This is a genomic window from Sphingopyxis sp. EU05-FHT14B03 (assembly GCF_058790875.1).
Window position 1 is genome coordinate 54,250 of record NZ_JBYTDC010000005.1, and the last position, 51,326, is coordinate 105,575.

At 65.4% G+C, this 51,326-nt stretch carries 71 protein-coding genes and 1 pseudogene (2 of these 72 only partly in view); 38 read left to right on the forward strand and 34 right to left on the reverse strand.

The window, feature by feature from the left end; genetic code table 11:
- On the reverse strand, window positions 1–213 hold the beginning of the coding sequence (ligD, locus tag AC3WS4_RS23160; protein ID WP_492740740.1) for a DNA ligase D. The gene continues 1,671 nt to the left of window position 1, outside the view; 213 of the gene's 1,884 nt are visible here — the first part of the coding sequence; its start codon is at window positions 211–213; its stop codon lies beyond the left edge, outside the window.
- Window positions 214–315: 102 nt separating this feature from the next.
- Between ligD and AC3WS4_RS23165 the strand changes: the two genes are divergently transcribed.
- On the forward strand, window positions 316–579 hold the full coding sequence (locus tag AC3WS4_RS23165) for a DksA/TraR family C4-type zinc finger protein (RefSeq protein ID WP_492740739.1): 264 nt from the start codon (window positions 316–318) through the stop codon (window positions 577–579).
- A gap of 30 nt (window positions 580–609) precedes the next feature.
- On the opposite strand, the gene AC3WS4_RS23170 is transcribed toward AC3WS4_RS23165, so the two are convergent.
- Entirely contained in the window at window positions 610–1,641 is a 1,032-nt protein-coding gene (locus tag AC3WS4_RS23170) for a mannose-1-phosphate guanylyltransferase (RefSeq protein ID WP_492740738.1), read from the reverse strand.
- 360 nt (window positions 1,642–2,001) lie between these two features.
- On the opposite strand from AC3WS4_RS23170, the gene AC3WS4_RS23175 reads away from it, so the two are divergent.
- Entirely contained in the window at window positions 2,002–2,226 is a 225-nt protein-coding gene (locus AC3WS4_RS23175; protein ID WP_492740737.1) for a hypothetical protein, read from the forward strand.
- A 38-nt stretch (window positions 2,227–2,264) separates the two neighbouring features.
- On the opposite strand, the gene AC3WS4_RS23180 is transcribed toward AC3WS4_RS23175, so the two are convergent.
- Window positions 2,265–2,561, reverse strand: a complete 297-nt coding sequence (locus tag AC3WS4_RS23180; RefSeq protein ID WP_492740774.1) for a plasmid stabilization protein — start codon at window positions 2,559–2,561, stop codon at window positions 2,265–2,267.
- Window positions 2,562–2,751: 190 nt separating this feature from the next.
- Window positions 2,752–3,687, reverse strand: a complete 936-nt coding sequence (locus AC3WS4_RS23185) for an SDR family oxidoreductase (RefSeq protein WP_492740736.1) — start codon at window positions 3,685–3,687, stop codon at window positions 2,752–2,754.
- Between the two features lie 66 nt (window positions 3,688–3,753).
- Here AC3WS4_RS23185 and AC3WS4_RS23190 point away from each other — a divergent pair, with 66 nt between their 5' ends.
- The 3 genes from AC3WS4_RS23190 to AC3WS4_RS23200 all read left to right on the forward strand — a co-directional run bounded on the left by AC3WS4_RS23190 (window position 3,754) and on the right by AC3WS4_RS23200 (window position 5,856).
- On the forward strand, window positions 3,754–4,545 hold the full coding sequence (locus tag AC3WS4_RS23190) for an alpha/beta hydrolase (protein ID WP_492740735.1): 792 nt from the start codon (window positions 3,754–3,756) through the stop codon (window positions 4,543–4,545).
- Window positions 4,546–4,709: 164 nt separating this feature from the next.
- Window positions 4,710–5,501, forward strand: coding sequence for a DUF1206 domain-containing protein (locus AC3WS4_RS23195; RefSeq protein ID WP_492740734.1), 792 nt, complete (start codon window positions 4,710–4,712; stop codon window positions 5,499–5,501).
- A gap of 79 nt (window positions 5,502–5,580) precedes the next feature.
- Window positions 5,581–5,856 (forward strand): hypothetical protein, encoded by a 276-nt coding sequence (locus AC3WS4_RS23200; RefSeq protein WP_054727924.1) that lies wholly within the window; start codon window positions 5,581–5,583, stop codon window positions 5,854–5,856.
- Window positions 5,857–5,987: 131 nt separating this feature from the next.
- Here the strand turns inward: AC3WS4_RS23200 and AC3WS4_RS23205 are convergent, their stop codons facing one another.
- The 7 genes from AC3WS4_RS23205 to AC3WS4_RS23235 form a co-directional block, all read right to left on the reverse strand.
- Window positions 5,988–6,854, reverse strand: a complete 867-nt coding sequence (locus AC3WS4_RS23205; RefSeq protein WP_492740733.1) for an alpha/beta fold hydrolase — start codon at window positions 6,852–6,854, stop codon at window positions 5,988–5,990.
- A 26-nt stretch (window positions 6,855–6,880) separates the two neighbouring features.
- Window positions 6,881–7,429: a PRC-barrel domain containing protein gene (locus AC3WS4_RS23210; protein ID WP_492740732.1), complete on the reverse strand. Its 549-nt coding sequence runs from the start codon at window positions 7,427–7,429 to the stop codon at window positions 6,881–6,883.
- Window positions 7,430–7,436: 7 nt separating this feature from the next.
- A complete protein-coding gene (locus AC3WS4_RS23215) occupies window positions 7,437–7,919 on the reverse strand; it encodes a GFA family protein (protein WP_492740731.1) in 483 nt (160 codons plus the stop codon).
- Window positions 7,920–8,033: 114 nt separating this feature from the next.
- On the reverse strand, window positions 8,034–8,465 hold the full coding sequence (locus AC3WS4_RS23220) for a pyridoxamine 5'-phosphate oxidase family protein (RefSeq protein WP_492740730.1): 432 nt from the start codon (window positions 8,463–8,465) through the stop codon (window positions 8,034–8,036).
- Window positions 8,466–8,557: 92 nt separating this feature from the next.
- On the reverse strand, window positions 8,558–9,097 hold the full coding sequence (locus AC3WS4_RS23225; protein ID WP_492740729.1) for a DUF1543 domain-containing protein: 540 nt from the start codon (window positions 9,095–9,097) through the stop codon (window positions 8,558–8,560).
- On the reverse strand, window positions 9,094–10,746 hold the full coding sequence (locus AC3WS4_RS23230) for an FAD/NAD(P)-binding protein (RefSeq protein WP_492740728.1): 1,653 nt from the start codon (window positions 10,744–10,746) through the stop codon (window positions 9,094–9,096). Before AC3WS4_RS23230 ends, AC3WS4_RS23225 begins: the two co-directional genes overlap by 4 nt.
- Before the next feature lie 145 nt (window positions 10,747–10,891).
- Complete coding sequence (locus AC3WS4_RS23235; protein ID WP_167346272.1) at window positions 10,892–11,068, reverse strand: hypothetical protein; 177 nt, start codon at window positions 11,066–11,068, stop codon at window positions 10,892–10,894.
- 260 nt (window positions 11,069–11,328) lie between these two features.
- Between AC3WS4_RS23235 and AC3WS4_RS23240 the strand changes: the two genes are divergently transcribed.
- The 5 genes from AC3WS4_RS23240 (at window position 11,329) to AC3WS4_RS23260 (ending at window position 13,610) form a co-directional block, all read left to right on the forward strand.
- Entirely contained in the window at window positions 11,329–11,511 is a 183-nt protein-coding gene (locus tag AC3WS4_RS23240) for a DUF3606 domain-containing protein (protein ID WP_056350250.1), read from the forward strand.
- Window positions 11,508–12,071 (forward strand): hypothetical protein, encoded by a 564-nt coding sequence (locus tag AC3WS4_RS23245; protein WP_056350252.1) that lies wholly within the window; start codon window positions 11,508–11,510, stop codon window positions 12,069–12,071. The genes AC3WS4_RS23240 and AC3WS4_RS23245 overlap by 4 nt, the downstream gene beginning before the upstream one ends.
- Complete coding sequence (locus tag AC3WS4_RS23250) at window positions 12,071–12,553, forward strand: DUF421 domain-containing protein (RefSeq protein ID WP_056350254.1); 483 nt, start codon at window positions 12,071–12,073, stop codon at window positions 12,551–12,553. The genes AC3WS4_RS23245 and AC3WS4_RS23250 overlap by 1 nt, the downstream gene beginning before the upstream one ends.
- A 69-nt stretch (window positions 12,554–12,622) precedes the next feature.
- Complete coding sequence (locus AC3WS4_RS23255) at window positions 12,623–13,123, forward strand: hemerythrin domain-containing protein (protein ID WP_492740727.1); 501 nt, start codon at window positions 12,623–12,625, stop codon at window positions 13,121–13,123.
- A 1-nt stretch (window position 13,124) separates the two neighbouring features.
- Window positions 13,125–13,610 carry a CinA family protein gene (locus AC3WS4_RS23260; protein WP_062179514.1) on the forward strand — a complete coding sequence of 162 codons (486 nt, stop codon included), beginning with the start codon at window positions 13,125–13,127 and terminating at the stop codon, window positions 13,608–13,610.
- A 68-nt stretch (window positions 13,611–13,678) separates the two neighbouring features.
- On the opposite strand, the gene AC3WS4_RS23265 is transcribed toward AC3WS4_RS23260, so the two are convergent.
- Window positions 13,679–13,894, reverse strand: a complete 216-nt coding sequence (locus tag AC3WS4_RS23265) for a hypervirulence associated TUDOR domain-containing protein (RefSeq protein WP_062179519.1) — start codon at window positions 13,892–13,894, stop codon at window positions 13,679–13,681.
- 127 nt (window positions 13,895–14,021) lie between these two features.
- On the opposite strand from AC3WS4_RS23265, the gene AC3WS4_RS23270 reads away from it, so the two are divergent.
- Window positions 14,022–14,279 carry a hypothetical protein gene (locus AC3WS4_RS23270; RefSeq protein ID WP_062179522.1) on the forward strand — a complete coding sequence of 86 codons (258 nt, stop codon included), beginning with the start codon at window positions 14,022–14,024 and terminating at the stop codon, window positions 14,277–14,279.
- A gap of 22 nt (window positions 14,280–14,301) precedes the next feature.
- Here AC3WS4_RS23270 and AC3WS4_RS23275 read toward each other — a convergent pair whose 3' ends face one another.
- Window positions 14,302–14,607, reverse strand: a complete 306-nt coding sequence (locus tag AC3WS4_RS23275; RefSeq protein ID WP_492743018.1) for a response regulator — start codon at window positions 14,605–14,607, stop codon at window positions 14,302–14,304.
- A 305-nt stretch (window positions 14,608–14,912) separates the two neighbouring features.
- Here AC3WS4_RS23275 and AC3WS4_RS23280 point away from each other — a divergent pair, with 305 nt between their 5' ends.
- From AC3WS4_RS23280 to AC3WS4_RS23290, 3 genes are read left to right on the forward strand one after another with little or no spacing between them, the layout of a single operon-like run.
- Complete coding sequence (locus AC3WS4_RS23280) at window positions 14,913–16,415, forward strand: sensor histidine kinase (RefSeq protein WP_062179527.1); 1,503 nt, start codon at window positions 14,913–14,915, stop codon at window positions 16,413–16,415.
- Window positions 16,408–16,854 (forward strand): response regulator, encoded by a 447-nt coding sequence (locus tag AC3WS4_RS23285; protein ID WP_056350270.1) that lies wholly within the window; start codon window positions 16,408–16,410, stop codon window positions 16,852–16,854. Before AC3WS4_RS23280 ends, AC3WS4_RS23285 begins: the two co-directional genes overlap by 8 nt.
- Entirely contained in the window at window positions 16,851–17,924 is a 1,074-nt protein-coding gene (locus tag AC3WS4_RS23290) for a sensor histidine kinase (RefSeq protein ID WP_492740726.1), read from the forward strand. The genes AC3WS4_RS23285 and AC3WS4_RS23290 overlap by 4 nt, the downstream gene beginning before the upstream one ends.
- Here the strand turns inward: AC3WS4_RS23290 and AC3WS4_RS23295 are convergent.
- The 3 genes from AC3WS4_RS23295 to AC3WS4_RS23305 form a co-directional block, all read right to left on the reverse strand.
- Window positions 17,921–18,934: a cation diffusion facilitator family transporter gene (locus AC3WS4_RS23295; RefSeq protein ID WP_235535732.1), complete on the reverse strand. Its 1,014-nt coding sequence runs from the start codon at window positions 18,932–18,934 to the stop codon at window positions 17,921–17,923. The genes AC3WS4_RS23290 and AC3WS4_RS23295 overlap by 4 nt on opposite strands.
- Before the next feature lie 152 nt (window positions 18,935–19,086).
- Complete coding sequence (locus AC3WS4_RS23300) at window positions 19,087–20,433, reverse strand: PQQ-dependent sugar dehydrogenase (protein WP_492740725.1); 1,347 nt, start codon at window positions 20,431–20,433, stop codon at window positions 19,087–19,089.
- Window positions 20,430–20,888, reverse strand: coding sequence for a DUF2231 domain-containing protein (locus AC3WS4_RS23305; RefSeq protein WP_492740724.1), 459 nt, complete (start codon window positions 20,886–20,888; stop codon window positions 20,430–20,432). Before AC3WS4_RS23305 ends, AC3WS4_RS23300 begins: the two co-directional genes overlap by 4 nt.
- 80 nt (window positions 20,889–20,968) lie before the next feature.
- Between AC3WS4_RS23305 and AC3WS4_RS23310 the strand changes: the two genes are divergently transcribed.
- Together AC3WS4_RS23310 and AC3WS4_RS23315 are read left to right on the forward strand one after the other, a co-directional pair.
- Window positions 20,969–21,682 carry a cytochrome c oxidase assembly protein gene (locus AC3WS4_RS23310; RefSeq protein ID WP_492740723.1) on the forward strand — a complete coding sequence of 238 codons (714 nt, stop codon included), beginning with the start codon at window positions 20,969–20,971 and terminating at the stop codon, window positions 21,680–21,682.
- Window positions 21,679–22,341 (forward strand): cytochrome b, encoded by a 663-nt coding sequence (locus AC3WS4_RS23315; protein ID WP_492740722.1) that lies wholly within the window; start codon window positions 21,679–21,681, stop codon window positions 22,339–22,341. Before AC3WS4_RS23310 ends, AC3WS4_RS23315 begins: the two co-directional genes overlap by 4 nt.
- 25 nt (window positions 22,342–22,366) lie before the next feature.
- On the opposite strand, the pseudogene AC3WS4_RS23320 reads toward AC3WS4_RS23315, so the two are convergent.
- Window positions 22,367–22,753, reverse strand: a pseudogene (locus AC3WS4_RS23320) (c-type cytochrome); the annotation flags it as partial.
- Between AC3WS4_RS23320 and AC3WS4_RS23325 the strand changes: the two are divergent.
- The 6 genes from AC3WS4_RS23325 (at window position 22,649) to AC3WS4_RS23350 (ending at window position 27,527) form a co-directional block, all read left to right on the forward strand.
- Window positions 22,649–22,966 (forward strand): hypothetical protein, encoded by a 318-nt coding sequence (locus AC3WS4_RS23325; protein WP_492740778.1) that lies wholly within the window; start codon window positions 22,649–22,651, stop codon window positions 22,964–22,966. The pseudogene AC3WS4_RS23320 and the gene AC3WS4_RS23325 overlap by 105 nt on opposite strands.
- Window positions 22,963–23,328: a c-type cytochrome gene (locus AC3WS4_RS23330; RefSeq protein WP_492740721.1), complete on the forward strand. Its 366-nt coding sequence runs from the start codon at window positions 22,963–22,965 to the stop codon at window positions 23,326–23,328. Before AC3WS4_RS23325 ends, AC3WS4_RS23330 begins: the two co-directional genes overlap by 4 nt.
- Window positions 23,321–24,268, forward strand: a complete 948-nt coding sequence (coxB, locus tag AC3WS4_RS23335) for a cytochrome c oxidase subunit II (RefSeq protein ID WP_492740720.1) — start codon at window positions 23,321–23,323, stop codon at window positions 24,266–24,268. The genes AC3WS4_RS23330 and coxB overlap by 8 nt, the downstream gene beginning before the upstream one ends.
- The gene (locus tag AC3WS4_RS23340; RefSeq protein ID WP_492740719.1) at window positions 24,265–26,796 is read left to right on the forward strand and encodes a cbb3-type cytochrome c oxidase subunit I; all 2,532 of its coding nucleotides are present in this window, start codon (window positions 24,265–24,267) and stop codon (window positions 26,794–26,796) included. The genes coxB and AC3WS4_RS23340 overlap by 4 nt, the downstream gene beginning before the upstream one ends.
- Window positions 26,793–27,056 (forward strand): hypothetical protein, encoded by a 264-nt coding sequence (locus tag AC3WS4_RS23345; RefSeq protein WP_492740718.1) that lies wholly within the window; start codon window positions 26,793–26,795, stop codon window positions 27,054–27,056. The genes AC3WS4_RS23340 and AC3WS4_RS23345 overlap by 4 nt, the downstream gene beginning before the upstream one ends.
- A gap of 87 nt (window positions 27,057–27,143) precedes the next feature.
- Window positions 27,144–27,527: a nuclear transport factor 2 family protein gene (locus tag AC3WS4_RS23350; protein WP_492740717.1), complete on the forward strand. Its 384-nt coding sequence runs from the start codon at window positions 27,144–27,146 to the stop codon at window positions 27,525–27,527.
- A 283-nt stretch (window positions 27,528–27,810) separates the two neighbouring features.
- Here AC3WS4_RS23350 and AC3WS4_RS23355 read toward each other — a convergent pair whose 3' ends face one another.
- Both AC3WS4_RS23355 and AC3WS4_RS23360 read right to left on the reverse strand, forming a co-directional pair.
- Window positions 27,811–27,969, reverse strand: coding sequence for a hypothetical protein (locus AC3WS4_RS23355; protein WP_171013847.1), 159 nt, complete (start codon window positions 27,967–27,969; stop codon window positions 27,811–27,813).
- 14 nt (window positions 27,970–27,983) lie between these two features.
- Window positions 27,984–28,898, reverse strand: a complete 915-nt coding sequence (locus AC3WS4_RS23360) for an exonuclease/endonuclease/phosphatase family protein (RefSeq protein ID WP_062179560.1) — start codon at window positions 28,896–28,898, stop codon at window positions 27,984–27,986.
- A gap of 342 nt (window positions 28,899–29,240) precedes the next feature.
- Here AC3WS4_RS23360 and AC3WS4_RS23365 point away from each other — a divergent pair, with 342 nt between their 5' ends.
- Window positions 29,241–29,663: a VOC family protein gene (locus AC3WS4_RS23365; protein ID WP_137893798.1), complete on the forward strand. Its 423-nt coding sequence runs from the start codon at window positions 29,241–29,243 to the stop codon at window positions 29,661–29,663.
- 9 nt (window positions 29,664–29,672) lie between these two features.
- On the opposite strand, the gene AC3WS4_RS23370 is transcribed toward AC3WS4_RS23365, so the two are convergent.
- The 9 genes from AC3WS4_RS23370 to AC3WS4_RS23410 form a co-directional block, all read right to left on the reverse strand.
- Window positions 29,673–29,948: an HU family DNA-binding protein gene (locus AC3WS4_RS23370; RefSeq protein ID WP_056350296.1), complete on the reverse strand. Its 276-nt coding sequence runs from the start codon at window positions 29,946–29,948 to the stop codon at window positions 29,673–29,675.
- Window positions 29,949–30,028: 80 nt separating this feature from the next.
- Window positions 30,029–30,619: an alpha-ketoglutarate-dependent dioxygenase AlkB gene (locus AC3WS4_RS23375; RefSeq protein WP_062179566.1), complete on the reverse strand. Its 591-nt coding sequence runs from the start codon at window positions 30,617–30,619 to the stop codon at window positions 30,029–30,031.
- A complete protein-coding gene (locus AC3WS4_RS23380; protein WP_062179569.1) occupies window positions 30,616–30,795 on the reverse strand; it encodes a DUF6961 family protein in 180 nt (59 codons plus the stop codon). The genes AC3WS4_RS23375 and AC3WS4_RS23380 overlap by 4 nt, the downstream gene beginning before the upstream one ends.
- On the reverse strand, window positions 30,795–31,469 hold the full coding sequence (locus AC3WS4_RS23385) for an SOS response-associated peptidase (protein WP_293644168.1): 675 nt from the start codon (window positions 31,467–31,469) through the stop codon (window positions 30,795–30,797). Before AC3WS4_RS23385 ends, AC3WS4_RS23380 begins: the two co-directional genes overlap by 1 nt.
- A gap of 60 nt (window positions 31,470–31,529) precedes the next feature.
- Window positions 31,530–32,189 carry an SOS response-associated peptidase family protein gene (locus tag AC3WS4_RS23390; RefSeq protein ID WP_137893796.1) on the reverse strand — a complete coding sequence of 220 codons (660 nt, stop codon included), beginning with the start codon at window positions 32,187–32,189 and terminating at the stop codon, window positions 31,530–31,532.
- Between the two features lie 10 nt (window positions 32,190–32,199).
- On the reverse strand, window positions 32,200–32,643 hold the full coding sequence (locus tag AC3WS4_RS23395) for a hypothetical protein (RefSeq protein WP_492740716.1): 444 nt from the start codon (window positions 32,641–32,643) through the stop codon (window positions 32,200–32,202).
- A gap of 75 nt (window positions 32,644–32,718) precedes the next feature.
- On the reverse strand, window positions 32,719–33,339 hold the full coding sequence (locus AC3WS4_RS23400; RefSeq protein WP_252170965.1) for a retropepsin-like aspartic protease family protein: 621 nt from the start codon (window positions 33,337–33,339) through the stop codon (window positions 32,719–32,721).
- A 43-nt stretch (window positions 33,340–33,382) separates the two neighbouring features.
- Window positions 33,383–33,649: a hypothetical protein gene (locus tag AC3WS4_RS23405; RefSeq protein ID WP_492740715.1), complete on the reverse strand. Its 267-nt coding sequence runs from the start codon at window positions 33,647–33,649 to the stop codon at window positions 33,383–33,385.
- Window positions 33,646–33,828, reverse strand: a complete 183-nt coding sequence (locus AC3WS4_RS23410; protein ID WP_137893791.1) for a DUF3606 domain-containing protein — start codon at window positions 33,826–33,828, stop codon at window positions 33,646–33,648. The genes AC3WS4_RS23405 and AC3WS4_RS23410 overlap by 4 nt, the downstream gene beginning before the upstream one ends.
- Before the next feature lie 371 nt (window positions 33,829–34,199).
- Between AC3WS4_RS23410 and AC3WS4_RS23415 the strand changes: the two genes are divergently transcribed.
- Complete coding sequence (locus AC3WS4_RS23415) at window positions 34,200–34,370, forward strand: DUF1328 domain-containing protein (protein WP_077029184.1); 171 nt, start codon at window positions 34,200–34,202, stop codon at window positions 34,368–34,370.
- A 470-nt stretch (window positions 34,371–34,840) separates the two neighbouring features.
- Here the strand turns inward: AC3WS4_RS23415 and AC3WS4_RS23420 are convergent, their stop codons facing one another.
- The 6 genes from AC3WS4_RS23420 to AC3WS4_RS23445 form a co-directional block, all read right to left on the reverse strand.
- A complete protein-coding gene (locus AC3WS4_RS23420; protein WP_492743020.1) occupies window positions 34,841–35,314 on the reverse strand; it encodes a hypothetical protein in 474 nt (157 codons plus the stop codon).
- Between the two features lie 91 nt (window positions 35,315–35,405).
- The gene (locus tag AC3WS4_RS23425; RefSeq protein ID WP_492740713.1) at window positions 35,406–36,530 is read right to left on the reverse strand and encodes a diguanylate cyclase domain-containing protein; all 1,125 of its coding nucleotides are present in this window, start codon (window positions 36,528–36,530) and stop codon (window positions 35,406–35,408) included.
- A gap of 278 nt (window positions 36,531–36,808) precedes the next feature.
- Window positions 36,809–37,252, reverse strand: coding sequence for a glycine zipper 2TM domain-containing protein (locus tag AC3WS4_RS23430; protein WP_492740712.1), 444 nt, complete (start codon window positions 37,250–37,252; stop codon window positions 36,809–36,811).
- A gap of 113 nt (window positions 37,253–37,365) precedes the next feature.
- Entirely contained in the window at window positions 37,366–40,686 is a 3,321-nt protein-coding gene (locus AC3WS4_RS23435) for an error-prone DNA polymerase (RefSeq protein ID WP_137893787.1), read from the reverse strand.
- A gap of 94 nt (window positions 40,687–40,780) precedes the next feature.
- Window positions 40,781–42,328, reverse strand: coding sequence for a DUF6504 family protein (locus AC3WS4_RS23440; protein WP_492740711.1), 1,548 nt, complete (start codon window positions 42,326–42,328; stop codon window positions 40,781–40,783).
- Window positions 42,249–42,980, reverse strand: coding sequence for an ImuA family protein (locus tag AC3WS4_RS23445; protein ID WP_054727824.1), 732 nt, complete (start codon window positions 42,978–42,980; stop codon window positions 42,249–42,251). Before AC3WS4_RS23445 ends, AC3WS4_RS23440 begins: the two co-directional genes overlap by 80 nt.
- A 464-nt stretch (window positions 42,981–43,444) precedes the next feature.
- Between AC3WS4_RS23445 and AC3WS4_RS23450 the strand changes: the two genes are divergently transcribed.
- The 14 genes from AC3WS4_RS23450 to AC3WS4_RS23515 form a co-directional block, all read left to right on the forward strand.
- Window positions 43,445–43,771, forward strand: coding sequence for a DUF736 domain-containing protein (locus AC3WS4_RS23450; protein WP_054727820.1), 327 nt, complete (start codon window positions 43,445–43,447; stop codon window positions 43,769–43,771).
- 100 nt (window positions 43,772–43,871) lie between these two features.
- Window positions 43,872–44,117, forward strand: a complete 246-nt coding sequence (locus AC3WS4_RS23455) for a FitA-like ribbon-helix-helix domain-containing protein (protein WP_054727818.1) — start codon at window positions 43,872–43,874, stop codon at window positions 44,115–44,117.
- Window positions 44,114–44,533, forward strand: a complete 420-nt coding sequence (locus tag AC3WS4_RS23460) for a type II toxin-antitoxin system VapC family toxin (RefSeq protein ID WP_137893785.1) — start codon at window positions 44,114–44,116, stop codon at window positions 44,531–44,533. The genes AC3WS4_RS23455 and AC3WS4_RS23460 overlap by 4 nt, the downstream gene beginning before the upstream one ends.
- A 252-nt stretch (window positions 44,534–44,785) precedes the next feature.
- Window positions 44,786–44,950, forward strand: a complete 165-nt coding sequence (locus tag AC3WS4_RS23465; RefSeq protein WP_167346271.1) for a hypothetical protein — start codon at window positions 44,786–44,788, stop codon at window positions 44,948–44,950.
- Between the two features lie 24 nt (window positions 44,951–44,974).
- The gene (locus tag AC3WS4_RS23470) at window positions 44,975–45,511 is read left to right on the forward strand and encodes a hypothetical protein (RefSeq protein ID WP_492743022.1); all 537 of its coding nucleotides are present in this window, start codon (window positions 44,975–44,977) and stop codon (window positions 45,509–45,511) included.
- Between the two features lie 314 nt (window positions 45,512–45,825).
- Window positions 45,826–46,143: a DUF736 domain-containing protein gene (locus AC3WS4_RS23475; protein WP_439511628.1), complete on the forward strand. Its 318-nt coding sequence runs from the start codon at window positions 45,826–45,828 to the stop codon at window positions 46,141–46,143.
- A 183-nt stretch (window positions 46,144–46,326) separates the two neighbouring features.
- Window positions 46,327–46,539 carry a transcriptional regulator domain-containing protein gene (locus AC3WS4_RS23480; RefSeq protein ID WP_492740709.1) on the forward strand — a complete coding sequence of 71 codons (213 nt, stop codon included), beginning with the start codon at window positions 46,327–46,329 and terminating at the stop codon, window positions 46,537–46,539.
- A gap of 25 nt (window positions 46,540–46,564) precedes the next feature.
- Window positions 46,565–47,110 carry a DNA -binding domain-containing protein gene (locus AC3WS4_RS23485; protein ID WP_492740708.1) on the forward strand — a complete coding sequence of 182 codons (546 nt, stop codon included), beginning with the start codon at window positions 46,565–46,567 and terminating at the stop codon, window positions 47,108–47,110.
- 117 nt (window positions 47,111–47,227) lie between these two features.
- The gene (locus AC3WS4_RS23490; protein ID WP_054727809.1) at window positions 47,228–47,479 is read left to right on the forward strand and encodes a helix-turn-helix transcriptional regulator; all 252 of its coding nucleotides are present in this window, start codon (window positions 47,228–47,230) and stop codon (window positions 47,477–47,479) included.
- A gap of 35 nt (window positions 47,480–47,514) precedes the next feature.
- Window positions 47,515–48,021 carry a DUF2840 domain-containing protein gene (locus AC3WS4_RS23495; RefSeq protein ID WP_492743023.1) on the forward strand — a complete coding sequence of 169 codons (507 nt, stop codon included), beginning with the start codon at window positions 47,515–47,517 and terminating at the stop codon, window positions 48,019–48,021.
- Window positions 48,018–48,608, forward strand: coding sequence for a S26 family signal peptidase (locus AC3WS4_RS23500; protein WP_492740706.1), 591 nt, complete (start codon window positions 48,018–48,020; stop codon window positions 48,606–48,608). The genes AC3WS4_RS23495 and AC3WS4_RS23500 overlap by 4 nt, the downstream gene beginning before the upstream one ends.
- The gene (locus AC3WS4_RS23505) at window positions 48,605–48,937 is read left to right on the forward strand and encodes a DUF736 domain-containing protein (RefSeq protein WP_492740705.1); all 333 of its coding nucleotides are present in this window, start codon (window positions 48,605–48,607) and stop codon (window positions 48,935–48,937) included. The genes AC3WS4_RS23500 and AC3WS4_RS23505 overlap by 4 nt, the downstream gene beginning before the upstream one ends.
- Window positions 48,938–48,940: 3 nt before the next feature.
- Window positions 48,941–49,669, forward strand: coding sequence for a lytic transglycosylase domain-containing protein (locus AC3WS4_RS23510; protein WP_492740704.1), 729 nt, complete (start codon window positions 48,941–48,943; stop codon window positions 49,667–49,669).
- Between the two features lie 222 nt (window positions 49,670–49,891).
- Window positions 49,892–51,326, forward strand: partial view of a relaxase/mobilization nuclease domain-containing protein gene (locus AC3WS4_RS23515; protein ID WP_492740703.1) — the 5' portion only. The gene runs 308 nt beyond the window's last position; 1,435 of the gene's 1,743 nt are visible here — the first part of the coding sequence; it begins with the start codon at window positions 49,892–49,894; its stop codon lies off the right edge, out of view.

Below are 51,326 nucleotides of genomic sequence, written 5' to 3' on the forward strand. Positions count from 1 at the left end.
ATAGGCGCGGGCCTCGCCGCCGCCGACCGCGATCAGCAGGCGGTAGCCGTCATATTTCATCTCGTGAACCCAGCCCCTGCCGGCGGGAACGGTGTCGACGAGCGTCGCCAGCTGGACCGGACGAAAGGGCGGGGGAGCCGCAGCCTTTCGTTCGCCGCGCTTCGAAGAGGGGGCGCGGTCTGCAGGGCTCGGTGCGGCGGTCTTTCTGGCCATGGACTCAAGACCATCCGGCGCCGCGATCGTTCCCGGTGGCGGGGCAACTTGCCCGCCCCGCCATGCGTTCCCATTTTCGTCCCCGAGACATGGAGCTTCAACATGGCGAATGGCTGGGCGCGCGACGGCGCCGTTCAGGAGCAGATCGACGACACGGTGAGCGATGCCGTCAAGGGGGCGCGCCTGCGGCTGCTGTCCGGCAAGGGCGCAGACTATTGCGACGATTGCGGCGAGCGGATTCCGGAGGCGCGGCGAAAGGCCTTGCCCGCGAGCCGTACCTGCATCGGGTGCCAGACGCTTCGCGACGCCGAACGCCGTCCGGCCGGTTTCAACCGCCGGGGAAGCAAGGACAGTCAGCTGCGCTGACCCTTTGGGAAAGCGAGCCGGGGCATGACTTCAGGCGCGCGCCTTGGCTGCGGCCCGGACCTCCTGCGATCGGTCGAGCGCGATAACGAGGATATCGTCGCCGTCGACGATGACGCCGACATTGTCCATGCCGACGAGCGACACGCGTTTTCCGGGCGCGCGGACGAGGCAATTGTGGCTGTCGTGTGCGAAAAGATCGTCGCTGCAAGCATTACCGGCCGCGTCGGCACCTGCGAGCGCATGCACCGCCTGCCAGCTGCCGAGGTCCGACCAGCCCATCGACACGGGGACGACCGCGACGCGGGCGTCTTTCTCCATCACGGCATAGTCGATCGAATCTGACGGCGCCTGTTCGAACGGCGCGCTTGCCGCGTGCAGGGCATCGCCATCGTGCAGCGCATTGGCGACCGCGGCTTCCGCCGCGCGATATATGGCCGGGCAATGCGTGAGCATCGCCTCGCGCATGCGACCGGCCCGGAAGAGGAAGATGCCGGCGTTCCAGCTGTAGCCACCCTCGCGAAGCATCGCTTCGGCATCGGCGAGCGGCGGCTTCTCGACGAAGCGGGCGACGGCAAATCCCACGTTGCCGAGCGGTGCGCCGCTGGCGATGTAGCCGAAGCCGGTGTCGGGCCGATCGGGGGCGATGCCGAATGTGACCAGCCAGTCGTCGCGCGCCAGATCGGCGGCTTTGGCGATGGCGCCCCGGAATGCGGCTACATCGGCGATGACATGATCGCTCGGCATGACGAGCAGCAGCACGTCATCGGCCGACGAAGCGACCGCGAGCGCGATGGCGGCGGCGGTGTTGCGCGCCGCAGGCTCGACGATCAGCCGAAGATCGCGACCCTCGGATTGCTCGCGCACCATCGCGACATGCTCGTCGCCGCACACGATGAGCGGCGCCGAAAAGCCGGCTCCGGTTGCCCGATCGAGCGTGCGGGCGAACAGGCTCTCTTTTCCGATGATATCCAGGAACTGTTTGGCACGCGCGCCGCGGGAAGCGGGCCAGAGCCGCGTACCCGCGCCGCCGCAAAGAATGACGGGCTGGATCGTCGCAGACATAGGATCAACCTTCCAGGGTCGGGGCGGAGGCGCGCAAACTCGACCCGATCGCAGCGCGCCGAGACTCTCCGCCGTTTTCGAAATTTGCGACCGGCTGGACCATGTCCGACCGAACGCCGCGCAAGCGAGCGAGTTGCCCCTGCTTATGGGAAAAGGCCCGAAATCCCGGTCTGATTAACGCAGGTTATACCGATTCCTCGCATGCGTGGTCCGGATTGAACTTGGCCCCGTGTCCTGTCGCGCCGGAAGATTGCGAAGTCGGCGAGAAGAATGCTTTAACGACGAAGGTTGGGGGGCTTGCCGGTCGAACTTTACCTCCGCCTGATGCAGCCCGCCGGGGCGCCGGGGCGTTGAACAGGCATGAACCAGAGCGACACATTTCTGATGTTGGCCGGTCAAGAACTGAAATTCCTCTCCGATCTCATCGCGAGGATCGATCAAGGCCGCCTTGATCCTGTCGGCCTCGACCGGGAGACCGCGATCCTCCTCCTGCGCGAGGTTGCGGCGGAGCGCCGAAGCCTTGTCGATCGGCTGAAATCTTATGATGGTGACGGCAGCGCTGCCTGGACCGGAACTCCTGTGTAGGAGCCCTATATTCGGCCGCAGCTCGACCCGCGCCGCATCTACCCCTTGGTATTTCGTCGGCGCGTTTCCCAACCTTTTTTCGCAGCCGCCGATCGCTTTTCGCTGCTCTTGCCCGCACCGCTTTTGCGACCACCTTTTCTCGAGGCTTCATGGGTATCGGGCTGGCCACGGCCGGAACCCGACTTGTTGCCGCCGCCCGACCCCTTGTTCACCGTTGCCCATGCGCGGCTCTCCGCTTCCTTCTTGCCGACGCCGCGCTTCTCATAACTTTCTTCGATATGCTCGGCCTTGCGCTTTTGCTTGTCGGTGTAGCTCGATTTGTCCCCACGGGGCATGACAATTCTCCCTATCCGGCCCCCTTTGGTCAACCAACGGAACATCTTGGGGTTCCGCTAAAGACGCTAATCGGTGACATGCAAGACCTCGCTTCCGGAGACGGACACGAGCGCGCTGGCCGTGTCGGCACCGCGTGACAATCGTTGCGAGCGGCGGCGGCGCCCAGCTATGATTGCCGCTCGGCGCGGTCTATCCGTTGACGACCGTTCCGCCGTTCGGGTGGAGGACCTGGCCCGACATGTAGCTGCTGTCGTCGCACGCAAGAAAGAGGAAGCTCGGTGCGACCTCGTTGGGCTCTACCGGTCGCTTCATCGGCGTCGTCTCGCCAAAACTTTCAACTTTTTTGGCTGGCGCTCCGCCGCGTGGATTGAGCGGGGTCCAGATCGGGCCGGGCGCGACCGCATTCACCCTGATGCCTTTCTCGATCAGATTCTCGCTTAGCGAGCGCGTGAAGGCGGTAATGGCGCCCTTGGTCGCACTATAGTCGAGCAGACCACCGCTCCCCTGATACATGGTCACGCTCGTGCAATTGATGATCGCCGCGCCTTTCTTGAGATGCGGCAGCGCAGCCTGCACAAGGTAGAACATGCCGAAGATATTGGTGGCGAAGGTGCGCTGCAGCTGCTCCGGGCTGATGTCGCGAATATCGTCCGCCGGATGCTGTTCGCCCGCATTGTTGACGAGAATATCGATGCGCTTCAGCTTGCTCACGACCTTGTCGACGATAGTCTTTCCGGCGCTGGTTTTGCCCACGTCGGCCTTGACGAGGATCGCGGTGCGCCCTTCGGCGCCTACGAGCGAAGCCGTTTCCTCGGCATCGGCCTTGTTGCTCTTGTAAACGATGGCGATATCCGCACCTTCGCGGGCGAACAATACGGCTACCGCGCGCCCGATCCCGCTGTCGCCGCCGGTCACGATCGCGACCTTGTCCTTGAGCCGGTCGGAACCGGCATAGCGCGGCTCCCATTTCGGCGCGCGGTCGAGATCGGATTCCCGGTCTTTCGGCGGCGTGCGGATCGTCTTCGTATCGCCGACCTCCTTCCGCAGTTTCCTTGCCGCCGTCTGTTTTCCGCGCTTCTCGGACGCGGTTTCTCCGACCTTTCCGGCCTCTGATTTGCGTGCCATTGCCGACTCCTCCTGTTCTGCCTGTCATCGACAAACCGGCGGGTCCCACACTTGGTTGCGGAGCACTTGGCTCATGCCGAGTTGCGCTGCGGCGGTGGTCTGGAAATGCGCGGCCGACTTTCTACCTATACAGCGTTGCAATCCTTACCGCCCGGGGGCGCGCCCTGCGCCGCCGAAGCTGAGAGAAGAAGCTTGTCGAAGATCGTGAACGGTGCCAGCCTGCAACCTCGTTCCGGAGGCGCCCCCAAAAACATCGTGCTGCTGCTCCACGGCTTCGGGTCGAGCGGCTCCGACATGATTTCGCTGGCGCCGCAGTGGCAGGAGGCCTTGCCAGACACGCTGTTTCTTGCGCCGCATGCACCGCAGCGATGTTCGATAATGGGCGGGGGCTACCAATGGTGGGGGCTGTCGGGTTTCGCCCCGGCGGCGTTGGCTGCAGGCGCTGCGTCGGCAGCGCCGGCGATCGACGCGTTCATCGATCGCAAGCTCGCGCAATATGACCTCAGTGAGGCCGATCTCGCCCTTGTGGGTTTCAGCCAGGGCACGATGATGGCGCTTCAGGTCGGCCTTCGCCGCCCCCGCGCCGTTGCCGCTATCGTCGGCTATTCGGGCATGCTCGCGGGCGCGGCCGATCTCGCGCATCATGTTCCGTCGAAACCGCCAGTCCTGCTGGTGCACGGCACGGCCGACCCCGTCGTGCCGATCGCGGCGCTGCACATGTCCGAGAACCAGTTGAAGCGGCTCGGCGTCGAGGTCGAGACGCATATCTCCTACGGCGTCGCGCACAGCGTCGACCCGGTCGGACTGCGGACCGGCCGCGACTTCGTGACCGGCGCCTTTGCGAGAAGCTGCGGCTGAACCGCGCAGCTTCGTCACGGCGGCATCGGGCGCACGGGTGTCGGCGAGCGACGCGGGGTGGCCGGGAAGGGAGAGGGGGGCACCCGCGGCGGGATGGGAGCCGCGCGGAACTGCCGGGTGCAGCGGGCGTTGGCCTGATGGGTCAACATTCGGGGACAGGCATTATGAACAAGTTGCGGCGGCTCGAGACATTTGCGCGGACGGGGTGGTTCGCGCGCGGCGTCGTCTATTGCCTGCTGGCATGGATAGCGCTCACCGGTTCGTCGGCCGACGACGCCAGTCCGCAAGCCGTGTTCCGCTCGGTCCGCGATATGCCCGCTGGCTCGATCCTTCTTGCTCTTCTCGCGATGGGTCTGGCGCTTTACGGCGCCTATCGCCTGTACGGGGCGGCGCTCGATAGCGAAAACAAGGGAACCGGTGCGAAGGGCGTCGCTGTGCGGATAGGCTATGCCGCGAGCGGTATCGCCCATTTCATTCTCGCCTGGGCGGCGCTTCGCCTTGCCTCGGGCGGCGGCGCCGAAGACGGCCGCGAGAAAGATGCGGCGGGCATGCTGCTCGAACTGCCGCTTGGCGGCCTGCTCCTCGGGCTCGTCGGCGCCGCCTTCCTCGCGGCGGCCGTGCAGCAGGCGGTCAAGGCCTGGACCACCGAATTTACAAAGGATCTCGATGCGGCAGCACCTGCATGGGCCGTGCCCGTCGGGCGGGCGGGTCTTGCGGCGCGCGCGGTCGTGTTCGCCGTCATCGGCGCCTCGCTCGTGCGCGGCGGCTGGTTCGGCGCTGCCGGGGAGGTCAAGGGCCTCGGCGACGCGCTCTCGGCGCTCACCGACAATCCGCCGCTCTATCTGCTCGTTGCCGCCGGGCTGTTCCTGTTCGGCGTACACAGCTTCGTCGAGGCCCGCTGGCGGCGGCTTCGCGATGAAGACATGATCGCGCGGATCATGGCAGCGCGACGCTGACGATGCCCATTGCGCAGGCCCGCGGAACCCTGTGGGCTTCGCCGCGTTAGCAGGGCAGTCATCAACAGGGAGAGTCTCGATGAAAAAGCTGTTTGTAACCCTCGCCGCAACCTCGGCCCTCGCGCTCGGCGCCTGCCAGAGCCCCGCCGCCGACAAGGTCGAGGATCAGGCCGAAGCGAAGGCCGAGGCGATCGACGACCAAGCCGACGCGATGCCCGAAGGTCCCGCCAAAGAGGCGATGGAGCAGAAGGCCGATGTCGTCGAAGAGCAAGGCGAAGAAAAGGCCAACGCGATGGACGACAATGGCGAGATCGCTCCGTCCGAAACCGGCGTCGGCGACACCCAGAAGAAATAAGACTGCCTTCCCTAAGGGCAGGGTGAAGGGCGCCGGTTCCGGCGCCCTTTATCGTTGCGGTGGCCCGGCTCAGGCTGCTGGCAGCTGGCGCCGCTGGGACAAGGCAAGGGAACGCGGTTCGGCGTCGCTTCTCAGCACAGCGTCCGATCGAGAAAGTCCCTGATCAGCGGGACAACCTCGTCGAGGTTGGTTTCGAGAAGCCAATGGCCGCCGTCTAGCATATGCAGCTCGGCCGCGGGGAGATCGCGCAAATAGGCGCGCGCAGACTTCTCGGGCATATAGAAATCCTGCGGACCCCAGACGATGAGCGTCGGCGGGTGGTGCTCGCGCAGATAGCGTCGATGCGCGCTGAACCACGAGCGATTGGCCTTGAGGCCCCCGATAAGGTCGATCGCGATTTCGCGGCGCCGCGGGTTGATCAGTGACCAGTGCAGTTTCCAGAGGTCCGGCGGAATGCGCGGCACGAGATCGGGCTGCACGTCGTTCAGAAACCCCTCCCGAAAAACATCCTCGCTGATTGCCTTGCCGATCTCGGCGCGCATCTCGGGTTCGGGAAGCGACCAGCTCTTCTCTATCTCGGCATATTTGTCGCCCAGCGCATCCTCATAGGGAATGTCCCCATTCTGGATGATCTGCGCGAGGATGCGTTCAGGCCGCATGATCGCGAGACGCGCGCCGATCGGCGATCCGAAATCGTGAAGATAGAGCACAAAGCGCTCGACGCCGAGCGCACGCACGAACCCGTCGAGAAGCTGCGCATAGCCGTCGAAGCTATAGTCGAAATGCTCGGGCGTATCGCTGTAGCCCATGCCCGGATAGTCGGGCGCGAGAAGCCGCCACCGATCGCCAAGCCGCGGCAGGAGATTGCGAAACTCGAACGACGAACAGGGATAGCCATGCGGCAGCAGCAGCACCGGAGCGTCGGGCGGTCCTGCCTCCCTGTAAAAGATATCAACTCCGCCGACATCGATCCGCCGATGGAGGGTTTCTCCGTTCAAGTCGATGCTCCTCGCGCGTCACGATCTCAAGGGGCTGGCAGTTTCACTTCGGGCAGCGCATCGAGGTCGGCCTTGGTCATGCTCGTCTGAAGATCGGTGTCGTCGCCGCGCACGATGGGCTTGAGGCCCTGCACCGGTACATGAACATAGCGGTCGGGACCGACGCCAGCGAGCTCGACGAGGAGACGGTCCACCTTGTCGTCGGCGCCGCGCAGCACCTGCGATACGTCTCCGAGATCCTTCCCGTCCGCGCCGACGATATCGGCGTCGAGAAGTTGTGCCTCGCTGAGCCCGAGCACCGCAGGGAGGGGGCCGGCGACCGTGGCGCTGGTCTCGGCCGCACGTTCCATCCTGTCCTCGGCAGCTTCCTGCTTGCTGTCGCAAGCGGCGAGAAAAAGTGCGGCGCCGGCGCCGGCGCCGAGGATGAGGATGCGCATGTCTTGTCCTTTCAGTAGCGGATCGAGCTCCGGTTCGACGCGGCGGAACTCGAAATCGTCATGATCTGACCAAGAAACGCCCCGCTGCAAAAGCGGTTGCGATTTTGCGACGTGTGGCTCTTGGGGCGCGGTCTTCATTTACGCCTCAGCCCGCCTCCGTGACCCCCTCGTCGAGCCCCCGCGTCTTCGGTCGCAGCGCCTTGTAGCGCGGAAGGAACGCCATCATCGGCATCCAGCTCGGCGCCTCGGCGGTATAAAGGTGGAAGGCTGGTGCAATCTCTTCGGGATCGTCCAGCGTCCCCGCCGCAATATCGATCTCATCGGCCTGGTGGCGCACATGGATCGTTAGCGGCGAGCCGCACGTCCGGCAGAAGCTGCGCGTGCCGAAGCTGGTCGATGCGAAGCGTCCTATATGCTCTTCGCCCGCAACGATGCGGTACCGGTCGAGATGGACCGTCGTAAAGACCATGCCGCCCGACCCCGAGACATGCTGACAGACACGGCAGTGACACCAGCCGCTATCATATGGCTTTTCTTCGAGGCGGTATCGAACCGCGCCGCAAGCGCAGCCCCCTTCGAACGCAACTTCTTCGGCGCTTGCACTATCGCTATCGGAAGCGTTCGGCATGGAGCTCGCCTTTCTCGCGGCGCGGGTATCGGAGAGGGTAATGGCAGACCGATGGGGTGGTGGCTTCTCTTTGTCCTTCACCGACCGGGAACCGTGGCGGGATGTCTTTCCTTGTCAGAGCTGAACTTCGCCCTCATCCTCCCCGTCCCAATAATGCGCGCGGGTGCCCGAGACCTTGATGAGGACGATCCCGGGCGTCTCGATACCGTCGGGCCACCAGCGTTCGAGTCCTTTCGTCCAATGTTCGGCGAATTCGGCCTTGTCGCGGATGAGCTCTGCGTGGCCCTCGACGGCGAGGAAGAAGGGCCGCATGCCGAGCAGGCCCGATTTGCCCTGATAGCTCAGATTGACGTTCGGGTTGGCCGCAATATCGGCGACCATGAGAGACGTCTCGTCGGTGAAGAACCAGGCGTCGCCGTCATAATCGACTTCGCGATTGTTGCTCATCGGCCGCGACCCGATGGCGCCGCCCGCGGTGTGCGTGGCGAGCATCGCGAAGTCGATATCCTTCATCTTCTCGGAAAGCTGTTCGATCGTCATGGTCATGGGAGGAGCCTTTTGTCTGGAGCGTCTGTATCTGCATCAATGCGCCGCGAAGGCGGGAGTTGCGGAGGGGGGGCTGCGCCTCGCGGCTTGGGTCAGGGACCGGTCGCGGCGGTCCGGCTTTGCTGGCGCGGCGCGCGGATCGGGCGATATTCGCAGGTGATCGCGAGCTCGCGCCGCGGGGCGGGCAGGAGATGGATGTGGAGCCGGGCTTCGGCGGCGACCGCGTCGAGCGCAAAGGCCTGCTCGGCCTCGTACATCTCGTCGCGGTGCGGCTGCACCCACTGCCGCACCGATGCGAGCGCGCGCGACTTCGCGCGCGCGAGCGTGTCCGCCACAATGAAAAGATTGCGGTGGCGCTCGAGAAATTCGCCCCGGACATAGCCGCCTAGATTGACATAATAGAGCCGTTCGGGACCCTCGAACGGCGCGGTCTTCAAAACCATGTCATAGCCATCGGCGTGATCGATCTCGGCCCAGCAGTCGATATGGAGGCTGCCCGGCGTGCCCCACCATTGGCGGCGGAGCGCATCATAAGTGTCGGTGATCGTGGGCGCGGCGACGAAGCGCATGTCGTGCAGCTCGATATTGGCGCCGGCCATCTCGCCTCCGACATATATGGCGAAGAGCTTCACGCGGCCTTCTCCTCGGCGGTCGCCTGGCCGATCGCGGCTGCGAGCTGTTCTCCGACCACCAGGCCCATTTCGTGCGAACTCGTGATCCCCTGGATGAAAGGGTGGCGGCCGAGCAGGAAGGGCAGGCTGAGGCAGAAGAGGCGGGATTCCGGGATATCGTCTGCAATCGGGTGGAAGGCATCGTCGATCGCGATGCCCCGCGCCTCCGACTTGCCGGCACCAGGCGCTGCATCGCGCACGATGCCCTGTTGCCGCAGCGAGGGGAATGGAAAGGCTGCGGCGCCGAGCGGGCGCTGGCCCATCGCCTCGATAAACACCTCAAAATGCCGCCGCTCGCCGCCCAGGATCAGGGACGCGCCTGCCTCTTCGCCGCTCGTGTCTATGCGGTAATCGTCGCCGATCGCGATGACATCGAGCCTCCCGGCGCGGTGGAGCGCGATCAGCCGCCGGATCGATTTGTGGGGAACGGTGGCATAATCGTCGACGAACACCGGCTTGAAGTAACGGACGAAGCGGCGGTAGTCCGTTCCCTCCAGATATGGCACGAGAAGCGCGAGAGTTTCGTGCATGCGCAGGATCGCGTAACGCCAGGCGACTGTGTGCCTTGCGGCATAGTCGTGCTGCGCTTCGGCGAGATTGGCCTCGGCCCACACAAAGGGATCGCTCGCTGCGCGCCGCGCAAAATAGGCTTCGCAGAAGCCCTCGAGGTCGAGGTCCTCCAAGCCGATGCCCGCGGCGTAAGGGGGATCGGCAGCGGCAAGCTCCGCCTTGAACAGTGCGAAGGCGGCATCGAGCAGCTGGTCTTCTTCGCTCGCGACGAGACGCGTGATCGCCTCCTCGGTACAGATGGCGAGCGGCTCATAGGGAAGCGGCGCATAGAAGTCGGCTTCGGGGAGCAGGCCCTTCCTCGACATCATCGTCATGTGGAATGCGTCGGTGGCGGATGCCGGACGATAATGCGTCTCGTCGTCCCGGGTTTCGTCAAACGAGCCATGGATGTTGGCGAGCGCGATACAGGCGTCGATGGCCGTGAGCGAGCTGCCGCGAATGCCGATATCGCAGGGCGGTACCGTGGCCAGAGCCGAGGCAGGCCAGGGGCTGAGGAAATAGCCCGGCCGAACCTCGGGCTCGGAGGGCCATTGGTGGCCCGTCGCGAGGACGACATGATCGAAAGCCTCGTCGGCGAGTTCGCCCGACCTCGTGCGAACCTTGAGTATCATCGCGCCCGACGTGCTGACGGCGTCCTCGACGCGGCATCGCGTGCGCAGCTCGACCTCGATACCGCGCGCGCGCGCCATGTCGATAACGGCGTCGAACTGGTCGCGGAAATATTCGCCGAGCGCGACGCGCGGATAGAAGGTCCGTTCGCCGATCGCATCGGGATCGATGCCGAGATCGGCGAGGCGCTCCGGCGGCTGACGTATCAGCCAGTCGCACAGCGTCTCGGCAAGCGGCGGGATTTCGATGCTGGCGATATTCGCCAGCATGGCGGGGTCGTTCCAGCCGGGCCGATAGGGCGTTCCGCGGCCCGCGATCGCCTGCGCCTCATACACAGCAAGACGGAAGGGCGGGGGGTTGTGGGCGAGAAGCGCATGCAGCGTGTAGAGCGTGGTCGGGCCGGCTCCGACAAAGGCTAGGCGGGATGTCATATTACGACAATGCTCCGGGCGCGCAGAAGTTCGGCCGACTTGCTCTGGGTCAATGCGAATTCTCCTCAGCTGCTCCGGGGCGCCCAGCCAAAAAAAGGGTCCGCATGCGCGGACCCGAAGGGGGCCATCAACTTGGCCGGGAGGATTAGTTTTCGGTGCCGGGAGTACCCGTCTTCGGCGGCTTGCCGTCTTCGATGCGGCCTTCGTTGCGAAGGTCGCGGCCTTCCTGCGCCTTGCGCTTGGCCTCGGGGCTGTCGCCGTTTTCGAAGGCTTCTTCCTTCACATAGCCGGCGGCTTCCTTGATCTGTCCCTTGACGCTCATGATACTCTCCATTGGCTGTGGGTTCTGGTCCGAGAAACCCTTGGACGCGGGCGAAAGTTGCCTGCGATCGCCCAGATTTATCTTCGCCGCCGTGCGCAACTTTGGCCGCATCGCGGCGTTTCGCGGCGCGGATGAAAGAGTGACGACGGCGAGGCTTGGCGATTGCCCTGACGCGTGCGAACGCCCTTCGGCGATCGTCGCCGAACCGCAACTTTTGTACCCTGCAGGCGTTCGCCCGTCATCATCAACGGGAGACGGGCGTGATCCACCAACAGTTCGAACTTGACCGCATCGATCGAAGCGCGCCCGACGCGATGCTCGCCTGGGCGCGCATATTGGGCGTCAGCCAGTCCGAGATATTGATCGCGGTCGCGGCAGTCGGCGATCGCGCCGATGCGGTTCGTACCTACCTCGCGCGGCCGTGGCCGGAGCCCCTCGCTTGACGGCGGGCCCCGAGGGGACGGGCGGCGACGCGGCTGCAGCGAACAGCCGTCGCCCGGACGGAATCAGCGAGAAGATGATCTCCGGGCAGCGCTGGCACCGCCACGCGAGCCCCGTTTCCTTCGTCCTGCTCGCTGCCATCGTCGCCGTCGCGCTATCGGGCCTCGTCGGTGGCCAGCCGAGTCCGCTGCGCGTCGAGGATTTTGGAGCGGCGCGGCTCGAGGTGAAGACGCCCTCGGTCATTCGCAACGGCGAGTTTTTCGAAACCCGCATTCGTGTCGAGGCGATCCGCGATGTTTCCGATGCGGTGCTTGCGGTCTCCCCGTCGCTCTGGACCGACATGACGATCAACACGATGCTCCCCGCCGCCGCCGAGGAAAGCTACAAGGACGGCGCCTATCGTTTCTCTTATGGGGAGCTTCGCGCGGGCGAGACGCTGGTCGTCAAGATCGATGGCCAGATCAACCCGCCGCTCTTCGCAGGAACCAAGGGCGAGATTGCGCTGTTCGACGGCGAGCAGCGGCTCGGCAGCATGCCGCTAGAGATCAAGGTCCTGCCCTGATGGATATCGTCCTTCGCGCGAGTGCGATGTTTTTCCTGCTCTATGCGCTCCTCCGTCTCATGGGGAAACGCGAACTGGGGCAGATGACGCCTTTCGAGCTGGTTCTGCTTGTGGTGATGGGCGACCTCATCCAGCAGGGCGTTACCCATAATGATTTCAGCCTGACCGGCGCGTTGCTCGCGATTGTGACCTTCGCCTTCTGGGCGCTCACCCTGAGCTGGGCGACCTATCTCTTTCCGCGGCTCAAGAATCTGCTCGAAGGCCATCCGCGCGTCGTGGTGAAGCAGGGCGAGATCATCCGCGACAATCTTCACCGCGACCGGCTTACCGCCGACGAGATCGAGTCCGAGATGCGGCTCGCGGGCATTGCCCACATTTCCGACGTGGAATGGGCGATCCTCGAGCCGCAGGGCAAGATCAGCTTCATCAAGCGGTCCGAAGGCGCGTCGCGCCAGCGCGATGCCGACGACGGCGCGGTTTGAGCGGATCGAGCGCAACTTTCGGGCTCGCCGCGCGCTGAACAGGCGCGGGGCATGACGATGGAGACTGCCATGAAACCGACCGAAGTCGACACCGACGCAACCCATATCCTCGCGGCCGATCATCGTGCCGTCGAAGCCCTGTTCGAGGAATTCGAGAAGGCCAGCGGCACCGACCGCAAGGCGAAGATCGCAGACCGGATCTGCACCGAGCTCAAGATCCATGCGCAGATCGAGGAGGAGGTCTTCTATCCGGCGCTCAAGGGAAAGATCGACGACGATCTCCTCAAGGAAGCTTATGTCGAGCATGATGGCGCCAAGATACTGATCAACGATATCGTCGCTTCGGGACCCGACGACGAATTTTTCGAGGCGAAGGTCACGGTGCTGTCGGAAGAGATCAAGCATCATGTGAAGGAAGAGGAAAAGCAGCACGACAATATGTTCCAGCAGGCGCGTGCCGCCGACGTCGACCTCGACGCACTCGGCGAAGGGATGCTTGCCCGGAAAGAGGAGCTGAAGCGTCAGGCCGAGACCGCGGGCCTTCCCCCCGCCGAACTCGCCACGATGTAGGGTGAGCGCTGCAACGCTGATCGAACGGCGGACGCGTAAGCTGGCCCGGCATCTGGCCGGAAAGACGCTGCGTTTCGTGACAGCCGAAAGCTGCACCGGCGGTCAGCTCTCAGCGGTTCTCGCAGCCGATGCCGCGCTCGGAGTTCATCTCGAGCGCGGCTTCATCGTCTATTCGGTCGACGCCAAATGCGAGATGCTCGGCGTCGCCCGAGAAGACGCCGAGCGAGATGGAGCGGTGAATCCCGAGGTCGCCGCCGCGATGGCGACTGGCGCTCTTCGGACAAGCCATGCCGAGATTGCAATTGCGATCACGGGGTTCTGCGGCCCTCGCGAAGGCCGCGAAGAGGTAGGCCTTGTCTACATTGGCGCCGCCGACGCCGACGCGGTGCGGGTCATGGATTTTCATTTCGGCGATATCGGCCGCCGCGATGTTCTCGATCAGGCCGTGGCCGCAGCGCTACAGATCATGATCGATGCGGCATCGTGAACGAGGGTCGCGGACACTCGGGCGGGCGGGGCCGCAGGCGCGCGCAGGGCCGAGTTCGGCAGCTGTCCTTAACGCGGCTCTTTTCGATTCAAGGCCCCAGCCTTGTGGGCAGCTCGCTTTCCCTCGGCCGTTTCGACCAGATATTCGGGGTTCGCCGGCGATGCCGCGACATGATGGCCTTTGATGTCCATTGCTTTCGTCACTTTTCGCACGACCTTGCCCTCGGCGCGTCCGCCGTGGCTCTTCCACGTCACCTCGTCGCCCTTCTTGGGTTCGTCTTTCATGGTCGCTCTCCTTTCCGTAAAACAGTCCGTGTGCGCGGCAAAGGTTCCTCTCGTGGAGCGGCGAGCAGCAAAGACATCTGGCGCAGGCCCGTTCGTTGCAGTTGCAGGTTAAGGTGGGGAGGCTGCGATGAATGACGATCATGCCCGCGGACAACGCGACGGTTTGCGGCTTGCCCTGGCCGTCCTTGCCGCTGAAGAGGCGAAATGGGCGGCGTTGCTTGGTGAGAGCCGATCCTGGCGGACGAACCGCGAACGCGAGGTGCGCTACAAGGCCCTGCAAGTCGCCCAGAAGCGGATACAGACATTGCTCAACCGCATGTCTCCAAAAGGGCCGGATGGGCTCGGCGATGAGGTCGCCGCCGCCCTTGAGAAAGCCGGACTCTGATCGGCGGCGCGCGCTCGGTTCATTATGGAGCGAGGCTGGCGAGCGCGACTTCGAGGCTATCAATGGTGAAAGGCTTCGCGAGGATCGGCTTGTCGTACCAGCAGGGGCCAGGCTGACCGACGAAACCGCCCGTCGCGACGAGGAAAGGGATCGACCGTGCAGCAAGAGCCTCTGCAACCGCGTCGCACGGCAAACCGGATTCGAGATAGACGTCCACAATCGCGGCATCGAATTCGCCTGTCGCGATATGTCTGAGCGCCGATGCGATATCGCCGGCGTCCCCGACAATATCATGCCCCAGCGCGCCCAGCGCATCTTCGAGCATCATGGCGACAAGTGGATCATCTTCGACGACCAATATCCTTTTGGGCATATTTTTCCTGCATTATCTGCGAGGCGCTTGCGGCGCGCTCACGAAGCTCGACTTACGGCGGCATCCGAGTGAATGTCCTCCCGGTGCCGCGCCTACGCCTGAGCATCGGCGACCCTCATCCAAAATCATATTGATCCATGTTAATCGCCACCCAGGCCGCCTGCAATCTCGGCTGATAGAGCTAGCAAGGCTGCTTGCCACGAAGGGCATGGCAGTGCATGCACGGCACAAATTGTTCGACCGGGCCGAGGGGCATATCGATGGAATCGGCCAGGATCTCGTCGCTCGGCCGCGACACGCGGGCGAGTCGCCTCATCATCCTTCTCCTGACGCTCGGATTTGTTGCGCTCCTCGCGGCGGCCTTGACTGCTTTTTATGTGCAGCGCCAGAATGAGGCCGACGCCCGAAAGGTGGCGCACACGCTCGCTGTCGAGGCAAATCTCGGGGCTTTCGCCAGCGCGACCGAACGAATGGAAACGGCGCGCCGCGGGCTGATCCTCACGCAGAACCCGGCCTTCGCGGCGATCATGGATGAGGCCGAGGACCGGTCGCGCGCCCAGCTCGCCTCGCTCGAGGCGCTGATTAGCGACAATCCAAACCAGCGCGGCCGCGCCGCCAGGCTCCGCGCGCATCTCGACGCCTATGGCCGTCATTACCAGGCGACTCTCGGCCTTCGCGGCACGGACCGCGCGGCATTGATCGCCGACTTCGCGAACGACAAGGGGGTGCTCGAGGTGCGCGCTGCGCGCGCGGTCGTCGAGACGATGCTCGAGCGCGAACTCGCCCTCCTCAAGGATCGCGAAGCACGCCAGCAGCGCACGCAATCCCTGTTCACCCTGACGCTGATCGGAACCGGGATTCTCCTGCTGGTCGTTGCAGCCGCCACGCTGCTCCTCGTTCGCAACAATCTCGTCGAGCTCCGCGCATCGCGCGCGGAACTTCGCCGTCTCAACGAAGGGCTTGAGGAACTGGTCGATGCGCGCACGGGCGAACTCAAGCGCGCCAATGCCGAAATCCAGCGCTTCGCCTATATCGTGTCGCACGATCTGCGTTCGCCACTCGTCAATGTGATGGGTTTCACGGCCGAACTCGAGACCGCGCGCAAGGCGATCTCGGGCTATCTCGAACAGGGCGATGCGCAGGGCTGGAAGGCGCCCGACGCCGCGACGCGGCTCGCGATCGAGGAGGATCTGCCGGAATCGATCGGCTTCATTCGCACCTCCACGCAGAAGATGGACCGGCTGATCAACGCGATCCTCAATCTCTCGCGCCAGGGTCGCCGCACGCTCGCGCCCGAAACGCTTGCTCTCGGCGACGTCGTGGGCGCGATCGTCGGCAGCCTGCAGCACCGCATCGACGAGACCGGCACGACGGTCGAAGTGTCGGACCTGCCGACCGTGATCAATGACCGGGTCGCGGTCGAGCAGATCCTCTCGAACCTCATCGAGAATGCCCTCAAATATTCGCAGCCGGGGCGGGCGGGGATCATTCGCATAACCGGGGGCGCCGATCTCGGGCGCGCTTGGGTGGCGGTCGCCGACAATGGTCGCGGCATCGAGCCGCGCGATCATGAACGCGTGTTCGACCTCTTCCGGAGGTCCGGTGTCCAGGATCAGCAGGGCGAGGGCATCGGCCTTGCCCACGCCCGCGCGCTTGCCTATCGCCTCGGCGGTAATATCGAAATCCAGTCCGAACTCGGTGCGGGTTCCACCTTTCGGCTGATCCTGCCTCTCGTGTGGCAAAGCGGAGAAGAAGATGCCTGACCAACTGCCCGTAAACATCGTGATGATCGAGGACGATGAGGGGCATGCGCGCCTTATCGAGAAGAACATCCGGCGCGCCGGCATTTCCAACAAGATCCATCATTTTCTTGACGGCACCTCGGCTCTCGAGTTCCTGTACGATGCGGCGGAGGGCCCGGTGCGCAACGGGCCGGCGCTCGTGCTGCTCGACCTCAATCTGCCCGACATGAGCGGGACCGACATTCTCGCCAGGCTGAAGGCCGACAGCAGTCCGCTGCGCCGCACGCCCGTCGTCGTGCTCACGACCACCGACGACAAGATCGAGATCCAGCGCTGCTACGACCTCGGCTGCAACGTCTATATCACCAAGCCGGTGAACTATGAGAATTTCGCCGACGCCATTCGCCAGCTCGGTCTCTTCCTGTCGGTGATCCAGGTCCCCGATCCCGACCCGGCTTGAGACCCGCCCTGGCCCACATTCTCTATATCGATGACGACGACGGCATGCGGCGGCTTGCGTCGCGCGCGCTTGGCCGGAAAGGTTATGAAGTCAGCCTCGCGGCAAGCGGCGGCGAGGGCGTCGACATGGCGAAGGTCACTGCCTTCGATCTCGTTGCCGTCGATCACTATATGCCCGGGCAGGACGGGCTTGCCACGCTCGAGGCGCTTCGCGCCCTGCGCGACTGCCCGCCCGTCGTCTATGTGACGGGCTCCGAGGAGAGCCGCATCGCCGTGGCGGCGTTGAAGTCGGGTGCCGACGATTATGTGGTAAAGTCGGTCGGCGAGGATTTCTTCGATCTCTTGGCCTCGAGCTTCGAACAGGTGCTCGAGCGTGCCCAGCTTCGGCGCGCGCGCGCCGAGGTGGAGAGCGAGCTGCGCGCGACCAATGCGCGGCTGGAAGCGCTGCTCAAGGAAGTGAACCACCGCGTCGCGAACAATCTCCAGATGGTGATGTCTTTCGTCGCCCTCCAGTCGAAGACGATCGCCGATCCCGCCGCCCGCGAGGCGCTGCAGAAGACGCAGCAACGGATCGCGACGGTCGCGCAAGTCAACCGGCGCCTCTACACCACCGACGACGTCGAATATGTGGCGATGGACGACTATCTGGGCGGCCTTGCCGAGGATCTCTCGGCAACCTGGTCGACAGGGGTCGCCGCGCGGCGTGTCATCGCCGACGTCGAGCCCATGCGTGTGGCCACCGACAAGGCCGTGGCGCTCGGCATGATCGCCAACGAATGGGTGAGCAACGCGTGCAAATATGCCTATGGCGACAGCCGTGATGGCGAGATTCGGATATCGCTTCGCCGGGCCGACGAGACATTGCTCGAACTCGCGGTTGTCGACGACGGGGCAGGGATGCCGTCCGACGGAACGGCGCGCGGCACGGGTCTCGGAACGCGCCTCATCGAAGCGTTGGCGCGGACCCACAAGGCGGCTGTCTCTTACGGCGCGGTCGATGCATCGCGCGATATGCCGGGCACGAGCGCGCTCATCCGGATCCAGTTGCGACCGGGCGAGCTCAAAGCCTAGTTTGCGCCGCGCGGCTGCCGCGCGGGTTCGGCCGCCGCTGACGGGCGAGGCTGGACGAGCGCATCGGACTGCTTTTCGGGGCGGATGTAGATCGAGCTGATATCGCTCGACGCGGCCTTGAGCTCGGCCTCGATCGCCTCGATCAGCGTCTCGGCCTCGCCCATGGCGAGACGATCCTCGAAGTCGGCGCTTACCGCGACGAAGATCGAATTGGGTGCGGTGTGGATCGTGCGCACATGATTGACCGCTGTAATTTCGCGGCGCCGTTCGACGATGGTCCAGATACGCGCGATCAGTTCGGGGTCCGCAGCCTCGCCGATCAACAGCTCCTTCGCTTCGCGGGCTAGAAGGATCGCGACCGCCGCCAGGATTGCGCCGATCGCCATCGAGGCGATGCCGTCGATCCGCGGATCCCCTGTCGCATGGCTCAGCCATATGCCGCCGGCGGCGATGGCGAGGCCGGCGAGCGCGGCGCTGTCTTCGAACAGAACGATGAAACCTGCGGGATCCTTCGACCGCCGCACCGCCGTCCACCAGCCGAGCCCGCGCCGCCCGGCGTTGAACTCGCGCACCGCGATCGTCCACGACGCACCCTCGAGCAGGAAGGCGATGGCGAGCACCACATAGTTGATCGTCGGATCGCGAAGCGGCTCGGGATCCCGGTAGTGAATCCAGCCTTCGTAGATGGAAATGCCGGCTCCGACAGCAAAGATGAGGATTGCGACGACGAACGCCCAGAAATAAAGTTCGCGGCCGTAGCCGAAGGGGTGACGATTGTCGGGCGGCCGCTTTGCCTTCGCCTGGCCGTAGAGGAGCAGCATCTGATTGCCGCTGTCGACGAGCGAATGGACCCCTTCCGATAGCATCGACGAGGAACCACTGATCGCCGCGGCGACAAATTTGGCGACGGCGATGCCGAGATTGGCAAAGAGCGCACCGTAAAGCACGATGTTCGCCCTGATATGATGCGCCCTCGAGCGCGGCTTGCCCGTATCAGACTGGTCTATCACCGAGCTACCTTCGCCATCGCGGCCCAAGGGGCCGCGCAGGCTCTCGATATCGATAGACAGGGGATGGGACGCGTCATGGGTCAGCTACGCCCGGCGGGGCGGCACGTTCCCGAGACGCGTCGCTATGTCCCAAGCCGGGCGGCTCCGCCTGATTATCTTTTGCTGGCTGCAGCAGCGACCGGTGATTCCATCGCGAGCGCGCGAGGTCCGGTGACGCGCCACACGGTGTTCGAGAGATCGTCGGCGATCCAGAGCGCGCCGCGCGCCGGGTCCCAGGTGACGCCGACCGGGCGGCCGCGCGCTTTGCCGTCCTTGATGAAGCCGGTCACGAAATCCTTCGGCTTGCCGGCAGGACGTCCGTTGGCGAAGGGGATGAAGCTGACCTTGTAGCCCGCGAGAGTCTGGCGGTTCCAGCTGCCATGCTCTCCAACGAAGGCGCCCGTCTCATAGCCCGGTAGCCCGCCTTCGGTCGCAAAGCTCAGCCCGAGCGGCGCGACGTGCGAACCGAGCGCATAATCGGGAGTGACTGCGGTCCTGACGAGCTCGGGCTTTTGTGGATGAACGCGCGGGTCGGGATGACGTCCCCAATAACTGTAGGGCCAGCCGTAGAAAGCGCCCTCGCGCACCGAGGTCAGATAATCGGGTACGAGCTCGGCGCCAAGCTCGTCGCGTTCGTTCACCACCGCCCAGAGGACGTTCGACGATGGCTCGAAGGCGAGGGCGGTCGGGTTGCGGATGCCCGAGACGAAGATGCGGCTCGCGCCGGTGGCGGCATCGACCTCCCAAACGACGGCGCGATCCTCCTCGATGCTCATTCCCCGCTCGCCGATATTGCTGTTCGAGCCGATGCCGACATAAAGCTTCGACCCGTCCGCGCTCGCGGCGAGCGATTTCGTCCAGTGATGATTGATCGCTGCGGGGAGCTTGGTCACTTCCTCGCCCTTGCCCGCGATGCGCGTCGCGCCCGGCGTGTAGGCGAAGCGCAGCAGCGCACCCTGGTTGGCGACATAAAGGTCGTTCCCGACGAGCGCGAGGCCATAGGGCGCATCGAGATCCTCGATGAAGCTGGTGCGAAGTTCGGGTTTGCCGTCGCCGTTCGCGTCGCGAAGCAAGGTGATGCGGTCGCCGCCCTTCACCGAGGATTTTCCAAGGCTCTTGATATAGCCCGCGATCACATCCTTCGGGCGGAGCTTCGGTGCATGGCCGCCCGAACCTTCGGCGACGAGAATGTCGCCATTTGGGAGCACGAGAATCTGGCGCGGAATCTTGAGGTCGGTCGCGACCGGCACGATCTTGAAACCGGCTGGAACGATCGGAAGCTCGCCGTTCCATCCTGCAGGCTTGGCGATTTTCATCGGTGGGACGAGCGTCTCGTCGATCTTCGGCAGGCTTGGGCTGGCGCCCGTCTGGTCGAGCTTTTCATCGCCTTTGCCGCAGCCGGCGAGCGCGGCCGCTAGCGCCGCCGCAGCGACGAGGCCGAGGGAGGTCTGGCGGTTCATGCGCGGGGCTCCTTCGCTGCGTGGAGAAGCCAGGCGGCGGCAATCGCTGCAACTGTGGATAGGGCCGAGAGGGTCACGCCGGCCGTGCCGACCGAACTCCAGGCATCCTGGCTATGCTTGAAGGCGTTCACGAGGCCCGCGATCCACATAACGAGGATCAGCAGAAAATAGGCGATGGCAGGCCCGCGCTTTGGCTGCTTTCGGCCTCGGACAAATGCTATGGCGGACCACAGGAGCACCGGAGCCCCGAATATCAGCCCGCCCGTTATCAACCAGGCCGAGAAATTGCTCCACTGCATCTCGGCGCTGTTGAGATAGGTGATGTCGGAAAGGAGCGCGCTGCTGAACAGGGCGACCGGAAAGGCGAGGAGAATGGCGTGCAGCGGATGGGGCGCGTGTCGGCGATAGGGCGGGTCGGTGAGAGGCGATGGGGCCGTTGCCATATTGATCTCCATGCAGGCCCCCGTCTGGATAATGCGCCGACCGCCCAATAGTTTCCCGGAACCCGCGCGCCGGGCGCGACGTTGGCAATTGGATGGATCCGTCCTCGATTCCCTATTGTGGTCCCGCGCCGATCCCGGCTGACTGGATGCTGCGCTGGAATCTCGATCTCTGGCTGTTGGCGGCGCTGGGCGCCGCGGCGCTGATGGCGTGGCGATGGAAAGCGCGCGGTCCCTTCTGGGCCGGGTTCGCGCTGATCGTCCTGCTGTTCGTGTCGCCGCTATGCGCCCTGTCGTCGGCGCTCTTCTCGGTGCGCGTCGCGCACCATATCATCCTGACCGCGGTTGCGGCTCCGCTGTTTGCGCTCGGCCTGCCGCGGTTTCGGCCGCGCGGCGGTGCGCCGCTATGGGCGGCCGCGCACATTCTCGCATTCTGGATCTGGCACGCGCCGGCGCCCTATGCTCTCGCGCTGGCGAGTGACGGCGCCTTCTGGTTGATGCAGCTTTCGTTGCTCGCGACCGCGTTCGGCTTCTGGGCTTCGCTCCGCTCGTCGTCGCCGCCGCTCGCGATCGGCCTGCTGCTTGCCATGATGGTGCAGATGGGGCTGCTCGGGGCGCTCATCACCTTCGCGGGCACGCCCCTCTATGCGCCCCATCTCGCGACGACGATGGCCTGGGGGCTGGCGCCGCTCGAAGATCAGCAACTGGCGGGGCTCATCATGTGGGCTCCTGCCGCGGCTCTTTATCTCGGCGCGGCGCTCTGGACCGGCTGGCGCCTCCTCGGCGAGCCGCCCCCGGTGGCAGCATGATCGAGGCGATCCAGGCGTGGGCGGCGCGCTATGCCACCGACCGCCGCTACTCGCCCGTCGGGCAGCTATTCCACTGGACGATGGCCGCGCTCATCCTATTCCAGCTCGGCTGGGGCTGGCGCATGAGCCGCATCGACGCGGGTGGCGACAAGTTGGAGGCGTTTCGGGTTCATGCCGAACTCGGCCTGCTGATGCTCGTGCTTGCTGCGCTGCGCGCGATCTGGCGGATGATCGTGCCGGGTCCCATCAACGATGCCGACCGGCTTGGCTGGCAGACGGTCGCAGCCTATGTGACGCACATACTCTTTTACGTCTGCTTTTTCGGTCTGCCGCTCTCGGGCTGGGCGATGTGGTCGGTGGTCGGCGGCGAGCCGCTCGAAGTGGCGGGGCTCCTTCCCTGGCCGCACATGCCCTTCGACAGTCTGGAAAAAGGCATTCAGTGGTGGATTCTCGACTGGGCGGAGGGAATCCATGCGCTCCTGATCATTCTCCTCGTCGCGATGATCCCGCTGCACGTTGGCGCGGCTCTGAAACATCATTTCTGGGATCGGCACGACGTGCTGCGGGGGATGTTGCCCGAGCTTCCGGAGGATGGGGCGGAAAGGACGCCGCATGACGGGACACCGCCGCAAGCTCGGCGACCGAGAGCAGGCGGCTGACGCGGCGCATCTCGCCTAGCGGGTCATTGTTGCGCTTCGCTTCGCGCCACGCGCGAAGCTGGCCCGAGATATAGGCGGCGGACTGACCGGCCAGCGGCGGATTGGCGGCATCGCCCACGCCGCCCACACCGTGGCACGAGGCGCAGGACGGCAATCCCCGCGCGGGATCGCCCTCGTCGTAGAGGCGCGCACCCGCCGGATTGCCGGCTTCGACCGGCCACGCCGCGGGCTGGACCGCCGCGTAGAATGCCGACACTTTCGATCGGTCGCCGTCGCCGAGTTTGCGGGCGATTGCGCGCATCGCGGCATGCTCGCGGCGACCATTTGCATAATCGTCGAGCTGCCGATGGAGATAGCCCGCGTCGAGCCCGGCGAGGCGCGGCGCGTCGCGCCCGTCGCCTTCGCCCTGCAGCCCGTGACAGGTGAAGCAGGCCGCCTCGGCGCCCGCATCGCCGCCGCTCATCGCGATCGTCTCGCCCGTCGCGCGGAAGCGATCGGGCGGCGCCGGCGCATGGCATGCTGGCAGAAGCAAGACGAGGAGAAGCGGGGCTTTGCGCACGCTTCGGGAACCAATGGCCGCGCGAGGTGGTTCCCAAAGCGAAACGAGGACGGTGAACGGCTATGAAAGGGGGCGCTGCGATTTCGGTCTTGATGCTGCTCGGCGCCTGCGCGCCCGCCCCGGTTGAAACGGCACCCGCCGACCGCGCCGCCGTCGCGCGCGGGCGCGATGCGGCGGCGCGGCTCGGTTGCGGCGCCTGCCATGCCATGCCCGGGATCGCTTGGCCGAAAGGGCGCGTGGGGCCGCCGCTCGCGGGCTTCGGCGCGCGCCCGCTGATCGCGGGCGAACTGCCCAATCGCGCGCCGCAACTTGCCGCCTTCGTCACCGACGCGCCGGCAATGGTGCCGGGGACCGGGATGCCGGCTATACCGATGAAAAAAGCCGAAGCCGACGAGATCGCCGCCTGGCTGCTGAGCCTCGATGACTGACCGGGCGCTGCCTTCGGAAGGCTGGCCGCCCGCCGTGCTCGATCCTGCCGGCCCCTATTCGGAGCCCGTGACCCTGCTTGCCTGGGTGCTGCTTGCTGGCGGAACCGTGATATTGGCGATCGTGCTTGGCGCACTCTGGATCGCGCTGCGCGGATCGCCTCGGCTCAAGACCCGGCTCGGCGGCGAGAAGGCGATCTGGATTCTGGGATTTGCCTTTCCCTCGGTCGTGCTCACGGGTCTGCTCGTGTGGGGCCTGATGCTCACCAGTTCGCTTTCGGCGGCGCGCGTTCCCGAAGGCGCCATGCGCGTCAAGGTCATCGGCGAGATGTGGTGGTGGCGCGTTCATTATCAGGACGGACAAGGCCGCGAGACGCTGCGCGATGCGAACGAACTCCACATTCCGATAGGACAGCCCGTCCTGCTCGAACTCGAGGCGGCCGACGTCATCCATAGCTTCTGGGTGCCGCGGCTTGGCGGCAAGATGGACATGATCCCGGGGCGCACCAATCGCCTGCTGATCGAGGCCGATGCGCCGGGTATCTACAAGGGACAGTGCGCCGAATATTGCGGCGGCCCGCACGCGCTGATGGGGTTTGTGGTGGTGGCCCACACCCCGGCGGACTTTGCGCGGTGGCAGGCTTCGCGGCTCCCGTCGCAAGGCGCCGGCGGCGAGGGGCTTGCACTTTTTCTCTCGAGCGGCTGCGCCGCCTGTCACACGATCCGCGGCACGCCGGCGCGTGGACTGGCCGGCCCCGATCTGACGCATGTCGGTTCGCGCAGGACGCTGGGCGCGGGCATATTGCCCAATAATCCGGGGACGATGGCGGGCTGGGTCGCCGACAGCCAAGAGATCAAGCCCGCGAACCGTATGCCCGCCTATCATCAGTTTAGCGGCGAGGAACTGCAGGCGCTCACCGCCTATCTGGTCTCGCTCAAATGAGATCGGAAACGGGGTTCGATCCCGCGCTCTACGATCGCTTCCCGACCAAGGGCCGCCGGCCGAAGGGCGAGGAGGAAGAGCTTCGCCGGATCTGGTGCAAGCCCAAGGGCTGGGAATATCTGTTCGCGGTCAACAATAATTATATCGGCATCTATTATCTCGGAACCGCTTTTCTCTTTTTCCTGATGGCGGGGGTGCTCGCGCTGCTCATGCGTGCGCAACTCGCCGCGCCGATGCTCGAGATCCTGCCGCAGGGCACCTATAATCAGGTCTTCACCATGCACGGCACGGTGATGATGTTCCTGTTCGCGGTGCCCGCGGTCGAGGCGGCAGGCGTGCTCCTGCTCCCGCAGATGCTCGCGGCGCGCGATCTGCCGTTCCCGCGGCTGTCCGCCTATGCCTTCTGGGCCTATGCCGTCGGCGGACTTTGTTTTTTCGCCTCGATCTTCGTCGGGCTCGCGCCCGACGGCGGCTGGTTCATGTATCCGCCGCTGACGTCCAAGGCCTATTCGCCGGGAATCAACACCGACTTCTGGCTGCTTGGCATCGGCTTCATCGAGATCAGCGCGATCGCGGGGGCGATCGAGATCATCGTCGGCGTGCTGCGGACGCGCGCGCCGGGCATGCGCCTCGACAGGATGCCGATCTTCGCCTGGGCGATGCTCGTCTTCGCAGTGATGATCGTGATCGCCTTTCCGAGCATCATTCTGGGGACCTTGCTGCTCGAGATCGAGCGCGCGTTCGGCTGGCCCTTCTTCGACGCGACGCGCGGCGGAGACCCCTTGCTCTGGCAGCATCTCTTCTGGTTTTTCGGCCACCCCGAGGTCTATATCATCTTCCTGCCCGCCGCCGGGATGATGAGCATGATCGTCGCGACCGTCGCGGGCGAGAGGCTGGTCGGCTACCGGCTCATCGTCCTTGCGATGATCGCGACGGGCTTCATCAGTTTCGGCGTGTGGGCGCATCATATGTTCACCACCGGCATGCCGCCGATGACGACGGGCTTCTTCTCGGCCGCCTCGATGGCGGTCAGCGTGCCGGCGGGCATCCAGGTCTTCTCGTGGATCGCGACGCTCGCAATCGGCAAGCCGAAGTTCAATGCGCCCGGCCTCTTCGTGATGGGCAGCATCGTCATTTTCGTGACGGGGGGTCTGACGGGTGTGATGGTAGCGATGGTGCCCTTCGACTGGCAGGCGCACGATAGCTATTTCATCGTCGCGCACCTCCATTATGTCCTGATCGGCGGCATGGTCTTTCCGCTGTTTGCGGCCTTCTATTACTGGATTCCGATGGTGAGCAAGCGGGCGCTGTCGGAGCGGCTCGCGAAATGGGTGTTCGGCCTCATGTTCCTCGGCATGAATGTCGCCTTCCTGCCGATGCATCTGGCGGGGCTGCAGGGCATGCCGCGCCGCGTCTACACCTATCTGCCGGGGCAGGGCTTTGAGCTTCCCAATCTCATCTCGACGGTCGGCGCTTTCATGCTCGGGCTCGGTGTGCTGCTCTTCCTCGTCGACCTGGCGCGCAATTTCCGGCTCGCGCCGGGCGAGGGCAATGCCGGAAATGTGTATGGCGGCGGCACGCTCGAATGGTTGCCGAGCGAGCTCTATTCGACGCGCTCGATCCCGGTCGTCACGAGCCGCGAGCCCTTGTGGGACGATCCTGCGCTCGCGGATGAGGTCGAGGAGGGGCGCTATTTCCTGCCGCGCTCGGCGACGGGCCTTCGCGAGACGATCGTCACCAGTCCGCTGCTCGCCGAGCCCCAATATCTGCAGATCATGCCGGGGCCGTCGCCATGGCCCTTCGCCGCCGCGATCTTTACTGCGGGCTTCTTCCTCGCGCTGACGGTGCAGGCCTATATGTTCGCATGGGTGAGCGGCGTGCTCGCGGTGATCTCGGTACTGCGATGGCTTTGGGAAACCGACCGGCCGGTCGAAATCGAGGGTGTCGACATTGGCGCCGACATCCGCGTCCCGACCTACGTTACCGGGCCGTTGAGCCATGGCTGGTGGGCGATGGTCATCCTGCTTGTCGTGATGGGCATGATCTTTCTCATGGCGCTGTTCAGCCTTGCCTTCCTGTCCTCGAACCAGCCGGGCTTCTGGCGGCCGCCGCCGCCCCTCGGCGAGGCAATATCGATCCTGGGGCTCTACGCTGTCGCAATCGGTCTCGCGCTCACGGCACGCGCATGCCTTCGACGCTCGCCCTTCTGGTCGGTATTCGCGCTTCTTTTGTCCGCGGCGGTTTCGAGTGCGGCGCTTGGCTTGGATTACGTGAGTTGGTCGAGTAGCGAACTTGGTCCCACTGCGAGCGGGCAGGGGGCTGTCGTCTATGCGCTGCTGGCCCTTCAGGTATGCGCAGCGGCGATTGCAATCTTGATGGCGCTTTACTGCGCGGCGCGTGCTGCGCGCGGCCTTGTCCCGCAGCCTAGGAACAACAGCATCGACCTCGCGATGCTCTTTCTCGTCTACACCGCGGCACAGGGGGTGACGGGCGCACTCGTCTCGCGACTGGTCGGCGCGGGCGGATGAAGAGCTGGTTCATCATGATGGGCGGTCTCGTCCTGTGGGCCGTACATTTCTTCCTTCTCTACCTCCTCGCCGAGTTCGGGGGCAGCGGGTCCGGCGTACGCCTCGCGGCATCGCTTTGTACCTTGGTCCTTCTCGGCGCTGCGGTGTGGATGTTCGTAGCGGTTTCGCGTGAAACGCCCGGCGATCCTTTCGCCTGGTGGCGACGGCGCGCGGCGATGCTGGCGCTGGCGTTCGGCGGGCTCGGAATCGTCTTTCAATAACTGCCCATCTTGCTCGTTGATCGATAGGACGGCGGGAACGAGGGCCGCGCCAGATCGGGCCGGCGGCCAAATTCGGGAGTTGGATGGATGCCGCTGATCGAGACTATTGCGAGGTGCGAGGAAGAGCTGCGGGCCGCGATGCTGGCCGGCGATGTCGAGGCACTGGAGCGGCTGCTTGCGGAGGACATGATCTTCGTCGATCAACAGGGGGTCAGGCGATCGCGGGAGGGTGATATAGCGGCGCACGGTTCGGGCCTGCTCGACCTGAGTTCACTCGACTTTCGCGGCGACCGCCGCATTTGGTCCCACGGTGACGTGGCGAGCGTCGTCGTAACGGCCGATGTCGCGGGAACCTATGCCGGCGCGGCTTTCTTCGGGACTTTTGCCTATCTCCGGCTCTGGAAGCAGCAGGGCGACTGTTGGCAGATCATTCTCGCTCAATGCACGGCTTGTTCCTCGTCGGAGCTCTGATCGAATTCTGCCTCGGGGAGGTTGAGCGCGGCATCTGTCGAGCGCGCTCTGGCCTCGCAGGCTCGGCCAGGGGTCGCACGGATGTAGGGCCGCGCGTGCACACTTGCCTCGCTTCTTGCCGGTGCGGGCGCGCGCTTTCACGGCGGGCAAGCCGCGCTGCGCGCGGCTCCGGCCACGGCTCCGCCGCGTCCGACCCGCCGCTCCCGCCCGCACGCCGCCCCGGCTGCGGCTCCGGCAAGAGTGCGGCTTTCGGCCCTTCGGGCCAGCGTTCTCGCTGCCAAGGTCAATCCGGCTTTGCGCGAAGGTTGCGGCGGATCGTTCTCAGCGCATTCTCGAGACCTTGCGAGCGATATCCGCCTTCCGGCGTTTCGCGATCGAACAGGGCGCCGTCGTCATCCCGGCCAAGCAAGAATTCAAGCGCTTCGACAAGGTCCTGATCCATGGTTGTTCTTCCCGTCACCGCGCCAGCGTCACCGATATGGGACAATGATCGGAGTAATGCTTGGTGCCCGACCCGTAGAGCGTCTCGGCAAAGCTCAGCATGTCCGCGCCGGCGCGCCGGTCAAGGACGATATGATCGATGAAACTGTCGTAGCGCGGATCGCATTTCGGTCCCGTCCCGGCATCTGCGAGACGGAGATCGGCGTTCGAGGGCGTGCCATCATCGAGCTCGGACCAGACGCGGTCGGCTGCAAGGCCGAGCCTGCGGTTCCAGTCGCCGAGCAGGGCGAAGCGCACAGGCGCCTCGGCAGCCGCATCGACCCACGCCTCTAGCGCGGGGATCTGCTCGGACAGGATCGGGCACGCCTTGGCGGTATCTCCGGCAAAGCAGCCCGACTTCAAGTGGATCGAAAGCAGACGGAGCGGCCTCGCGCGCTCAGGTCGGAGCGTGATGTCGACGCCCGAGCGCAGTTGAGGATTGCCGAGCATGAGGCTGGTCACATCGGGGTGGCGGTCGAACGCAATGGTCTTGCGGATCGCGAATCCGACAGCCTGGCGGATCACGCGCTGCGACTTGTGCTCGCCGCCGCAGGTCCCGCTGGGCCTACCGGCGCGCTCTTCCATGACGACGGTATAGCGGGCGGGGTCGAACACGCGCTCTGCCGCCGCGACACTCTCCGCTTCCTGAAACGCGATCAGGTCGGCGTCGAGCCCATCGGCTATCTGCCGCATGGCGGCATAGTCGGCGTCGGTTCGCGGCTGACATCCGTCGCCGTTATGCTCGGCAAGGAATTCGAGGTTCCAGCTCGCCAGGGTGAGCGGCCGGTCTTGCAGGACAGAGGGCGAAAAGGGCTGCGAAGCTTGCTCGGCCCCCGCGCAAGCGCTGAGCGAAAGGAGAGTAGCAGCTATAAAAAGGAGGCGCTGGTTCATCGGGCGCTTCTGGCCGCGACGCGGGGCGCTTTCAACCTCTTCGTTGGCAGCAATATTATCTGGGGAGAGAACCTCGTCTCCCGGGAACCAGGGGGAGAGACGAGGCACTACAAGAATGCGCACCTACGAGGAATTGTTCCGAATGACGTGTAATATGATATTGATTTCGATCAAGTTTACCCGAATTTCCGTGCGGTACTCGACTTTCCAACAAGGAGGTTCGTGATCCATTGTTCGGCGCGAGCTGATGTCTGGCTTCGGCGATTCATAGGGACTTCGTGATCGCGGGAACAAGGCTGGCTCCCTTGCCGTTGTTAAAGAGCCTATATCGGAGACCGATGCATGCAGCAGCAGATTGCAGTCGTGACGCTCGGGATCGCGGATCTCGTCCGGTCCCGCCGCTTCTATAGCGAAGGCTTCGGCTGGACGCCGGTGTTCGCGAACGAGGAAATCGCCTTCTATCAGATGAACGGTCTGATCCTCGGCACATGGCTTGAGGCAAAGCTCGCCGAGGACATGACGCGGACCTCGTTCGGAGGCCCGGGGGCCTTCGCGCTCGCCCATAATGTCGGGTCGGCGGAAGAGGTCGATGCAGTGATCGCGGCACTGGAGGCTGCAGGCGGGCGGGTGCTCCGGCCAGGCGATGCACCGCCGCATGGCGGCTATCGGGGCTATGTCGCCGATCCCGACGATCACGCCTGGGAAATCGCTTGGAATCCGGCTTGGCCGATCGACGCCGAAGGCCATGTGACCTTCGGCGCCTGACGTCGGGTCTTAGCCGTTGAGGCGATCCTTGACCGCCTTCGCCGCGCCGAAGCCGAGCTTTTTCGAGGCCGCGATCTGGATGGTCTCACCGGTCGAAGGGTTGCGGCCCTCGCGGGCTGCGCTTTCCTTGACCTTGAACTTGCCGAAGCCGTTTACCGATACTTCCTCGCCCTTGGCGGCGGCGTCGGCGATCGCGGCGAACACGGCGTCGACAGCCTTCTTGCCGTCGGCCTTGCTGGTTCCGAGCGCGCTAGCAACTGCGTCCGAAAGGTCGGCATGGTTCATTCAATATCTCCCTTATGCGGTCGGCCCCTCGCCGACCGGGCGGTCTCTATAGGAGCGAATATTTGCCTTCGCTATCGCGATCAACTCGCGAGGCTGCGGAAGGTGATCGACCAGCGCGCCGTCTCGATCGGCGCGATGCTATGTTCCCACGCGTGCCGCGCTTCGCCGGTGAAACGATAGATCGAGCGGGGCGCGAGCGGCAGTGCAAAGCGGTCGAACTTGTCTCCTCGGCGGCGCCGGAAGCGCATCGCCGCCTCTGCTCCCAGCGAAATGCCGACGACATGCTCGAAGACGGGCCGGTCTTTATGCCAGCCGATGCCGGCCCCGGGGCCGTATGAAATCAGCAGCGCCTGCGCGAGGGCGCCCGGCGGAAGTTCTGAAAAACGCTCGGCGCGAGCGGCGATCGGCGCGAGCCAGTCGGGGATCGGCGCGGCGCGTGCGAAAACCCCCGTCTGGAAATCATAGCTCCATCCGAATGAGCGGGTGAGGCGTTTGCCCTCCCATTGCTGGAACTTGAAGGCCTCGAGCCCAGCATGTTCGATATGGGCTATGAGCGCCGCTTCCTCGGCTTCCGTGACGAAGGCTTCGGCCGCTTCGAGACCGGGAAGCAGTGCACGGCCAAACAGATCGGCCTGCGCCGCGGCACTTTTGCTGACAGGGTTGTGTTTCATGTCCTTGCGAGTGCGTTCAGCTTCGCCGCGATCGCTTTCCAGCGCTCGACGCCCGCATTATCCCCCGCGAGCGCGAGCGCACCGATGCGCGCTGCGACGAAGCGCGGTGCGCCCGCTCCATGCTGCTTTTCGACGGCGAGGGCGCAGGCCCAGAGATGGCGGTCTTCGGTGAGCATCAGAGCAGGGTCGGCATATCGGGGAGCGGGGGCGACGTCCTGCCGCGGTTGCTCCAGGGGTCGTTGCTATGCTCGGCAACGAGGCGGTCGCCCGGATATTTGCGCACGAGCCCGAATGCTTCGTCGGCGGGCGCGTGCAGCCAAGTCTCATGATCTTCGGGACGGAGGATCACCGGCATGCGGTCGTGGATATCGAGCAGTTCCTCGGTCGCGTCCACCATCACGCCGGTATAGGCGTCGCCCCATTCGTCGGTGGGGCGCCATAGTCCCGCCCAGGCCGCAAGCGGCTGATCGGTGACGCTGATCCAGGTCTTCGTCATTGCGCCTTTTTCGCCGACGGCTTCGGCAAAGGCGGTGAACGGGATCAGGCAGCGATGCGCCGGCTGGGCAAACCATTGGCTCCACATACCATAAGGATTGAAGAGCTGATCGTCGCGTGCGTTGTTCGTCGGGCTCGGCTTGTTAGGCAGGCCCGTCTTCTTGCTTTTGGAGTGGCGCGGAAAACCCCAGGTCATCGAGCGCAGGACGCGCTTTCCCTGCTCTTCGCGGACGACCATGCCCGAATAGCCGGGATACACATCCTCGGCGCTGTTGAACGCCGGTACGGGGAGGTCGACGCCGAAATGCGCCGCAACCTCGGCCGCGCTTTTGCGCTCGGTGTAGAGATTGCACATGGACGTCAGTCTATCAGCATCGAGCCGGGAAGGAAGGGCATGGGGGGAAACGGCGCTCTGCTAGAGCAGCGCTTGCTGGGGCCGCGCGCTCGGCGGCAATTTGCCGCTGCGCCAAAGATCGTCGGTATGCTCGGCGACAAAATTTTCTGCGGGCGGTGGCGGACGAAACTGGAAGCCGATGACATCCTTGATCGAGCCGTGGAGCCAGCGTTCATATTCATGGGGCATGAGGAGGACGGGCATGCGATCGTTGGTGGGATGCACGAGCTCGTTCGCGTCCATCGTCATGCCGGCGTAAACGGGACCCAATTCGGGGGTGTTCTTGGCGAAGCCCGCCCAGGCCATGATCGGCTGGCCTTCGGCAGAGAACCAACTGCGTGTCTTCTCGCCCGGCGAGCCGTTGGGGTTCGCGAAGTGCGTCAGCGGAATGAGGCAGCGATAGCGGGGCTCGACGACGAGACCTTCCCACATCGGGTTGGTGAGATCGGCGACGAGGCCGATGCGGCCCGGCGGATCGCCGCGCAGCCGCATCTCGCGGGTGAGGCGCGGGAAGCCCCAGAGCATCTGGCGAAGGTGCCGCCGGCCGTTCGTTTCGTGGACGACGAGGCCGGGGAGGGCCTCGATCGTCTCCGAGGGAACGGCGATATCGGTAAAGCCGCCGGCGCCGAAATGATCGGCGACGTCCGAAGCCGTGGCGGCAAGGGTGTAGAGGCGGCTCATCTCTCGGGCTTCAGGCGAAAATCTTCGTCCATTTTTGGACTTGTTCCGCAAAGCTCGCCGGCTCGAATCCGAGACCGATCTCGGTTTCGACGAGCGGGGCGCTGCCGCCGGCGGCGTAGAAGCCGCTGATGTCGCTCTCGCCGAACGGGTCGAATTCCTGCGCCCAGCGATCGAGGGCGATTGCGCGCGCGTGGAGCGCGGCGCCGCCGTGATCACCGAGTCCCTGCTCGCGCGCGAAGCGCTCAAGCAGACGGCCATGCTCCGCAATGTCGCTCGGGCTCTTCACCACAAGATGCCGGATCGTCTCGATCGCGCGCGCGAGATGCGCGCCGGTGATATGGACCGCATTGATCGCGGCGAGAAAACCGCCGGGTGCGAAAAAATCATTGGCGGCAGCATGGCCGCGGATGCGGTCGTCACCTTCGGATCTGTCGAACGGGATTACGTCACCCATGGCCGGTCTTTCGTTGCGAGTCGGTCACGGAACATAGAACAAAAATGGAACAAAGGCGAATCCGTGCCGTGTCTATCAGGGGTCGACGTCGGCGGGTTGAGGAACAAGGAAGAGCGTGCGGCCCTCGACGCGCCAGGCGGCGAGCTGCGACAGGAAATTCATGCCGAGCACATCCGTATTGCCGAGCGCGGGTGAGATCACGACCTTCAGCCGCTGTACCTCGATGGCGCCGACCGCGAGCGCATCGACCGTTCCGGCCTCGGCCCGCACCGTCCCGTTCGCGGTCTGCATCAGGAGCGGCAGCAGCGTTGCATCGGCCTCGACCCCGGCTGCGCGGGCGGTCTCCTGCGATAGCGCGGTCACGGTGGCGCCGCTGTCGACGAGCATCCTTCGCTTAACGCCATTGATTTCGGCATCGACCCAGAAATGTCCGTCGCGCGCCATGGGAATGCGCACCTCGCTGCCGACGACCTGCTGTCGATCGAGACCAATCGCCGCGGTGAGGCGGCCGAGGTTCGGATCGAAGGGGGCGTGCTGAAGAATGAGGAAGATCGCGAAGGCGAGAAGCGCGAAGGAGAAGAGGCCGCGCAGCACGCGGCCGACATAGGGGATCTTGAACAGCAGGATCAAGACGAGCGCGGCGCCAGCCGCATAGATCGCGAGTTGCTCCCAAGGGAGATCGGTGGTGAGAGGCATATCGGCGGCTTTATCACCGGCCTCGTGTCGCGTGGCTGAACGATCAGCTCTCGGAGATCGTCTCGTCCTCGATCGCCGCGGTGATCATTCTTTCCCACACCCCGGCAACCCCGACTGCCAGCATGCGCCCGCTCGGCTCCCGCATCGTCTTGAGGATAGCGAGCGCCGCGGCGGTATACTCCGGCCAGAGCATGTCGACGGCATCGGCCGCCGACCGCAGTTCGCCTTCGCCGTTCCGGCTGAGCTCATGTCCGGCAAGGACCCTGGCTATCCGCTCGACCGGAGCCGTTGCTGCAGTGTCCCGAGTCATCGGCCGTGGTTCAGATAGGCGCGGACCGCGTCCGCGCTGTTTCCGACAGCATCGACAGCCTCGCGAAGTTCTTCTTCGCCCACGCCGAGGCTCTCGGTCCAATCGCGGATCTCATAATCTTCGGAAAGGCTGATCCGATCGCGATCGGAGGCGCCCGTCAGTCTCTTGTCATCCGCCATCATGGTCTCCTGTGTCTGCGCTCGCGAAGCCGGGCCGCGCGGGAGCTGCGGCCCGGCCCAGAAGGCGCAGCAATCTGCGCCTGTCTGTGCCGCGATTCTGTCGGCACCTTGCCTTCGATACCTCTTTCGCCGGTTGAGCGGAGTGGCGCTCTCAACCCCGAATGACGCGCCGACGACGGCAAGCGTTCCCGAGAAAATTTTTCGGATTAACACAGGTTATTCCGGGGATGCGGAGGCGCGCTCGGCGCGGAACTTTCTAAACGAGCCAGCGTTACCCGGACATCCACCACGGATGAATCGGCGCAGCTTTCACCGTCCCCCGCTCACGCGGTCGGGCGACTGGCGGACTGCGTCCAGACGGGAGATTTATCATGTTCAGATGGGCTATCATCTTTGCCGTCGTCGCGCTCGTCGCGGCGCTTCTCGGCTTCGGCGGCATCGCCGGCCTTTCGGCCGACTTCGCCAAGATCTTGCTCGTGATCGGCGTCGTCCTCTTCATCGTCGCCTTCGTATTCGGGCGCGGACGCCGCACATTGCCCTGAGTTTCCGGGATGGCCGAAGTTTCCGACTTTGCCATCCTCACGGGTGCCGGCGATCACAAACCCCTCGGTCGCCGGCACACGACTATATCGCCTTCCTTTTTCGGCCGTGTCTGAGCAGCGGCCCGACCCAATCCAAGTCACCCCCGACGGCCGCTATTTCGTCATTCGCGGCCGCCTTTGGCGTATGTCGAACCCGGCGCTTGAGCCTGGCCAGCGCGAGCGACTTGTTTCCGAACTAATGACTGCCCGGCGGAACGTGCGAACGGCGCTCGCAGCAAGGGATGGCGTCGCGCTTCGGCGGGCCCGCTCGGCGATCGATCGGTCGAAACGCGCGCTTGGCGAGCGCGGACCGGTGTGGTGGGACGATGGAGCCCCGGACTATAACCGGCATATGGCAGTCAACACGCCCTACGCGCGGTGGTTCGAGGACTTGGCAGGCTAAAGCTGGCCTTCATTCACCTCATAGAGGTTCAGGACTTTGCCGTCATCAGCGGAGACATGGAGCCGCGATGGAGCGTCAGCATCGCCGTTCCGATCCCGGCCGCCGGGACGATCTTCATCCGTTCGGATGCGATGCCGCGATCCTCGAGCAAATGGGCGAGGAGGCTGATCTGGCCTTCGTCGCCGGCGATTTCGATCGTCGCGGCCGGAGCCGCGCGAAGGACGGTGGCGAGGTCCGCGGCTCGGCCGAGACCGATGCTCGTCAATTTGGGCCTGTCTTCTTCGAAGCCATGAAAGGTGAATGTCCTGCTCTGGCCCTCGCGCGATGCAAGCCAATCGGCCATCTCGCGCGTCAGCGATCCTGACGCCGCCGCCATGGTCGAGCCGTCGGGCAGGGTGACGAGCGCACTCGTCGCTGCCTCCGGCGGGGCGGCCTCGACCGGTTCACTGCCGCAGGACTGGAGCGAGAGCGTCGCGGCGCCGAGCGCGAGAACGGACGTCATGAGCAAAAGAATACGGGGCATCGTTGATCCTCGATCCCCCTCGCAGCACCAACGCTCCGCGTAGGCGGATGTTGCTGCTGCCTCGCCGTTTTTACGCCGCGGCCTGCAGCGCCGCAGCGTCCTGATATCGGCAGATGCTGCGGCCACTTCGCTTGGCGGTATAAAGCGCCTCGTCGGCGAGGCTGATCAGTTGCTCGAGGTCGCGCGACAGGTCGTCGCACACGATATAACCGATCGACGTCGAAACGCGGATATCATGGCTTCCGACGGCGAAGGGACGCGCGATCGAAGCTGCGACGCGTTCCGCGAGCATATAGGCCTCGTCGGGATTGCCGATCTGAAGCTGCACGATCACGAACTCGTCGCCGCCAAGGCGCGCGGCAATGTCGCCTTCGCGCAAGGTTCCCGAAATTCGTCTTGCCACCGCGGTGAGCAACGCGTCGCCGACGGGATGGCCGAAGCTGTCGTTCACAGGTTTGAAGCCGTTGAGGTCGAGGCAATGAAGGGCGATCGGGCGGAGCTTTGCGGCGCGCACATTGCGGTCGAACCATTCGCGCAGCGCCAGCCGATTGGGCAGGTCAGTGAGCCCGTCGCTTCGCGCGAGCGAGGCGAAGGTGAGCCGGCGGCCGATGTCATCGAGAGCGCGGGCGTGTCTTTTTCGCAAGCTGAAGATGCCGCCGGCGAGGAAGGCGGCGGTCATCAGCGCGGTTGCGATGTGGAGCGGCGTTCCGGCAGCGAGCATCGTGACGACCGGCGGCAGGACGGCGAGAAGGAGCGAGGCTATGGCGATGCGCGGGCGAAGGCTCGTCCCCGCCGCGACACCGGCCGCATAGCCGATGACGAGACAGATCGCGAGCTTGTCGATGGCTGGATCGGGTAGGGCAAGCGCCCGCGCGGCGAAGAAGCCGAGCATGGCTGCAAAGACGGTGTAGCTCGCCGCGTAGCGGCGCTCGAGCCGGCGGGCCTCACCGAGTGCGATCGCGGGATTATCCGCGGCGGTTGCGTCGCGTGAGGCAACGAGGAGCCGGGCGATCGAGGCGAGGACGCCGATCGCATAGGGTCCGGCGATCAGCATGTCGCCCGATTGTTCGATGATCAGCGCCCCGCATAGGAGAAAGCCGAGCGACATGACGAGCGAGGGCAGCAGGCCATCGTAGAGACTTCGGATCAGTTCGATTTCGATCGCGTCGGGAGAATACTTGACCGGGGTCGACATCGCTCAGCTCCTTGCCGAGAATTACCGCCCACCGGGAGGACCGGTTCCTCCTGCGCACGGCCGAACCTCCTGCAATCCCGCACGCTTCAGCCTAGACGCCGAGCGTTAACAAAGTTGGAAGCGTGGGAGCATTCGCCGAACATTCGATGCCCGAAAAGGTAAAGCCCCGCTGCACAAGGCTGCGGGGCTTTCCTGAAGTCGGGTCCTGAGACCCGAGCTTGCAAATTATCGACGCGCGGATGGCCGGATTGTTCCCGTGGCCGTCGATATTATTTCAATCATCGGCAGCGCACATTGCTGCGATCGATTTCGCGCCCGACGGCTGCCCCGCCGAGCGCGCCGATCACGGTGCCGAGCGTTTCCGACCTGCCGTCGGCGATCACGTTGCCGAGCACGCCGCCCGCGATCCCGCCGACGATCAGGCCGGTCGATCCGTCGTTGCGGCGGCAATAATATTTGTTGTCGCGGCCGCGATAGATGCGGTCGTTGTCGCTGAGGCGGCGTTCGCGATAGCGCCGGTCGTTGCGATAATAATTCTCCGCATAATAGCCGCTGTAGCGCGGGTCGGGGCGATCATAGTCATAGCGGCCATATTGGTCGTAATAGGCGCGATCATAATAGCCATAGCCGCCGTCGTCATAGGCGTAGCTGCTGCCCGTGGAGGCGCAGGCACTTACCATGGCGGTTGCGGCTGCGAGGGGAAGGATCATCAGGCGGTTCATCGGCATCACTCCATTTGGTTGCGTGCCTGGCCGACCTTGGCGGGGCATGCGCTGGCCCCTCATGATCTAGACCCCTGAAACCATGTCGAGTTCCGCCGCCTGCCATTTGAAAGCTAACGGAAATCCCGTGGCTTGATCTTGATGCCCTCGGTGGGTTGGCCGGGAATGATACCGGACCCGAGGCGGAGGTCGGGAATATAGATGTCGCGCGGATTGCGGCCGAGCGGCTTCGTCTCCGGATCGCGCGGGTCGGGACCCACGGGGCTCTTGACGACGTCGGCGCGGCCTACCTTGTAGATATCGGCGATGTCCTTGCGCTGCCCGACGCTCGCGAGCAGCGGGGAGAGGTCGTCGAGCCTTTGCGCGACGATATGGATGACCTCGCCCTCGCGCTGAACCTGACCGCGCACACCCATCATCGCGGCGCCGAGGACCACGGGGCGATATTTCTCGAAGACATTGGTCCACACGACGAGGTTCGCGACCTCGGTCTCGTCTTCGAGGGTGATGAACATGACGCCCTTTGCCGAGCCCGGCTTCTGGCGGACGAGAACGACCCCGGCGAGGTTGACCCAGCGGCCGTCCTTGATGCCGTGAAGCTCCCGGCACGTGATGATCTTTCGCGAGCGAAGCTCGTCGCGCAGGAAGGCGAGGGGATGGGCCCTGAGTGACAGACCGGACGCTCTATAGTCCTCGACGACCTCGGCGCCTTCGCCCATCGGCGCGAGCAGCGTTTCGGGTTCCAGCGCTTCGCGCTGGAGACGTCCGGCGCGTTCGTCGGCAGCCTGAAAGAGGGGAAGGGCGGCAGGTCCGAGGCCCTTCACTTCCCATAGCCCTTCCCGGCGCGAGCTTCCGAGCGAGGCGAAGCCGTCCGCGTCGCCGATCCGGTCGAGCGCGCCGCGCCCGACCCCGGCGCGGCGCTGGATTTCCTCGGCGCTGCTATAGGGCTCGCCGGCACGGGCCGTGGCGACCGCGGCGCCATCCTCATTGGCGAGACCGCGGACCATGCGCAGACCCAGGCGCACCGCATGATATTTGCCGTTGGCCGCTTCTTCGAGTGTGCAGTCCCAGCGGCTGTGATTGACATCGATGGGCCTGATCTCGACGCCATGATTGCGGGCATCGCGGACGATCTGCGCGGGCGCGTAAAAACCCATCGGCTGGGCGTTGAGCAGCGCGGCGCAGAATGCGTCGGGATGATGGCATTTCATCCACGACGAGGCATAGGCGATGAGCGCGAAGCTCGCGGCGTGGCTCTCGGGAAAGCCGTAGGAGCCGAAACCCTCGATCTGCTTGAAGGTCTTTTCGGCAAACTCGCGGTCGTAGCCGCGGCCGACCATGCCATCGATCAGCTTGTCGCGGAAATGGCTGACCCCGCCGGTGAGTTTGAAGGTCGCCATCGCGCGGCGGAGGAGATCGGCCTCGCTCGGGGTGAAGCCGGCGCATTCGATCGCGACGCGCATCGCCTGCTCCTGGAAGAGCGGGACCCCCAGCGTCTTCTCAAGCACGCGCCTGAGTTCGGGGGTCGGGTAAGTCACCTCCTCCTGTCCGTTTCGGCGGCGGCGATAGGGATGGACCATGTCGCCCTGGATCGGGCCCGGCCGGACGATCGCGACCTGAATGACGAGATCGTAGAAGGTGCGCGGCGCCATGAGCGGGATCGACGCCATCTGGGCGCGGCTCTCGATCTGGAAAACGCCCAGCGTGTCGGCTTTGCGGATCATCGCATAGGTCGCGGGATCTTCCGCGGGAATGGTGGAAAGATCGTGCTTCAGTCCCTTGTGATCGTGCAGGAATTCGAAGGCACGGCGCATGCAGCTCAGCATCCCCAAAGCAAGGATGTCGACCTTCATGAAACCGAGGGCGTCGATGTCGTCCTTGTCCCATTCGATGACCTGCCGGTCTTCCATCGCGGCGGGCTCGATTGGCACGAGTTCGTCTAGCCGGTCGCGCGTCAGCACGAAGCCGCCGGGGTGCTGCGAAAGGTGGCGGGGCGTGTTGATGAGCGTGCGCGCGAGCTCGAGCGTCAGCGCGAGGCGCTTGTCCCCGAGGTCGAGGTTCAGCGCTTCGGCATGCTTTTCCTCGACGCCCTCGCGGCTGTAACCCCAGACCGCGCCGGCGAGCCCCGCGGTGATGTCTTCGCTAAGCCCGAGCGCCTTGCCGACTTCGCGGACGGCGCCGCGCGAACGATAACGCGTGACGACTGCGGTCAGCGCGCTGCGGGTCCGGCCATAGGTCTCGTAGATCCACTGGATGATTTCCTCGCGCCGCTCATGCTCGAAGTCGACATCGATATCGGGCGGCTCCCGGCGCTCGGCGCTGACGAAGCGTTCGAACAGGAGTTCGGACCGCACCGGATCGATCGAAGTGATACCAAGGACGTAACAGACCGCGCTGTTCGCCGCGCTGCCGCGGCCTTGGCAGAGGATCTCGCGGCGGCGGGCTTCGGCGACGATCGAGTGAACCGTCAGGAAATAGGGGGCGTAATCGAGTTCTCCGATCAATCGCAGCTCATGCTCGAGCTGAGTGCGGACCTCGGTGCTGACGCCTTCGGGGTAGCGGACGGGAGCCTTCTCCCATGTCAGCCGCTCAAGCTCCTCCTGCGGGGTGCGTCCAGGAACCTGGATCTCGTCGGGATATTGGTAACGCAGTTCTTCGAGACTGAAGGTGCAGCGCGCCGCGAAATCGACCGTGCGGGCGACCGGCGAGCTGTCCTTGAGGTAGCGGCGGAACAGGCGCTCCATCTCGGCCGCCGTCTTGATGTGGCGGTCGGCGAAGCGCTCGCGGCGATCACCAAGCTCGTCGATCGTGCATTTCTCCCGGATGCAGGTGACGACATCCTGCAGCAGGCGCCGGTCGGGCATGTGATAGAGGACGTCGCCCGTTGCGAGCGTCGGCACTTTCGCTTTGGCGGCCAAGGCTGCGAGATCGCGCAGCCTGATCGCGTCGCCGGGGCGGCGCCGGATCGTGAGTGCGAGATAGAGGCGATCGCCGAAGATGCGACTGGCGCGGGCGATCGCCGCCTCGGCTGCGCCATCGGCGCGGTCGGGAAGCAGGATCGCAAGCAGACCCTCGTTCCAGTCCTCGAGATCGGGCCAGTCGAGATGGCAGGCGCCCTTGCCGGCGCGCGTCTTTCCGACGCTGAGCAGCCGGCACATCCGCCCATAGGCCATCTTGTCGGTTGGATAGACGAGAAGTGCCGTGCCATCGGCAAGATTGAGGCGCGTGCCGGTCAACGCGCGAACGCCGGTAACCTTCTCGGCGTCCCACGCGCGCACGATCCCGGCGACGCTGTGCCGGTCGGCGACGCCGAGCGCGGGCAGTCCGAGCATGGCAGCGGCGGTGAAGAGCTCCTCGGGCGACGAGGCCCCGCGCAGGAAGCTGAAATGCGTCGTGACCTGCAGCTCGATATAGGCCGCCCCGTCATCGGTCATGCGAAAGCAACGCTGCTTGATGGCCGCATCACGCAAATGCAGTTAAACACCGGTGGCAGTCTCAAGCGAATGCGGTTCGCTACCGGTCGCATTCTCAAGCGAATGCTCCGTGAATAAACCAGCGCATCGAACCGGTTGCGGGATTGACCCCGTCGCCGAGGCGGAAGAGCCAGTAACGGCCGCCCGTCTCGGTCTCGACCTGATAATAGTCGCGGACGGTGAGGTGGGTTTCGCCTTCGATCCCGCCCTCGCGCCACCATTCGCCTTGGAGCCGCTCGGGTCCATCGCCTTGGGTGACCCGGTAGCGTTTACGGCGCCAGATGAAGAGGCGCGGCGCATCGTCGGGGAGCAAGGCGACGACATCGACTGGTTCGGGCCGCGCTAGCATGCGCGACGGCCGCGGCCAGTCGCTCCAGCTCTCGCCTGTCTCGGGCGCGAGCGCGGGGAGGGCAGCAACCGAGCGCTCGGGCATCGCGCTCGGTCGCGGCGCCGCGCGCTGGAGCGCGCGCTGCCCGAAGCGATTGGCGAGCGTGTCGACCAGCGCGGGAAGATCGGGTCCGCGCCGTCCGATATTTTCGAGCGCGTCGGCCTGGCTCCCTGGCTGCCGCTCGGCGAGCGCGGCGACGAGGGTCATCGCCTCGATCCCGAGACCGGGATCGATGCTCTCGATCCGCGCGGCGAGCAGCTTCGCAAGATGCCGGGGATCGCGCGAGGGCGAGGCGGTTCCGACACGCATGGCCTGCGTCTGCCCGTCGACGCGGTGGAAATAGCAGTCGAGGCGCCGCGCGCCCGTTCCCGCGCGGTTGAGCTGGCCCGCGATATCGTGCGCAAGGTCGCCGATCACCTGCGCCAAGGCGTCCGCCGTCGCGAGCGGCTCCATGAAGCCGCGCCTCGCCCGCGGCAGCTCTTCGGGGAAGAGCGGTTCGATCGGCTCCGGCAGCGTGCCGAGTGCCTGGTCGAGCCGGCGATGCAGTTCGCGCCCGAACCGTTTCGCGAGCGGACCGCGTGGGCTCCCGATCAGCTGCTCGATCCGCTCGAAGCCCAATTTGCGAAGGCCTTCGACATCGGCGGACGGCAGGCGGAGCGCTGAGACGGGTAGGAGCGCGATCGCCTTACGGTGCGCTCCGGGTTCAACCGTGACAGGCCGCCCGGCGGGGACATGGCGGGCGGCCGCATGCGCGCAGCCGGCCGTGTCCGCGACCGCAATTTGCAGGCTGAGACCGAAGGCCGCGACGCGGCGGTGAAGATCCTTGAGCAAGGCTCGCTCGCTGCTGAAGATGGCCGCGCAGCCCGTGATGTCGAGCCAGAGCCCGTCGGGCGGATCAGGCGCGACAACCGGCGAATAGCGTGCACCTGCCCAGAGGGCGAGGCGACGCAACCCGTCGAGATCAGCCTCGGGCTCGGCGTCGACGACATCCAGCTCGGGCGCGAAAGCCCGCGCTTTCGTGATCGTCATGCCTGTCTGGATGCCAAGCATTTGCGCCTCGCGGCACGTCGCCGCGACGATACGCCGGCCATGGTCGGGAATCGCGGTAACGAGCGGGCGGGGCGGGGCGCTGCCGTCAGGCTGCGGCTTGCGCATCTTCCTGCGCAGCCGGTCGGTCGACCAGTGCGGCAGGAAGAGCGATACGACCCGTCGCATCGCAGCCCTCCACGATCCAGTTGTAGGGATTGCCCCCGCGCGCGCGCTCGAGCGCGACGCGCCAGCGCGCGCGTCCGATCGCGGGGATGCCGAGATCCTCGGTCGGACTCGCGGTGATGCGCCAGCGGGTCAAAGCGGCGCTGCCTTCGGCAGGCTCGCCGGCCTTGCAGGCCCGGCGGAAGATGAAGGCGGGGACGCCCGAGGCTTCGGCGGCGAGCTGCAGCCGCTTCGACGCGGTGGTGCTGTACTTCTTGACCTCGCCGACGACCCCGGCGAGCCCCGGATGGCGGAGGCACTCCTCCATCGCGAGGAGGACGTTGGTGTCGCTGCCCGCTTCGACATGAATGAGCCGGTCGGGATGCAGTCCGGCTAGATGAAGCGCGGGGGCGAAGAGATCGCGCCAGCGCAGGCACCAGAAAACCGGGCCGTCGCTCCGCGCGAGGATGCCGGCGAGGAAGATCGTGGCGCTCGCATCGTCGGCCAGTTCGGGGCTGCCGGCGAGCTCGTGGAGCGCGCCCGTCGCGATTCCGCGCGCCGGGATTCGCGAGTCGAGATCATCGATCCCGAACGGAATGACGTCATGACGCGCGCCAACGCCTTCGATTTGCGCAATTTTGGCGCGAATATCTTCAAGAACGACGGACTGGCGCATAGGTGCGGATAACTCGGTAAGCTGGTCTTATGTTCCTTCTTTGTTCTCATTGCCCGCTGTTCGTCAAGGCGCGCTGCGGCGAAGCGGTGTCATCGCTGTGGATGAAAGACCGGAAAGCGAGGGTGCCGGGGGCGCCGCCGGCCGGAGGGAGGTACGAGCCGGCGGCGGGGCATACTGAAGGTTCGGGCCCTTGCGCCGGGATGCGGCAACGGAGCGCGGAGCGGGGCAATCGCGACGGCCGCGAGCCTGGCTTTCGCGTCCGGAGTCATGATTCCGCTGAGGCCCATTGTCTCCCGTTGCATGGGACCTTTCCCGCATTGGCTGCCTGATTGCGGGGCTCGGCTCGCCTAATGCCGTCAACCCCCTGCGGGGGTTCGCCCTCGCATGCGCTCGGTGACGGCGGCTCACGGCCCCTCCTTCTGGCGCCATCGGGGATGGTCCCCGAGCATCAAAGGAGACTGAACATGGGTACCACCATTGGAAATCTGACCCTCAAGGACGACGGAAGCTACGAGGGCACGCTCGCGACCTTGATGGTCACCGTGCCGATCGCGATCGTTCCGAACGGCCGCAAGATGAAGGAAAGCGAGCCCGACTTCCGCGTGGTCAGCCGCCGGAACGGCTTCGAACTCGGCGGCGGCTGGACGAAAACCGCGCGCTCGACCGGCGCCGAATATATCTCGGTGTCGCTGTCGGCCCCCGAACTCGGCGAGATCTTCTGCAATGTCGCGAACGCGCCGGGCGACGATCCCTCGAAGAAGGTGCTGATCTGGAACGCCCCCGGCAACTGACAGCATTGCGGCTCCGCCTTCGAGCGGGGCCGCACTTTCCTTTGCAGTCATTGATTGTTTTGCAGTCAATGACTAATATCTACGCTCAAGGAGACGCGACATGGGCAGCATGACGATCAGGGGCATCGACGACGCGCTGAAGCGCCGGCTGCGGCTGCAGGCGGCAGCGCATGGCCGTTCGATGGAAGAAGAGGTGCGCGACATCCTCCGCTCGGCGCTTTCTACCGACGATGCGCCGATGGGCAATCTCGCGGCGGCCATTCGCGCGCGCTTCGCGCCGCTCGGCGGCATCGAACTCGACATTGCGCCACGCGAGGACACGCGCGAGCCCATCGATCTCTCATGATCCTCCTCGACACCAATATATTATCCGAAGTCTTGCGGGCCGCGCCTGAGCCGCGGGTTCTCGACTGGATCGGGCGGCAAGCTGCTTCGTCGCTCTTCGTGACGACGGTCACCCAGGCGGAAATTCTCTACGGTATCGCAATTCTTGACAAAGGTCGGCGGCGCGACGAACTGGCAGCCGCCGCACTCTTGATGTTCTCCGAGGATTTTTCCGGTCGCCTCCTGGCATTCGACGGCGACGCAGCGACGGCATTTGCCGAAATCGCAGCGGCACGCCGTGGCATGGGGCGCCCGATAAGCCAGTTTGACGCCCAGATCGCCGCGATCGCCCGTTCGCGGGGAGCTATTCTGGCGACGCGAAACAGCCGGGATTTCGAACATTGCGGTATCGAGATCGTCGATCCCTGGAGCAGATGAGATTTCCGTCATCGACGCGTAATCCTGCAAACCGACGCTCGATCAGCGCCATGTCTCCGGCCCGGAAGCGGCCCCACCCGCTCTCGAATAGCCGCTGATCCCTGGGCCGAGGACCGGCCTCCTTCAATCAACCCGCAAGGGGTCCCGGCGCTGCGCTTGGGCCTTCGCTTCGCTGCGGTGATTGCGGCCTGTCCCCGTCCGGCGGGGCGACTGTCGAGCGGGATGGTCCCGCTCCCCGACAGGAGCCTCGATATGCCGCTTTCAACCGCCCAATCGCTTGGCTGGAATCTCGCCCGCACGATGATGACGATCATCGTCCTCGTTGAAACATCGGCTGGATATTCGGTCATGCCGCTCGACGAGTTCGACGGCGATCCCGCTTGCATCGTCTGCGAATATGACCCGTTCAACCGCTGATATCGCGCGGGATTTCGCTCCAGGGTGGACCCGGTTCCGGTTTCACCTTCGGGGCGATTTCGCTATGCCCGCGAGGCAGATTGCGCTGTGGTGGTGGTGGAGAGCGCGTCCGACAGGAGGGCGCCCGTGACCTTCATTCTCCTCCTCGGCGGCGCGGCCGCCATCTATATCGCCATGCTGATGTTTCGCCTGGCTGCGGTGGCGCTTCCGCTTTACGCCGGCATCGGCATTTCGATTTACCTCATCGGCCGCGACTTCGGCTATCCGGCATCGATCGCGGCAGGATTGCTGGTCGGAGTTCTCATCCTCGTTGCCGGACGCGCACTTTGCGCTGTCCTGCCGCCCTTCTATCGCGCGATCGTCGCGGCAGTATTTGCCGGTCCCGCCGGCTTTGCCGGTTATCAGGCCGCGAAGGGGCTGGCCGGGCTCGCGATCGGCGGAGGATATACGCTTGAGGCGCTCGGAATTGCAGGCGCTCTCGCGGCGGCCGTTGCAGCCTGGCGGGGGCTCGGGACAGCCGAGAGGCATCGCACGCGCGGCGGAGCGATCGGCAGAGCTTGAGCCTGATCCCTTGAATCAAACCGGTTCCGCTCAACTACCGAATTCGCGTCGAAGCCTCGCAGTATCCCGCACCAGCCCGGCCTCCGATCTGCGCCATCTGCCGGCAAGCTGCTGACGCTGGATCGCTGGCCGCAACGGCGGGCCTGCGACTTTCTTCCCCCGGCGTTCCGCCGTTCCTCGCGAGCCAAGAAACTCTTTGCCCGCCGTCCTCCGCTTCGCTTCGGGCCTGGCGGCTGCGGCGCGCTCCCTTGCCGGCGGTCGAAGCGCATCGAGGCCGCGCTGGTGCGGCCCGACATGCAGCAAAGGACATCGTCATGAGCAAGATCGGCAGCTTCAAACTCGTCTCGGGTGAATATCAGGGCGAGATCGTCACGCTTTCGGTGCAGGCCAGATCGGTCCGCATCACCCCCGAGCGGAACCACAGCGGCAACGCCCCGAGCCACCGCGTGTTCGTCGGCGACGCCGAGGTCGGCGCAGCCTGGTCGAAGACGAGCCAGGACAAGCGTCCCTATCTTTCGGTCAAGCTCGACGACCCGAGCTTCATCGCCCCGATCTTCGCGCAGCTCTTCGCTGGCGAAGAGGGCGAATATGACCTGGTCTGGAGCCGTCAGTCCCGCCGCGGTGACAATTAATGCCGCACCATCGCCCGGTCTCGGCCGGGCGATGTTACATCCAGATTGAGGGCTTTAGCGTGGGTAGCTCGGATATTTTTGCGCTAAGCCCATGATGTATGCGCCGGTAACCACGCCGCCATTGGCGAGCCAAAACCGGCCGAAAGCGGCGATTTATTCTCCTCAAACGGGTCGGAGGTGCGAATGGATCAGGCAGTCGGATGGCAGTCGCCATATTTTCCGAAAATATTCGAGCGATATGATCGCGCGGATTTCGCGCAGGAATTCCTGCGGCGAAGCCCCGCCTATCGCGGCGGCTATGCCGCCGCCGCGGCGGCGGCGCCGGGCGCCGACCGCGCGCGGCTCTTTCGGCGGCTCGCCAGCCGCTGGGGGTTGGTCTTTCGCCTTCGATCCTGATCTTCCGGCTGCGGCCGCACCCGCCTTGTGGCGGCCGCAGGCCTGCGCCTTCGTCACGATCGCACGGCCGGCGCCCAAGGGCTTTGCCGCGCTGCGCCTCGCCGAGATTGTCGACGGACCCGAGATTGCCGCCGAGTTGATTTCGTACCGCGACTGGCATGTCGTCCTTCTCGCCGGGGGTCGGCACTATCGTCTGCTGATCCGGCACTGCTGCGCGAACGAACGGCTGGCGTACCTCACGCCCGCTGATGGGCAGGCCGGCCTCCGTGCCTCGCTGATCATGGCGCTGCACCGTGAACTCCTCGATACCGGTGGCGCTCGTCCCGCGCCGGACAGCGTCCCGGGCGCGACCGAGCACTGGCGCCTCGTCCAATGGCTTCGCCTTCTCGACGCCATAGCCGAGGGCGCATCGGCCCGCGACATGGCAGCGGCGCTGCTGCTCGCCGAGGCGCGCGACTATTCCGCCGCCGAATGGGACGCATCGAGCGAACGTCGCCGCATCGCGCGCTGGCAGCGCGCCGCCGTTGCCATGCGCGACGGCGGATTCAACGCGTTGCTCGGCGCCGCCTGATCGGGACATTCCGACGCCCTTCGCTTTGTCCGTTCCGAATCCTCCGCTTGATTTTCCAAGAACGCCTCCTCGTTCCTGAACCCTGATCCGGGTTCCGGTCCTTGGCAGGAGGCCCCATTGTCCGATCGTCCCACGCCCGTTGTCGCCCGCTATCTGAGGACACCGGAAGCAGCCGTCCACTTGAGCCTCTCGGCGGCGACGCTCGAGAAGCATCGCTGCTACGGGACCGGGCCGCGCTATCACAAGCTGGGCGGCCGGGTCGTCTATGCAATCGCCGACCTGGACGCCTGGGCGGCGATCGGACGCAAGACATCGACGTCGGATCCCGGCGTTGGCGATATCTCGCCGCTGCGCCCGGGTCGCCGCTGATGCGCGCGCGAATGGCCTCGGCTTTGCCGTCGCCCATGCCGGCGGCCGCCCCTCCGCCTGTCGGCTTCCGGTTGCCCGCAAGCGGCCTGACCGACGTCGAGCTGACCTGGATCGAGGGCCGTCTCGAACAGCAGCTCCGCTTCGGGCGGGTTGCCGCCGAGCGGTCCGGCGGTCCGCACAAGCGCATCGCATCTTTCCGACCGGGGGCGAGCTTCGGGCTGATCGACTGCACCATGAACGATCTCGGATACGTGTTCTGGAGCCTTGCCATCATCAGGTCAGTCGCGCCCGGTGCGCCCTTTGGTACCCATCCGGGTGTTCGACCGGGAGGGGAAATTCTCCTCAGCCTTTCCGACCCCGAACTGATCCGCGCGGTGTGCCGCGAGATCGACATGATCGAGGCCTCGGGCGTCGATGTGTGCGACGTGTCGCCCGATCACTGGCGCCATATCGGGCAGCGGCTCGCCGCCGCGCTGCCGTTCCGCTCCTACTCGGCCGAACGCCATGCCGCGTGGCTGCGCCGCGGCGAAGCCCGGCCATGAACCGGCGGTGGCTCCGCACGACCGCGGCCTGCGGCGCGTTCTTTTGCGGGCTGTTCGGCGTGGCCGCGATTCTCGAGCCGCAGCCGCGGCTCATATGGAACGCGAGCGCAAGTGTGCCGGCCGGGCTCTACGCCATCGACGTCGGCGCTCAGCCTGCGCGCGGCGACCTTATCGCCATTGCGCCGCCCGCGCCGCTCTCCGCCTGGCTTTCAGCGCGCGGCTATCTGCCGCGCGGTGTGCCGCTTCTGAAGCGCGTCGCCGCAACGCACGGCGCGCTCGTCTGCCGCAGCGGCGTCTTCGTCACGATCGACGGCGCGCCGGCGGCGCGCGCGCGATCGGCCGACCGCATGGGACGAACGCTACCGCTCTGGCTCGGCTGCCGCCGGCTGGGGCGCGGCGAGCTGTTCGTCCTCGGCCTGTCTCCCGACAGTCTCGACGGCCGATATTTCGGGCCGCTCCCGGCATCCGCCGTCATCGGCACCGCGCATCCCATTCTCACCCGCGACGCCTCCGGCGCGCCGCTTCGCTGGCGCCGGAACGGCGCGCGGCATTCCGCCAACTTGCCGGACGAGGAACAGACATCATGATGATCGGAAGCTTTCAGACCGCAGGCGATGGCTATGCGGGATCGATCCGGACCCTCCTGCTCGACGCGATGATCGCGATCGTTCCGGCTGCGCCGTCCGACGCGGAAAACGCGCCCGGTTGGCGGGTGCTGCTCGTCAAGGCCGACGATGGAATCGAGATCGGAGCGGGCTGGGACCGCAGCGGCGAGCGCGCCGGTTCCTATATCGCGCTGCAGATCGACGACCCGGCCTTGCCCGCGCCGCTGCGCGCCAATCTCATTCGCTCGGCGCGAAACGAGGATGAATATCATCTTCTGTGGTCGCGCCCGGCACCCCAGGCGAAGGGCTGAGTGATGCGGCCTTCGGCTCGCTCGGCGCGCTTCCGCGCCATGCGCATCGCCGCTGCCGCATTGCTGGCGCTCGCGGCGCTGCCTGCCGGTCCGGCGGCAGCGCGCGATGCTGCTACCGCCGCGCCTGCCGCTCATCCTTATGCACCGCATGTGAGCGAGGCTTCGCAGCGGTTCGCCATTCCCGAGGCATGGATATGGCGCGTCATGCACGTCGAAAGCCGCGGCCGATCGCGCGCCGTGTCGCACGCGGGGGCGATGGGATTGATGCAGATCATGCCCGCGACCTGGGCCATGCTGACTGCGCGATATGGGCTGGGACCGGACCCCTTCGATACGCGCGCGAATATCCGTGCGGGTGCAGCCTATCTGCGCATGATGTGGGACCGATATGGCGACGTCTCGCTCATGCTCGCCGCCTATAATGCCGGTCCCGGCCGCGCCGACGCCTATGCGGCGGGACGGCGCCGACTTCCCGCCGAGACCATCGCTTATGTTGCCGCGATTGCTCCGGCGATCGGCGCATCGGGCGTCGCTTCGCTCGCCCCCGCGCCGACACCGACGGCACCGTCCTGGCGCAACGCTTCGTTGTTCACCGAACGCCCCGGCGACGATGCGACCGCGCTGCTCGGTGCGCCTCCGCTGCAATCCGGGCGCAGCGCAAATGCAGCGGAAGCTGCATCACCTCGCGCGCCTGCGGCGCTCTTCGTTCCGCTTTCCGGCCGCGACCAATGACGCATCGCGCCTCGCCTTCGATGGCTTGCCGGGACCTGTTGGCTCGGGGGTTTTGGCTCGTCGGGGAGGAGAAGGGGGCATGGCAAGATAAAAGACCGGCCAGCTCGCTGGCGGTATGTGGTTGGTTTAGCTCGGCTTTTGCGTATGGCACATCGTCCGCCGCGCCATATTTGATCCGGGATATGTCTTCCTTTCAACGGCTTGCCGTCTGGCACGCAGTCGATGAGCGGTGACGACAATGATTTCCGGGTCAGGCCGGGACGGGGGAGAGACGCGGGGGCGGGTTCTGCTGCCCGCGGCAAGCGGCTCGCGGCGGAAGTGCGGCGCGCGGCCGCGCGTTCCGGCGCCACGCGGCTCCGGCGCGCCGGGCCTGCGCGCGGCGGGACCGGCCGCCACGGGCGCGGTCGCCGGGCGCTTGCGGTCATCCGGCGCGGCGCGGCGATGCGCCGTGTCACCGTGATGGCGCGGATTGTCCGGCATCGCGGGGCGGGGTTTCGCGCCGCTCCGCTCGGACGTCACATAGCCTATCTCGAACGCGACGGCGTGACCCGCGACGGACGCGACGCCTCTATGTTCGATGCCGCCGGCGATGAGGCCGATCGCGGAGCCTTCGCTGAGCGCTGCGGCGGCGATCGTCACCACTTCCGCTTTATCGTCAGTCCCGAGGATGCGGCCGAGCTTGGAGACCTGCGCAGCTACACGCGCGACCTGATGCGCCAGCTCGAGATCGATCTCGAGACGCGCCTCGACTGGGTCGCGGTCGATCATTGGAATACCGACAATCCGCACATCCATGTCCTGGTGCGCGGGCTCGCGCCCGATGGCACCGATCTCGTTATCGACCGGGGCTATATGGCAGAGGGTGTGCGCGGCCGAGCGTCGGAGATCGCGACCTTGGAGCTTGGCCCCAGGAGCGAGCTTCAGGTCGATGCGGCCCTGCACCGCGAAGTCGAGGCCGAGCGCTGGACCAGCCTCGACGCCGAACTCGCGCGGCGATCGCGCGAGAATGAAATCGTCGACCTCCGTCCGGTCGCGGGGCGCGAGGCGGGAACCAACCAGTACCTGTTGGGGCGCGTCGCGAAGCTCGAAGCGCTGGGGCTCGCCTCGCGCATCGGTCCCGCCCAATATCTCATCGATCCGGCGGCCGAGGAGCGGCTTCGCGCCATCGGGGAACGCGGCGATACCATCAAGACCATGCACCGCGAGATGTCGGCGCGCGGGATCGCATTCGATCCTTCGGCCCTGGCAATCGGCGAACAGGGCGAAGGGGCAGTCATCGGCCGCCTCGTCGCACGCGGGCTCGACGACGAACTCGCGGGCTCCGCCTATGCGATCGTCGACGGGGTGGATGGCCGAACCCACCATATCCGCTTTCCAGACCTCGAGTGGACTGGCGACGCAAAGCCTGGCGCAATCGTCGAGCTGAGGCACTGGGACGGCCGCGACGGCGCCCGCCACATCTCGCTCGCGGTTCGCTCGGACCTTCCGCTCGGCGAGCAGGTGGAGGCGCGCGGCGCGACCTGGCTCGATCGGCAGCTTGCCGCGCCCGACCGGTCGATGCGCTCGCAAGGGTTCGGCCGCGAGGTCCGGGATGCAATGAAAGCGCGCACCGCCTTTCTCGAACGCGAGGAATTGTTGCCGCGCGGCATAGAGCGCC

Coding starts and splice junctions, on each gene's coding strand:
- AC3WS4_RS23165 (WP_492740739.1), top strand. CDS start 316: ATGGCGAATGGCTGGGCGCGCGACGGCGCCGTTCAGGAGCAGATCGAC.
- AC3WS4_RS23170 (WP_492740738.1), bottom strand. CDS start 1,641: ATGTCTGCGACGATCCAGCCCGTCATTCTTTGCGGCGGCGCGGGTACG.
- AC3WS4_RS23175 (WP_492740737.1), top strand. CDS start 2,002: ATGAACCAGAGCGACACATTTCTGATGTTGGCCGGTCAAGAACTGAAA.
- AC3WS4_RS23180 (WP_492740774.1), bottom strand. CDS start 2,561: ATGCCCCGTGGGGACAAATCGAGCTACACCGACAAGCAAAAGCGCAAG.
- AC3WS4_RS23185 (WP_492740736.1), bottom strand. CDS start 3,687: ATGGCACGCAAATCAGAGGCCGGAAAGGTCGGAGAAACCGCGTCCGAG.
- AC3WS4_RS23195 (WP_492740734.1), top strand. CDS start 4,710: ATGAACAAGTTGCGGCGGCTCGAGACATTTGCGCGGACGGGGTGGTTC.
- AC3WS4_RS23200 (WP_054727924.1), top strand. CDS start 5,581: ATGAAAAAGCTGTTTGTAACCCTCGCCGCAACCTCGGCCCTCGCGCTC.
- AC3WS4_RS23210 (WP_492740732.1), bottom strand. CDS start 7,429: ATGAAGACCGCGCCCCAAGAGCCACACGTCGCAAAATCGCAACCGCTT.
- AC3WS4_RS23215 (WP_492740731.1), bottom strand. CDS start 7,919: ATGCCGAACGCTTCCGATAGCGATAGTGCAAGCGCCGAAGAAGTTGCG.
- AC3WS4_RS23220 (WP_492740730.1), bottom strand. CDS start 8,465: ATGACCATGACGATCGAACAGCTTTCCGAGAAGATGAAGGATATCGAC.
- AC3WS4_RS23230 (WP_492740728.1), bottom strand. CDS start 10,746: ATGACATCCCGCCTAGCCTTTGTCGGAGCCGGCCCGACCACGCTCTAC.
- AC3WS4_RS23235 (WP_167346272.1), bottom strand. CDS start 11,068: ATGAGCGTCAAGGGACAGATCAAGGAAGCCGCCGGCTATGTGAAGGAA.
- AC3WS4_RS23250 (WP_056350254.1), top strand. CDS start 12,071: ATGGATATCGTCCTTCGCGCGAGTGCGATGTTTTTCCTGCTCTATGCG.
- AC3WS4_RS23255 (WP_492740727.1), top strand. CDS start 12,623: ATGAAACCGACCGAAGTCGACACCGACGCAACCCATATCCTCGCGGCC.
- AC3WS4_RS23265 (WP_062179519.1), bottom strand. CDS start 13,894: ATGAAAGACGAACCCAAGAAGGGCGACGAGGTGACGTGGAAGAGCCAC.
- AC3WS4_RS23270 (WP_062179522.1), top strand. CDS start 14,022: ATGAATGACGATCATGCCCGCGGACAACGCGACGGTTTGCGGCTTGCC.
- AC3WS4_RS23275 (WP_492743018.1), bottom strand. CDS start 14,607: ATGATGCTCGAAGATGCGCTGGGCGCGCTGGGGCATGATATTGTCGGG.
- AC3WS4_RS23280 (WP_062179527.1), top strand. CDS start 14,913: ATGGAATCGGCCAGGATCTCGTCGCTCGGCCGCGACACGCGGGCGAGT.
- AC3WS4_RS23285 (WP_056350270.1), top strand. CDS start 16,408: ATGCCTGACCAACTGCCCGTAAACATCGTGATGATCGAGGACGATGAG.
- AC3WS4_RS23300 (WP_492740725.1), bottom strand. CDS start 20,433: ATGAACCGCCAGACCTCCCTCGGCCTCGTCGCTGCGGCGGCGCTAGCG.
- AC3WS4_RS23305 (WP_492740724.1), bottom strand. CDS start 20,888: ATGGAGATCAATATGGCAACGGCCCCATCGCCTCTCACCGACCCGCCC.
- AC3WS4_RS23310 (WP_492740723.1), top strand. CDS start 20,969: ATGGATCCGTCCTCGATTCCCTATTGTGGTCCCGCGCCGATCCCGGCT.
- AC3WS4_RS23315 (WP_492740722.1), top strand. CDS start 21,679: ATGATCGAGGCGATCCAGGCGTGGGCGGCGCGCTATGCCACCGACCGC.
- AC3WS4_RS23325 (WP_492740778.1), top strand. CDS start 22,649: ATGCTCGCGGCGACCATTTGCATAATCGTCGAGCTGCCGATGGAGATA.
- AC3WS4_RS23330 (WP_492740721.1), top strand. CDS start 22,963: ATGAAAGGGGGCGCTGCGATTTCGGTCTTGATGCTGCTCGGCGCCTGC.
- coxB (WP_492740720.1), top strand. CDS start 23,321: ATGACTGACCGGGCGCTGCCTTCGGAAGGCTGGCCGCCCGCCGTGCTC.
- AC3WS4_RS23340 (WP_492740719.1), top strand. CDS start 24,265: ATGAGATCGGAAACGGGGTTCGATCCCGCGCTCTACGATCGCTTCCCG.
- AC3WS4_RS23345 (WP_492740718.1), top strand. CDS start 26,793: ATGAAGAGCTGGTTCATCATGATGGGCGGTCTCGTCCTGTGGGCCGTA.
- AC3WS4_RS23350 (WP_492740717.1), top strand. CDS start 27,144: ATGCCGCTGATCGAGACTATTGCGAGGTGCGAGGAAGAGCTGCGGGCC.
- AC3WS4_RS23355 (WP_171013847.1), bottom strand. CDS start 27,969: ATGGATCAGGACCTTGTCGAAGCGCTTGAATTCTTGCTTGGCCGGGAT.
- AC3WS4_RS23360 (WP_062179560.1), bottom strand. CDS start 28,898: ATGAACCAGCGCCTCCTTTTTATAGCTGCTACTCTCCTTTCGCTCAGC.
- AC3WS4_RS23365 (WP_137893798.1), top strand. CDS start 29,241: ATGCAGCAGCAGATTGCAGTCGTGACGCTCGGGATCGCGGATCTCGTC.
- AC3WS4_RS23370 (WP_056350296.1), bottom strand. CDS start 29,948: ATGAACCATGCCGACCTTTCGGACGCAGTTGCTAGCGCGCTCGGAACC.
- AC3WS4_RS23375 (WP_062179566.1), bottom strand. CDS start 30,619: ATGAAACACAACCCTGTCAGCAAAAGTGCCGCGGCGCAGGCCGATCTG.
- AC3WS4_RS23380 (WP_062179569.1), bottom strand. CDS start 30,795: ATGCTCACCGAAGACCGCCATCTCTGGGCCTGCGCCCTCGCCGTCGAA.
- AC3WS4_RS23385 (WP_293644168.1), bottom strand. CDS start 31,469: ATGTGCAATCTCTACACCGAGCGCAAAAGCGCGGCCGAGGTTGCGGCG.
- AC3WS4_RS23390 (WP_137893796.1), bottom strand. CDS start 32,189: ATGAGCCGCCTCTACACCCTTGCCGCCACGGCTTCGGACGTCGCCGAT.
- AC3WS4_RS23395 (WP_492740716.1), bottom strand. CDS start 32,643: ATGGGTGACGTAATCCCGTTCGACAGATCCGAAGGTGACGACCGCATC.
- AC3WS4_RS23400 (WP_252170965.1), bottom strand. CDS start 33,339: ATGCCTCTCACCACCGATCTCCCTTGGGAGCAACTCGCGATCTATGCG.
- AC3WS4_RS23405 (WP_492740715.1), bottom strand. CDS start 33,649: ATGACTCGGGACACTGCAGCAACGGCTCCGGTCGAGCGGATAGCCAGG.
- AC3WS4_RS23410 (WP_137893791.1), bottom strand. CDS start 33,828: ATGGCGGATGACAAGAGACTGACGGGCGCCTCCGATCGCGATCGGATC.
- AC3WS4_RS23415 (WP_077029184.1), top strand. CDS start 34,200: ATGTTCAGATGGGCTATCATCTTTGCCGTCGTCGCGCTCGTCGCGGCG.
- AC3WS4_RS23420 (WP_492743020.1), bottom strand. CDS start 35,314: ATGACGTCCGTTCTCGCGCTCGGCGCCGCGACGCTCTCGCTCCAGTCC.
- AC3WS4_RS23425 (WP_492740713.1), bottom strand. CDS start 36,530: ATGTCGACCCCGGTCAAGTATTCTCCCGACGCGATCGAAATCGAACTG.
- AC3WS4_RS23430 (WP_492740712.1), bottom strand. CDS start 37,252: ATGAACCGCCTGATGATCCTTCCCCTCGCAGCCGCAACCGCCATGGTA.
- AC3WS4_RS23435 (WP_137893787.1), bottom strand. CDS start 40,686: ATGACCGATGACGGGGCGGCCTATATCGAGCTGCAGGTCACGACGCAT.
- AC3WS4_RS23440 (WP_492740711.1), bottom strand. CDS start 42,328: ATGCGACGGGTCGTATCGCTCTTCCTGCCGCACTGGTCGACCGACCGG.
- AC3WS4_RS23445 (WP_054727824.1), bottom strand. CDS start 42,980: ATGCGCCAGTCCGTCGTTCTTGAAGATATTCGCGCCAAAATTGCGCAA.
- AC3WS4_RS23450 (WP_054727820.1), top strand. CDS start 43,445: ATGGGTACCACCATTGGAAATCTGACCCTCAAGGACGACGGAAGCTAC.
- AC3WS4_RS23455 (WP_054727818.1), top strand. CDS start 43,872: ATGGGCAGCATGACGATCAGGGGCATCGACGACGCGCTGAAGCGCCGG.
- AC3WS4_RS23460 (WP_137893785.1), top strand. CDS start 44,114: ATGATCCTCCTCGACACCAATATATTATCCGAAGTCTTGCGGGCCGCG.
- AC3WS4_RS23465 (WP_167346271.1), top strand. CDS start 44,786: ATGCCGCTTTCAACCGCCCAATCGCTTGGCTGGAATCTCGCCCGCACG.
- AC3WS4_RS23475 (WP_439511628.1), top strand. CDS start 45,826: ATGAGCAAGATCGGCAGCTTCAAACTCGTCTCGGGTGAATATCAGGGC.
- AC3WS4_RS23480 (WP_492740709.1), top strand. CDS start 46,327: ATGGATCAGGCAGTCGGATGGCAGTCGCCATATTTTCCGAAAATATTC.
- AC3WS4_RS23495 (WP_492743023.1), top strand. CDS start 47,515: ATGCCGGCGGCCGCCCCTCCGCCTGTCGGCTTCCGGTTGCCCGCAAGC.
- AC3WS4_RS23500 (WP_492740706.1), top strand. CDS start 48,018: ATGAACCGGCGGTGGCTCCGCACGACCGCGGCCTGCGGCGCGTTCTTT.
- AC3WS4_RS23505 (WP_492740705.1), top strand. CDS start 48,605: ATGATGATCGGAAGCTTTCAGACCGCAGGCGATGGCTATGCGGGATCG.
- AC3WS4_RS23510 (WP_492740704.1), top strand. CDS start 48,941: ATGCGGCCTTCGGCTCGCTCGGCGCGCTTCCGCGCCATGCGCATCGCC.